The sequence below is a fragment of the Actinomycetota bacterium genome (genome assembly GCA_030650795.1).
Taxonomy (GTDB): domain Bacteria; phylum Actinomycetota; class Actinomycetes; order S36-B12; family S36-B12; genus UBA11398.
In genome coordinates, this window is the sequence record JAUSDJ010000002.1 from 114,679 (window position 1) to 171,050 (window position 56,372).

General features: G+C 58.9%; 58 protein-coding genes (2 of these 58 only partly in view). 32 read left to right on the forward strand and 26 right to left on the reverse strand.

Annotated features, from left to right (window positions below):
• Both Q7L55_00560 and Q7L55_00565 read right to left on the reverse strand, forming a co-directional pair.
• Positions 1–591, reverse strand: the 5' portion of a protein-coding gene (locus Q7L55_00560; GenBank protein ID MDO8731061.1) for an AI-2E family transporter. Its footprint begins 498 nt before the window's first position; 591 of the gene's 1,089 nt are visible here — the first part of the coding sequence; its start codon is at positions 589–591; its stop codon lies beyond the left edge, outside the window.
• Positions 592–659: 68 nt separating this feature from the next.
• Positions 660–1,295 carry a VOC family protein gene (locus Q7L55_00565; protein ID MDO8731062.1) on the reverse strand — a complete coding sequence of 212 codons (636 nt, stop codon included), beginning with the start codon at positions 1,293–1,295 and terminating at the stop codon, positions 660–662.
• A 75-nt stretch (positions 1,296–1,370) separates the two neighbouring features.
• On the opposite strand from Q7L55_00565, the gene Q7L55_00570 reads away from it, so the two are divergent.
• The 4 genes from Q7L55_00570 (at position 1,371) to Q7L55_00585 (ending at position 6,032) form a co-directional block, all read left to right on the forward strand.
• Complete coding sequence (locus Q7L55_00570) at positions 1,371–2,435, forward strand: lysylphosphatidylglycerol synthase transmembrane domain-containing protein (protein ID MDO8731063.1); 1,065 nt, start codon at positions 1,371–1,373, stop codon at positions 2,433–2,435.
• Positions 2,436–2,633: 198 nt separating this feature from the next.
• Positions 2,634–3,656 (forward strand): DUF4192 domain-containing protein, encoded by a 1,023-nt coding sequence (locus Q7L55_00575; protein ID MDO8731064.1) that lies wholly within the window; start codon positions 2,634–2,636, stop codon positions 3,654–3,656.
• 63 nt (positions 3,657–3,719) lie between these two features.
• Entirely contained in the window at positions 3,720–4,514 is a 795-nt protein-coding gene (locus tag Q7L55_00580; protein MDO8731065.1) for a PKD domain-containing protein, read from the forward strand.
• 126 nt (positions 4,515–4,640) lie between these two features.
• Positions 4,641–6,032 carry an RNA polymerase sigma factor gene (locus tag Q7L55_00585; GenBank protein ID MDO8731066.1) on the forward strand — a complete coding sequence of 464 codons (1,392 nt, stop codon included), beginning with the start codon at positions 4,641–4,643 and terminating at the stop codon, positions 6,030–6,032.
• A 56-nt stretch (positions 6,033–6,088) separates the two neighbouring features.
• Here the strand turns inward: Q7L55_00585 and Q7L55_00590 are convergent, their stop codons facing one another.
• Entirely contained in the window at positions 6,089–6,316 is a 228-nt protein-coding gene (locus Q7L55_00590) for a hypothetical protein (protein ID MDO8731067.1), read from the reverse strand.
• A gap of 208 nt (positions 6,317–6,524) precedes the next feature.
• Between Q7L55_00590 and Q7L55_00595 the strand changes: the two genes are divergently transcribed.
• Together Q7L55_00595 and Q7L55_00600 are read left to right on the forward strand one after the other, a co-directional pair.
• Positions 6,525–8,585 (forward strand): DNA topoisomerase IV subunit B, encoded by a 2,061-nt coding sequence (locus tag Q7L55_00595; GenBank protein ID MDO8731068.1) that lies wholly within the window; start codon positions 6,525–6,527, stop codon positions 8,583–8,585.
• Positions 8,586–8,616: 31 nt separating this feature from the next.
• Positions 8,617–9,153, forward strand: coding sequence for a carbonic anhydrase (locus Q7L55_00600; protein MDO8731069.1), 537 nt, complete (start codon positions 8,617–8,619; stop codon positions 9,151–9,153).
• Here Q7L55_00600 and Q7L55_00605 read toward each other — a convergent pair.
• Positions 9,150–9,404, reverse strand: coding sequence for a 2-hydroxymuconate tautomerase family protein (locus tag Q7L55_00605; protein MDO8731070.1), 255 nt, complete (start codon positions 9,402–9,404; stop codon positions 9,150–9,152). The two genes, Q7L55_00600 and Q7L55_00605, sit on opposite strands and share 4 nt — an antisense overlap.
• Here Q7L55_00605 and Q7L55_00610 point away from each other — a divergent pair.
• Complete coding sequence (locus Q7L55_00610; GenBank protein MDO8731071.1) at positions 9,403–10,722, forward strand: FAD-dependent oxidoreductase; 1,320 nt, start codon at positions 9,403–9,405, stop codon at positions 10,720–10,722. The two genes, Q7L55_00605 and Q7L55_00610, sit on opposite strands and share 2 nt — an antisense overlap.
• Before the next feature lie 14 nt (positions 10,723–10,736).
• On the opposite strand, the gene Q7L55_00615 is transcribed toward Q7L55_00610, so the two are convergent.
• Together Q7L55_00615 and Q7L55_00620 are read right to left on the reverse strand one after the other, a co-directional pair.
• Positions 10,737–11,699, reverse strand: a complete 963-nt coding sequence (locus Q7L55_00615; GenBank protein ID MDO8731072.1) for a sucrase ferredoxin — start codon at positions 11,697–11,699, stop codon at positions 10,737–10,739.
• Positions 11,696–14,140 carry a DNA topoisomerase (ATP-hydrolyzing) gene (locus Q7L55_00620; GenBank protein MDO8731073.1) on the reverse strand — a complete coding sequence of 815 codons (2,445 nt, stop codon included), beginning with the start codon at positions 14,138–14,140 and terminating at the stop codon, positions 11,696–11,698. Before Q7L55_00620 ends, Q7L55_00615 begins: the two co-directional genes overlap by 4 nt.
• 142 nt (positions 14,141–14,282) lie before the next feature.
• Here Q7L55_00620 and Q7L55_00625 point away from each other — a divergent pair, with 142 nt between their 5' ends.
• From Q7L55_00625 to Q7L55_00635, 3 genes are read left to right on the forward strand one after another with little or no spacing between them, the layout of a single operon-like run.
• Positions 14,283–16,673: a GNAT family N-acetyltransferase gene (locus Q7L55_00625; protein ID MDO8731074.1), complete on the forward strand. Its 2,391-nt coding sequence runs from the start codon at positions 14,283–14,285 to the stop codon at positions 16,671–16,673.
• 4 nt (positions 16,674–16,677) lie between these two features.
• Positions 16,678–17,256, forward strand: a complete 579-nt coding sequence (locus tag Q7L55_00630) for a DUF5998 family protein (protein ID MDO8731075.1) — start codon at positions 16,678–16,680, stop codon at positions 17,254–17,256.
• Positions 17,253–18,362 (forward strand): alkaline phosphatase family protein, encoded by a 1,110-nt coding sequence (locus Q7L55_00635; protein MDO8731076.1) that lies wholly within the window; start codon positions 17,253–17,255, stop codon positions 18,360–18,362. Before Q7L55_00630 ends, Q7L55_00635 begins: the two co-directional genes overlap by 4 nt.
• Before the next feature lie 25 nt (positions 18,363–18,387).
• Here Q7L55_00635 and sepH read toward each other — a convergent pair whose 3' ends face one another.
• Entirely contained in the window at positions 18,388–19,080 is a 693-nt protein-coding gene (gene sepH, locus Q7L55_00640; GenBank protein ID MDO8731077.1) for a septation protein SepH, read from the reverse strand.
• 43 nt (positions 19,081–19,123) lie between these two features.
• Complete coding sequence (locus Q7L55_00645; protein ID MDO8731078.1) at positions 19,124–20,308, reverse strand: MFS transporter; 1,185 nt, start codon at positions 20,306–20,308, stop codon at positions 19,124–19,126.
• Between the two features lie 38 nt (positions 20,309–20,346).
• On the opposite strand from Q7L55_00645, the gene Q7L55_00650 reads away from it, so the two are divergent.
• Positions 20,347–21,201 (forward strand): inositol monophosphatase family protein, encoded by an 855-nt coding sequence (locus Q7L55_00650; protein MDO8731079.1) that lies wholly within the window; start codon positions 20,347–20,349, stop codon positions 21,199–21,201.
• Positions 21,202–21,211: 10 nt separating this feature from the next.
• On the opposite strand, the gene Q7L55_00655 is transcribed toward Q7L55_00650, so the two are convergent.
• Positions 21,212–21,730, reverse strand: coding sequence for a gamma carbonic anhydrase family protein (locus tag Q7L55_00655; protein MDO8731080.1), 519 nt, complete (start codon positions 21,728–21,730; stop codon positions 21,212–21,214).
• Between the two features lie 136 nt (positions 21,731–21,866).
• Between Q7L55_00655 and Q7L55_00660 the strand changes: the two genes are divergently transcribed.
• On the forward strand, positions 21,867–22,163 hold the full coding sequence (locus Q7L55_00660; GenBank protein MDO8731081.1) for a DUF4193 domain-containing protein: 297 nt from the start codon (positions 21,867–21,869) through the stop codon (positions 22,161–22,163).
• On the opposite strand, the gene Q7L55_00665 is transcribed toward Q7L55_00660, so the two are convergent.
• Complete coding sequence (locus Q7L55_00665) at positions 22,160–22,432, reverse strand: DUF4235 domain-containing protein (protein MDO8731082.1); 273 nt, start codon at positions 22,430–22,432, stop codon at positions 22,160–22,162. The genes Q7L55_00660 and Q7L55_00665 overlap by 4 nt on opposite strands.
• 29 nt (positions 22,433–22,461) lie before the next feature.
• Positions 22,462–22,917: a DUF3093 domain-containing protein gene (locus Q7L55_00670; protein MDO8731083.1), complete on the reverse strand. Its 456-nt coding sequence runs from the start codon at positions 22,915–22,917 to the stop codon at positions 22,462–22,464.
• Positions 22,918–22,956: 39 nt separating this feature from the next.
• On the opposite strand from Q7L55_00670, the gene dut reads away from it, so the two are divergent.
• From dut to Q7L55_00690, 4 genes are read left to right on the forward strand one after another with little or no spacing between them, the layout of a single operon-like run.
• A complete protein-coding gene (gene dut, locus Q7L55_00675) occupies positions 22,957–23,415 on the forward strand; it encodes a dUTP diphosphatase (GenBank protein ID MDO8731084.1) in 459 nt (152 codons plus the stop codon).
• Positions 23,412–24,026, forward strand: coding sequence for a DUF3710 domain-containing protein (locus tag Q7L55_00680; protein ID MDO8731085.1), 615 nt, complete (start codon positions 23,412–23,414; stop codon positions 24,024–24,026). The genes dut and Q7L55_00680 overlap by 4 nt, the downstream gene beginning before the upstream one ends.
• Positions 24,026–24,391, forward strand: a complete 366-nt coding sequence (locus Q7L55_00685) for a DNA-binding protein (protein ID MDO8731086.1) — start codon at positions 24,026–24,028, stop codon at positions 24,389–24,391. The genes Q7L55_00680 and Q7L55_00685 overlap by 1 nt, the downstream gene beginning before the upstream one ends.
• The gene (locus Q7L55_00690) at positions 24,391–25,059 is read left to right on the forward strand and encodes a DUF3159 domain-containing protein (protein MDO8731087.1); all 669 of its coding nucleotides are present in this window, start codon (positions 24,391–24,393) and stop codon (positions 25,057–25,059) included. Before Q7L55_00685 ends, Q7L55_00690 begins: the two co-directional genes overlap by 1 nt.
• On the opposite strand, the gene Q7L55_00695 is transcribed toward Q7L55_00690, so the two are convergent.
• The gene (locus Q7L55_00695) at positions 25,056–25,715 is read right to left on the reverse strand and encodes a TrkA family potassium uptake protein (protein ID MDO8731088.1); all 660 of its coding nucleotides are present in this window, start codon (positions 25,713–25,715) and stop codon (positions 25,056–25,058) included. The genes Q7L55_00690 and Q7L55_00695 overlap by 4 nt on opposite strands.
• Positions 25,716–26,378 (reverse strand): TrkA family potassium uptake protein, encoded by a 663-nt coding sequence (locus Q7L55_00700; GenBank protein MDO8731089.1) that lies wholly within the window; start codon positions 26,376–26,378, stop codon positions 25,716–25,718.
• Positions 26,379–26,391: 13 nt separating this feature from the next.
• Between Q7L55_00700 and Q7L55_00705 the strand changes: the two genes are divergently transcribed.
• From Q7L55_00705 to dxs, 5 genes are read left to right on the forward strand one after another with little or no spacing between them, the layout of a single operon-like run.
• Positions 26,392–28,353, forward strand: a complete 1,962-nt coding sequence (locus Q7L55_00705) for an APC family permease (protein MDO8731090.1) — start codon at positions 26,392–26,394, stop codon at positions 28,351–28,353.
• 1 nt (position 28,354) lies between these two features.
• Positions 28,355–29,596, forward strand: coding sequence for a TRAM domain-containing protein (locus tag Q7L55_00710; GenBank protein MDO8731091.1), 1,242 nt, complete (start codon positions 28,355–28,357; stop codon positions 29,594–29,596).
• A 21-nt stretch (positions 29,597–29,617) separates the two neighbouring features.
• On the forward strand, positions 29,618–32,275 hold the full coding sequence (gene acnA, locus Q7L55_00715) for an aconitate hydratase AcnA (protein MDO8731092.1): 2,658 nt from the start codon (positions 29,618–29,620) through the stop codon (positions 32,273–32,275).
• A gap of 2 nt (positions 32,276–32,277) precedes the next feature.
• Positions 32,278–32,646: a hypothetical protein gene (locus Q7L55_00720; protein ID MDO8731093.1), complete on the forward strand. Its 369-nt coding sequence runs from the start codon at positions 32,278–32,280 to the stop codon at positions 32,644–32,646.
• Positions 32,643–34,556 carry a 1-deoxy-D-xylulose-5-phosphate synthase gene (gene dxs, locus Q7L55_00725; GenBank protein MDO8731094.1) on the forward strand — a complete coding sequence of 638 codons (1,914 nt, stop codon included), beginning with the start codon at positions 32,643–32,645 and terminating at the stop codon, positions 34,554–34,556. Before Q7L55_00720 ends, dxs begins: the two co-directional genes overlap by 4 nt.
• Here the strand turns inward: dxs and Q7L55_00730 are convergent.
• The 3 genes from Q7L55_00730 to msrB are packed head-to-tail and all read right to left on the reverse strand — an operon-like array spanning position 34,546 to position 36,849.
• On the reverse strand, positions 34,546–35,733 hold the full coding sequence (locus tag Q7L55_00730) for a ribonuclease D (GenBank protein MDO8731095.1): 1,188 nt from the start codon (positions 35,731–35,733) through the stop codon (positions 34,546–34,548). The genes dxs and Q7L55_00730 overlap by 11 nt on opposite strands.
• 23 nt (positions 35,734–35,756) lie before the next feature.
• Positions 35,757–36,350 (reverse strand): DUF3000 domain-containing protein, encoded by a 594-nt coding sequence (locus Q7L55_00735; GenBank protein MDO8731096.1) that lies wholly within the window; start codon positions 36,348–36,350, stop codon positions 35,757–35,759.
• A 58-nt stretch (positions 36,351–36,408) separates the two neighbouring features.
• Positions 36,409–36,849 carry a peptide-methionine (R)-S-oxide reductase MsrB gene (msrB, locus tag Q7L55_00740; GenBank protein ID MDO8731097.1) on the reverse strand — a complete coding sequence of 147 codons (441 nt, stop codon included), beginning with the start codon at positions 36,847–36,849 and terminating at the stop codon, positions 36,409–36,411.
• Between the two features lie 80 nt (positions 36,850–36,929).
• On the opposite strand from msrB, the gene Q7L55_00745 reads away from it, so the two are divergent.
• Together Q7L55_00745 and Q7L55_00750 are read left to right on the forward strand one after the other, a co-directional pair.
• Positions 36,930–37,457, forward strand: coding sequence for an NUDIX hydrolase family protein (locus Q7L55_00745; protein ID MDO8731098.1), 528 nt, complete (start codon positions 36,930–36,932; stop codon positions 37,455–37,457).
• A 9-nt stretch (positions 37,458–37,466) separates the two neighbouring features.
• Positions 37,467–37,712: a LapA family protein gene (locus tag Q7L55_00750; protein MDO8731099.1), complete on the forward strand. Its 246-nt coding sequence runs from the start codon at positions 37,467–37,469 to the stop codon at positions 37,710–37,712.
• On the opposite strand, the gene Q7L55_00755 is transcribed toward Q7L55_00750, so the two are convergent.
• The gene (locus Q7L55_00755) at positions 37,709–38,086 is read right to left on the reverse strand and encodes a hypothetical protein (protein ID MDO8731100.1); all 378 of its coding nucleotides are present in this window, start codon (positions 38,084–38,086) and stop codon (positions 37,709–37,711) included. The genes Q7L55_00750 and Q7L55_00755 overlap by 4 nt on opposite strands.
• 94 nt (positions 38,087–38,180) lie before the next feature.
• Between Q7L55_00755 and Q7L55_00760 the strand changes: the two genes are divergently transcribed.
• Positions 38,181–38,591, forward strand: a complete 411-nt coding sequence (locus Q7L55_00760; GenBank protein MDO8731101.1) for a protease inhibitor I42 family protein — start codon at positions 38,181–38,183, stop codon at positions 38,589–38,591.
• On the opposite strand, the gene Q7L55_00765 is transcribed toward Q7L55_00760, so the two are convergent.
• Positions 38,578–39,375 (reverse strand): glutamate--tRNA ligase family protein, encoded by a 798-nt coding sequence (locus Q7L55_00765; protein MDO8731102.1) that lies wholly within the window; start codon positions 39,373–39,375, stop codon positions 38,578–38,580. The genes Q7L55_00760 and Q7L55_00765 overlap by 14 nt on opposite strands.
• A 144-nt stretch (positions 39,376–39,519) precedes the next feature.
• On the opposite strand from Q7L55_00765, the gene Q7L55_00770 reads away from it, so the two are divergent.
• Positions 39,520–42,177: a glucosidase gene (locus Q7L55_00770; GenBank protein MDO8731103.1), complete on the forward strand. Its 2,658-nt coding sequence runs from the start codon at positions 39,520–39,522 to the stop codon at positions 42,175–42,177.
• Positions 42,178–42,255: 78 nt separating this feature from the next.
• On the opposite strand, the gene Q7L55_00775 is transcribed toward Q7L55_00770, so the two are convergent.
• Complete coding sequence (locus Q7L55_00775; GenBank protein ID MDO8731104.1) at positions 42,256–42,459, reverse strand: cold-shock protein; 204 nt, start codon at positions 42,457–42,459, stop codon at positions 42,256–42,258.
• A gap of 375 nt (positions 42,460–42,834) precedes the next feature.
• Here Q7L55_00775 and Q7L55_00780 point away from each other — a divergent pair, with 375 nt between their 5' ends.
• Genes Q7L55_00780 through Q7L55_00795 form a run of 4 tightly spaced genes read left to right on the forward strand, consistent with a single transcriptional unit; the run spans position 42,835 to position 46,118 of the window.
• Complete coding sequence (locus Q7L55_00780) at positions 42,835–43,992, forward strand: CaiB/BaiF CoA-transferase family protein (protein ID MDO8731105.1); 1,158 nt, start codon at positions 42,835–42,837, stop codon at positions 43,990–43,992.
• Positions 43,993–44,005: 13 nt separating this feature from the next.
• Positions 44,006–45,223, forward strand: coding sequence for a CoA transferase (locus tag Q7L55_00785; protein ID MDO8731106.1), 1,218 nt, complete (start codon positions 44,006–44,008; stop codon positions 45,221–45,223).
• A complete protein-coding gene (locus tag Q7L55_00790; protein MDO8731107.1) occupies positions 45,224–45,583 on the forward strand; it encodes a cupin domain-containing protein in 360 nt (119 codons plus the stop codon).
• A 34-nt stretch (positions 45,584–45,617) separates the two neighbouring features.
• The gene (locus Q7L55_00795) at positions 45,618–46,118 is read left to right on the forward strand and encodes a hypothetical protein (GenBank protein ID MDO8731108.1); all 501 of its coding nucleotides are present in this window, start codon (positions 45,618–45,620) and stop codon (positions 46,116–46,118) included.
• 35 nt (positions 46,119–46,153) lie between these two features.
• On the opposite strand, the gene Q7L55_00800 is transcribed toward Q7L55_00795, so the two are convergent.
• Complete coding sequence (locus Q7L55_00800; GenBank protein MDO8731109.1) at positions 46,154–46,843, reverse strand: helix-turn-helix domain-containing protein; 690 nt, start codon at positions 46,841–46,843, stop codon at positions 46,154–46,156.
• 236 nt (positions 46,844–47,079) lie between these two features.
• Here Q7L55_00800 and Q7L55_00805 point away from each other — a divergent pair, with 236 nt between their 5' ends.
• Positions 47,080–47,490: a hypothetical protein gene (locus tag Q7L55_00805; GenBank protein ID MDO8731110.1), complete on the forward strand. Its 411-nt coding sequence runs from the start codon at positions 47,080–47,082 to the stop codon at positions 47,488–47,490.
• Between the two features lie 13 nt (positions 47,491–47,503).
• Here the strand turns inward: Q7L55_00805 and Q7L55_00810 are convergent, their stop codons facing one another.
• Both Q7L55_00810 and dnaE read right to left on the reverse strand, forming a co-directional pair.
• A complete protein-coding gene (locus Q7L55_00810) occupies positions 47,504–47,764 on the reverse strand; it encodes a hypothetical protein (GenBank protein MDO8731111.1) in 261 nt (86 codons plus the stop codon).
• Positions 47,765–47,834: 70 nt separating this feature from the next.
• On the reverse strand, positions 47,835–51,323 hold the full coding sequence (dnaE, locus tag Q7L55_00815) for a DNA polymerase III subunit alpha (protein ID MDO8731112.1): 3,489 nt from the start codon (positions 51,321–51,323) through the stop codon (positions 47,835–47,837).
• A 322-nt stretch (positions 51,324–51,645) separates the two neighbouring features.
• Here dnaE and Q7L55_00820 point away from each other — a divergent pair, with 322 nt between their 5' ends.
• Positions 51,646–52,299 carry a maleylpyruvate isomerase family mycothiol-dependent enzyme gene (locus Q7L55_00820; protein MDO8731113.1) on the forward strand — a complete coding sequence of 218 codons (654 nt, stop codon included), beginning with the start codon at positions 51,646–51,648 and terminating at the stop codon, positions 52,297–52,299.
• Position 52,300: 1 nt separating this feature from the next.
• On the opposite strand, the gene Q7L55_00825 is transcribed toward Q7L55_00820, so the two are convergent.
• The 4 genes from Q7L55_00825 to Q7L55_00840 form a co-directional block, all read right to left on the reverse strand.
• Entirely contained in the window at positions 52,301–53,005 is a 705-nt protein-coding gene (locus Q7L55_00825) for an SOS response-associated peptidase (protein ID MDO8731114.1), read from the reverse strand.
• A 42-nt stretch (positions 53,006–53,047) separates the two neighbouring features.
• Positions 53,048–53,443, reverse strand: a complete 396-nt coding sequence (locus tag Q7L55_00830; GenBank protein ID MDO8731115.1) for a hypothetical protein — start codon at positions 53,441–53,443, stop codon at positions 53,048–53,050.
• Between the two features lie 166 nt (positions 53,444–53,609).
• Complete coding sequence (locus Q7L55_00835) at positions 53,610–54,734, reverse strand: GntG family PLP-dependent aldolase (GenBank protein ID MDO8731116.1); 1,125 nt, start codon at positions 54,732–54,734, stop codon at positions 53,610–53,612.
• Positions 54,731–55,789, reverse strand: coding sequence for a DUF2332 family protein (locus Q7L55_00840; GenBank protein ID MDO8731117.1), 1,059 nt, complete (start codon positions 55,787–55,789; stop codon positions 54,731–54,733). The genes Q7L55_00835 and Q7L55_00840 overlap by 4 nt, the downstream gene beginning before the upstream one ends.
• 257 nt (positions 55,790–56,046) lie before the next feature.
• Here Q7L55_00840 and Q7L55_00845 point away from each other — a divergent pair, with 257 nt between their 5' ends.
• Positions 56,047–56,372, forward strand: the 5' portion of a protein-coding gene (locus Q7L55_00845; protein ID MDO8731118.1) for a DUF2889 domain-containing protein. The gene runs 505 nt beyond the window's last position; only the first 326 of its 831 coding nucleotides appear in the window; it begins with the start codon at positions 56,047–56,049; its stop codon lies beyond the right edge, outside the window.

Here is a 56,372-nt window from a genome sequence, read left to right on the forward strand (position 1 = left end):
GACATGCTCACGCAATTGACCCGGGATCCAACTCATCAGCCAATCCCAGATTTTGACGGGTGACATCAGAAAGAAGATCACGCCGAAAATGAAGACCGAACTGGCGATGATCAAGGTACCGATTGATCCGAGAGCCCCGAATGCGTCACCGGCCAGACTTTTCAGTATTCCTGTGCCCCAACCCTGAAGTTGATCAAGCAATTTGGAGAACTGTGAATCAGAAAGTTGGAGGGGGCCTGTCTTCAGCCAGGTTTCTATGTCGGCAAATCCCGTTGTGATGGAGTCAACCAGCTTGGGACCCTCTTGAATCGTTGCGTTGATTACGGTGGCCAAGATCAAGACGACCAACGCGGTAATGGTGAGCAGTGCCAAGATCATTGAAAGCACCTTGGGCAGCAACTTGTTGTAGAGGTTCATCACAGGTGAAGACCACGCGGTGACGAGAAGGGCAAAGAACAGCGCAAAGACAACCGGGAAGATTCCGTTGAATATGTAGACGATCAGCGCAAAGCCGGCTACAAGAATGAGCAGACGCCAAGTAACGCCCGCCAGAGTGCGCAGGGTCTCTGGAATGTTTTCTTCGCTGCTCAACGTGAACCCCTCACTGTGCTAGGGCACGCAGGCTAGCCCACGTAGCGGGAGTGAATCTTGGTGTTTGTTCAGTCGATTCGAACGGTGCCATTGGGCGTTGTGAATGTGACGGCGATGACTCCAGGATTCTCGGCTTCAACCCATTCGACATACACGCCGTCCATCACGTCCATGAAGTTTTCGTCGATGTAGGCGCTGACGGTATTGGGATCGCCTGCGATTTCAATACGCTCGACGGTGACATTGCTTGCCCCTACCGACGGATGCTTGTCGGCCGAGCTCACCCATTCAACGAAGAAGGGCAGTTGGGGATTCTCCATCACATTGAGCACGCCGAGTTGCTTCCACTCCAGTTTCTGACCATCGGGAAGGATGCGATGACCTGCCACGGCTTCGCGTCCGAGGCGCTGCTCGTAGGGCTTGATGTTGTCAACGGAGATTGCCCAGCTCATCCAGCCGCCGCCATTGGTTGCGCAGTGGTTCACCGCGCGGCCGAAGGCAGCTTTGTCTGAAGCGGGATGGTCGAGGGCAGATACGACTTCGATGTAGCAGCCGTTGGCCATCGGAAGAATGAAGTTGCGGGTGCCGAATTGCGGGTGACGTCCACCATCGCGGAAGGTAGCCGAGAGATCTGAGCCAATACGTTGGACAACGTCTGGGAGTTCGCTGGCCGTGCAGGCATATGAGATGTGATCAAGCCGCATGTCTGCATCCTGCCCAATGGATATTTCGACTCTGACACGGCCCCCCGATATGCCCGATGTGCGAGCCTTAGGCCCATGTCCACGCCGGCCCCGTCTGCTCAGCTCGACAAGAAGAAGTCGTTGATCCTGGGTGCCGTGGGTCTGTTCTTCATTGTGATCATCTTCTGGAAGGTGATCCCAACCATCGGCAACTACAGCGAAGCCTGGGATGCCCTGAAGTCGATGTCGCTGGCCGCGCTCATTGCGATAGGGATCAGCGTGGTCGTCTACCTGACCTGCTACGGCTATCCGTTCATGGCGGCTACTCCAGGCTTGCGTTTTTGGCCGTCCGAGCAGATCAACCAGGCAGCGTTTGCGATCAGCAACGGCGTTCCTGGAGGCGGAGCTGTCGGACTGGCCTTCCAATATGGGATGTTGGCTTCCTACAAGATCCCGCCCGCTGCTGCCACTTCCGCAATTACCGCGGTAAGCATCTGGAGCACTTTCGTCACTCTTGGCTTTCCAATTCTTGGGGTTCTCGCGCTGACTGTTGCCGGCGAGAATGGCGATTCGTACTTTCTTGGCGGAGTGATTGGGTTGGCCCTGCTCATTGGAGCAATCCTGGCCTTCACCCTGATCATGCGTTCCGAACCGGCTGCGATCTGGATCGGCAAGCTTGGCAATCGGCTGATCGGACCTTTGCGCGGCCGCATCAAGGCATTGAAGGAACTCGATCTCGTTGGGCCACTGACCAACTTTCGAAAGAGCATGTATGACGTTCTCAAACGTCGCTGGGCTGCTTTGACTCTCGCCCAGGTCGGGGTCTCCTTCACGCAGTTCCTCATCCTCTACGTGGCCCTGCGTGGCATCGAGGGTTGGGACCAAGCCGGAACGCCGATCCTGCTGGTCTTCGCCGCCTTCGCCATCAGCCAGCTTGGGCTGATGATTCCGATTACTCCTGGAGGTCTTGGCACCGTTGATGCGGCGATGATTGCCCTGCTCGTGAGTTTCGGGGTGTCCGAGGGCACAGCTACAGCGGCCGATCTGGTTTGGCGAGCCTGCTCTTTCGTGCCGCAGATCATTATTGGCATCATCGCTCTGGTCTCCTGGTCCAAGAAGGCCGGACAGACCTTTGCATCAACTCCTGACGCCGCCGCGTAAGCGGCGTGTCGGTGATTGTGCGCTCCGTCCGGGCCCCTAATGTGTGCCTTGCTTGGTTGTCGCGGGAGGGGAAGCCTTCGATGACCAAGCGCTTTTTTTGACCGGAGTCGCCCGTGCACAAGCGGGTGTCGGAGGGCTCTGGTCCACAGGATTCTGACGCCACTGTCACCGGGCCCAGCCAGTTGCGACCTTGGCTGCATGAAGACTCAGATCCCCGCTCCAGTACTGCGCAGTCCACATCACCTTTTGGCGGCTGTTCCTTTCCTCCTTGGCTTTCGACCGCAGGCAAGTGTGGTGGTGGTCTGGATTCGGTCCGGAGTTATCGCGTTGACACAGCGCGTGGACTGGCCAGTGCAGGCAAGCCACGAGGAGCTCGCCACTTGGGCGGAGGCCGTGGTGCGGCCCGCACGTCATGTCTGCGCCCAAGGAGCAGTGATTCTGGGGTATCCACCAAGCCATATCGACGCCGTCGACTCGCAAGGGGCACTGCCGCTCGTCTGGCTCGGGAAGGCGATTAAGGCCAGGGAGACTGAAGTGCTCGATGTGCTGCTCGTTCTCGAAGACGGCTGGAAGCAGGTACATCTGGAATCTGGCTCAGTCGCTGAGGAGATCTCGCTGTTCAACATTCAGGTGCTTGCAGAGGTCAGCGACGATTTCATGTTTTCAGGCTGGTCCTTCGCCGCAAGTCGAGACGATGTCTGTGCGGAATTTGAGCCGCAACCGGGAGCGGCGCTCGCCTTGGTCGAAGACCTGGAGCAACTGGCCGAGGAGATCAGGTCCTTGGAGTCCGCCGAGCTGGAATTGTGGCGAGACGAAGTCATTCGTCTACTGCTGAACTGCTGCGAAAGCGGGGTAGTGGCAAGCGCTGATCGCTTGCGTCTTGCCAATGGCTTGCGAGACATTCGAGTGCGCGATTCGGTGTTGTGGCATCTGGCGCATCAATTGGATCCAAATACCAGCTTCCTTGCCGTGCGGGCGCTCATCCGCTGCCTCCCCGAAGGTCAGCGCGCTCCGGCAGCGACGGTCGGCGCCATCTGTGCCTGGCTGACCGGTGATGGGGTCCGCGCGACTGCGGCCTTGGATATCGCCGCACATGAGGAGCCCGAATACGGTTTGGCGCGTCTGGTGAGCACAGCATTGGCCAATGGGCTGCCGCCGCGGATGTGGCAGGAAACCATGGAGCAGCTCACCTACGACTCTTGCCGCAACGGCTTGAGTTAGCCCTTGTCCACAGGCGAGCAGTTCGGACTTGGCCTAGCGTGGCGACCTGCCTAATTTGTCAGTATGCGTTGGTATTCGCGGATGGCCGCCGTGCTCTTCTTGACGTTGAGTTCCTTGGGCCTGGGCCTGCCCGCGACGAGCGCGCTCGATGTGAGTGGCGATGATGCCAACGATCAGTTTGTCGGGTCCGGTGATACCGGATCACACTCGGACGGTTCGGCAAGCGGTAGCCAGCATTCATGCGCGCATTGCACGTGGATGGCCGCGGATCCCTGCTCCTTGGATTCCAACGCCATCGGCTGCGGCCGGCTCACGGCAGCTTGTCCAGCTGGGCAAGAACAGCGGCGCATGTGGTTTTCGCTGGACTACGGACTGACGTGGTTTGATCGGGGATTGGAGTGCGTGGGTGCAAGCAGTGAAGCATCCATCGATTCCGCCGGGCAGGCCTTGCACGAGACTTTTGCTCGTGCGGTGCCTCAGGCGAGAATCAGCAGCCAACCCAGTCAGGGCCTGCTACCGCAGGTGCCAACTCTGTTCGATTCAGGGCAGCCAGTTGCCTTGGCACCATCACGTCACCGCATCGGATCTCTTGCCATAGTGCTCGCCCCGATTGCCCATTGGCATTGGGATTTTGGCGACGGCGGGCGCCTTGACACCCAAAGCGCTGGCAGCCGGTATCCGGATCGGACGGTTTCGCACGTCTACCGCAAGGCTGGGGTCTTCCAGGTTCGCCTCCGGACAACCTGGACGGCCACCTACACCGTGGACGGACAGGGGCCTTTCGCCGTGGAAGGGCCAGTTATTCAGTTCGCAGCCACCCGAATTGAGGTCGGCCAGGGCCGGGCGGTGTTGACCTAGGACGTGTTGGCGCAATCGTCGGATTTATGTGGCAGAATCAGGGGACCACGGCCCGTACAAGTCTGCAAAGGCTTGACACGGGCTCTTGTCGTGGACATCGGTTGATGAAAGGCATTGAACCTGCACATGGCCACCGCTACCAAGAAGACCACAGCCAAGACCCCGACAGCCCCGGTGAAGAAGGCCGCTGTCACGCCGTCAAAGGTAAGCCCGATCAAGAAGGCCGCTCCTGCTGCTCCGGCAAAGCCGGCTGCTAAGAAGGCCGCTCCTGCTGCCCCCGCCAAGCCCGCAGCCAAGAAGGCTGCCGCTGGCAAGTCCACAGCCAAGAAGGGCGCTGCCCTGGTTGCTGACGATGAGGTGCTCGTCGACGTCATTGAGACCGAAGACGGCCTGGTGGCCATTGACGCCGAGGACGTAGACCCGGCTGCCCTCGTTGTCGTTGCTGAGCTTGAGGTCGAGCTTGAAGCCGAACTCGCCGAGGATCTCGCAGAGGTTGATAGCGACACCGAGACTGAGGCCACCCCGGCAGGCGCCGAGGAGGAAAAAGGCTTCGTCATCTCCGACGTCGACGACACCGACGAGCCTGTTCAGACCGTCACCGTGGCCGGAGCCACAGCTGACCCGGTCAAGGACTACCTCAAACAGATCGGCAAGGTCCCGCTGCTCAATGCCGAGCAAGAGGTTGATCTGGCCAAGCGCATCGAGGCTGGCCTGTTCGCCGAAGAGAAGTTGGCTGACCCCAAGAAGATGGACAAGAAGTTCGAGCGCGATCTGCTCTGGATCGCCGAGGACGGACGCCGCGCCAAGAACCACCTCCTGGAAGCCAACCTGCGCCTGGTTGTCTCGCTGGCCAAGCGTTACACCGGCCGCGGAATGCTGTTCCTGGATCTGATTCAGGAAGGCAATCTCGGACTCATCCGCGCAGTTGAGAAGTTCGACTACACCAAGGGCTACAAGTTCTCGACCTACGCGACTTGGTGGATTCGTCAGGCCATCACGCGAGCTATGGCCGATCAGGCTCGCACCATCCGTATCCCAGTGCACATGGTCGAGGTCATCAACAAGCTCGCTCGTGTCCAGCGTCAGATGCTCCAGGATCTGGGTCGCGAACCAACGCCCGAAGAGCTCGCCAAGGAACTCGACATGACCCCTGAAAAGGTCGTCGAGGTACAGAAGTATGGACGAGAGCCCATCTCCTTGCACACCCCCCTGGGCGAGGAAGGTGACAGCGAGTTCGGCGACCTCATCGAGGATTCTGAGGCCATCGTCCCTTCCGATGCGGTGTCCTTCACATTGCTGCAAGAGCAGTTGGAGTCGGTGCTGGACACCTTGTCTGATCGCGAGGCAGGAGTCGTACGAATGCGTTTTGGATTGACCGATGGTCAGCCCAAGACTCTGGACGAAATCGGCAAGGTCTACGGAGTGACGCGTGAGCGCATTCGACAGATAGAGAGCAAGACGATGTCGAAGTTGCGTCACCCTTCGCGCTCGCAGGTGCTGCGCGACTATCTGGACTAGCAGGAACAGTAAGGGGCCCCGAGAAAAATTCTCGGGGCCCCTTGACTTGTGGTCAGTTAGCGATCGTCACTGCTGCTGACGTGAGCTGCGACTTCAAGCCGATGCGTTTCGTCGAATACCTCGATCGCCTGCGGACGCAATGCATCCTCATGGCGATTCCAGTGGTGTCCGCAAAAGAGCAAGTCAGATCCGCCAGGCAGCACTACACGAACATAGGCTTGGGAATTGCAGCGATCGCAACGGTCGGTAGCGGCCAGCGCGGGTGCTGTCATTGTGGTGGCCATCGGAACCTCCAACTTGTCTCTGGCTTTGGCTTCTAATTACCAATGCCTGTGCAATGTGGATAACAGTCTTACATGCAATTCTTATTCCTGCGATGCCACGCCGTGTCGTTCACCTAAAGCGAAACCGAATTGTTATCTGGCTGACATATGAACATGCGTTCATTCGTGGCATCCGGGTCTGCGCAAGGTCAGCGAGTAGGTTTGCGAGGTGCCTTCGACCTACTCTGCCAAGGATCTCGCAGTTCTTGAAGGCCTTGATGCAGTTCGCAAGCGACCCGGGATGTACATCGGCTCCAACGACGGTCGCGGCCTCATGCACTGCTTGTGGGAGATCGTGGATAACGCAGTTGATGAAGCCCTTGCCGGCCATTGCACTTTGATCGACATCACCTTGCATCCGGACGGATCAGCAGAAGTGCACGACGATGGCCGTGGCATTCCCGTGGACATTGAACGCAAGACCCGACTCAGCGGGGTCGAGGTCGTCCTGACCAAATTGCACGCTGGCGGGAAATTTGGTGGCGGCTCGTATGCAGCTTCTGGCGGTCTGCACGGAGTAGGGGCATCTGTTGTGAACGCGCTATCCAGCCGCCTTGACGTTGAGGTCGACCGGGGCGGAAAGGTGCACTGCGCAAACTTCAAGCGTGGAGTCACAGGAGTATTCGACGGTCCTGGCCCAGATGCCGAGTTCAGCAAGAAGTCAGGGCTGGCTGTCATTGGCAAAGCGCCGCTGAAGAAGACAGGAACGCGTATTCGGTGGTGGGCTGATCGCCAGGTCTTCACCAAGGACGCTGACTATGACCGACTGGCTTTGCGCGACCGCGCGATGCAGAGCACATTTCTCGTTCCAGGACTGACGATTGCCCTGCATGATCTGCGCGATGAATCAGATATCTACGAAGAGCGTTTTCAGCACAAGGGCGGCATTGGTGAATATGTCGAATCCCTGAGTGCAGGCGAAGCCGTCTCGCCAACTATCCGGCTGGTGGGCCAAGGTCACTTTCACGAGACCGTGCCCGTGATCGATAGCAAGGGCCACATGTCTCCGCAAGAACTTGAGCGCGAACTCGTCGTCGACATTGCTCTTCGCTGGGACCTTGGCTACGACTCGCTCCTGCGCTCCTTCGTCAATGTCATCGCCACACCCAAGGGCGGCACTCATGTGGCCGGCTTCGAGCGGGCAATCACGAAAGTCTTCAACGACCAGTTGCGTGCGACCAAGGCGCTGCGCGCCGGTGAAGACAATGTCGCCAAGGACGACGTCTTCGAGGGCCTGACGGCGGTGGTCGCTGTGCGACTCGCCGAGCCGCAGTTCGAAGGGCAGACGAAAGAAATTCTTGGCACGCCAGCGGCAAGTCGCATCGTGAGCAATGTCGTCACCAAAGAATTGACGAAGTGGTTCGCGACTCCTCCTCGCGGTGACAAGGCGGCTACAAAGGCGGTACTCGACAAAGCCGCCAATGCGATGCGGGCGCGCGTCTCGGCGCGCGCGCATCGCGATACCCAACGCCGAAAGACAGCCCTTGAATCCTCGGCTCTGCCAGCAAAGCTCGTTGATTGTCGCTCAGATCAAGTCGAGCACAGTGAGTTGTTCATCGTCGAGGGTGATAGTGCATTGGGCACCGCGAAGTCGGCTCGAAACTCAGACTTCCAGGCGCTGCTGCCCATTCGCGGCAAGATTCTGAATGTTCAGAAATCCTCGCTCTCAGACATGCTCAAGAACTCTGAATGTGCTTCGATCATTCAGGTGATTGGTGCCGGTTCGGGTCGCTCCTTCGACATCGATCAAGCGCGCTACGGAAAAATCATTCTGATGTCCGACGCCGATGTCGATGGCGCGCACATTCGTTGTCTGCTGCTGACTTTGATCCATGCATACTTGAAACCGATGCTGGAGCATGGCCGGGTGTTCGCCGCCGTTCCGCCTCTGCACCGAGTAGAGATCATCAATGCCGGGAGCAAGGCCAATGACATCGTCTACACGTATTCCGATGCCGAGATGCGAACAGTGATTGCCGATGCTGAGAAGCGCGGACGAAAGATCAAGGATCCCATCCAGCGCTACAAGGGACTAGGCGAAATGGACTCGGGTCAATTGCGCGAAACCACGATGGATCCAGCACACCGCACCTTGCGTCGCATCACCATGCATGACGCGAATGCGGCCATCTCAGTCTTTGATCTGCTGATGGGCAACGATGTCGCTCCTCGCAAGGAGTTCATCGTTGATGGGGCTGCTGGACTCGATCGCGATCGCATCGACGCATGAGTAATTGACGTGTAGGCGCTAGATTCCAGATATGCCAATTTACGACGCTGACGATGTTCAGGCTTTCCCCGCTGAAGAGTTTGCGGATGTCATCGCTGGCAATGCTGAATTCGCCTCGCGGTTCACTGGGTCCAATCTCTCTGGGCGTGCGGCCAAGGGTCTGGCAGTGATCACGTGTATGGATTCGCGCGTCAATCCACTCGGACTGATAGGGATGTCCGCTGGCGATGTGAAGATCCTTCGAAATGCAGGCGCGCGCGTTACTGATGACGTCTTGCGCACTCTGATCTTGGCCACCTATCTGCTGGGCGTGAATCGCGTGTTGGTGATGCCACATACCGATTGCCGGATGGCCAGTGCCCCAGAATCAGAGATTCACGAGGCGATTGATCGCGAATTCGGCGTGGACACGCGCAGTGTTGAGTTTCGCACGGTCGACAATCAAGAGTCGGCGCTGATCACCGATCTCGTTCGGATTCGTTCGCACCCTTTGCTGCCTGCGGGACTCGTGGTGGGCGGTGCGATCTACGACGTCCACACGGGTCGCCTGATCCCGAAGGCCGCCTAACTGCCAGCTTGCAGGGAGTTGAAGGATTCCCCACCGATGCCCCAGTCGTCTCCTGTGACTTCTATCAAGGCAATCCGGATGCGATTCGGGTCGCCGCCTAAGACTTCGGCTGCTGCGCTGTTGAGCTTACGCATCAGTTCCTGCTTCTGGTCGATGGTCCGGCCTTCGAGCATCGTCACCTGAATGAAGGGCATGTAGTCTCCCTGATCGATTGAGACTCGCACCGTATCGAACTGACAGGGGACCTTCATGCACCAACCACTGCGCATCGCCGTCGTGGGATCTGGTCCGGCTGGCATGTATGCCGCGGCAGCCCTGGCCGAATCTGGTCGAGCCACTGTGGATGTCATCGATCGCCTGCCGGCTCCGTTTGGGCTGGTCCGTTACGGCGTGGCCCCTGACCACTTCAGCATCCGCTCAGTGCGCGACAACCTGGATCGCATCTTGGATCAGCCTGGCGTGCGTTTCCTGGGCAATGTCACCGTTGGTGTCGATGTCCACGTGCATGAACTTCAAGAGCATTTCGACGCAGTGATCCTTACCTACGGATCCTCGTCGGATCGTCACATGGGCGTACCGGGTGAAGAACTTCGCGGTTGCCTTGGAGCGACTGATTTCGTGGCTTGGTACTGCGGCCACCCTGATGCAGATCGGGCATTCTTCGAATCCTGGCTGCCAACGGTGAAGCACGCAGCGGTAGTGGGTCTTGGCAATGTGGCCGTCGACGTGGCACGAGTGTTGGCGAAGACTCCCGAAGAACTGAGCACAACCGACATGCCCGCACATGTGCGAGCAACTCTGGCCAGCGCGCATATCAGCGACATTCACATCGTCGGTCGTCGCGGTCCGGCGCAGGCAACATTTACGACCAAGGAACTCAAAGAGCTGGGTGAATTGGAAGCCACGGGCGTTCGTGTGGATCGTTCCGGCCTGGACGAGGAGACCGGCTGGAGCACCGGTGACCGCGCGGTTGCACGCAATCTTGAGGTCATTCGCGGCTGGATGGAGCGACCCGAACCCACCGGCAAGACTCTGCACTTCCACTTCATGGCCCGTCCGATCGAGATCAGGGGCAACGGATCAGCTGAATCCATGGTCGTTGAACGCACCCATTTCGATGCCGGTGGTCATGTCAGCGGAACAGGTGAGCTGTTTGAGATTCCAGCCGAGTTCATTGTGCGCAGCATTGGCTATCGCGGGGTTGGCTTGCCCGGAGTTCCCTTTGATGAGTCCACCGGAACTGTGGTGCATGCCGAAGGTCGGGTCACTCACGGGCTCTACACCGCCGGCTGGGTCAAGCGTGGGCCTTCGGGAATCATCGGTACAAACAAGAAGGACGCGGTATCAACGGTCACCCAGCTCTTCGCCGATGCAGATGCTGGCTTTGTTGCGGGCACGAGTACGGACGATTTTGATGACTTCCTGAGTTCGCGTGGGGTCGTTCCCGTGACCACGGCCGGATGGCGTGCAATTGATCTAGCCGAGCGTGAGCTTGGCAAGGAGTTTGGCATTGAGCGGATCACGATTGCTGATCGCGGAACAATGTTGTCGATTGCAGAACAGGCGTAAGTTGTTCTCAGCGGCTAGTGCCGCCAGTCCGCAATCTGCTCAAGTTCGCGGACATTCCACACGAAGATCGACTCAGGCAATTTCGTGCACGACTCGGCGCGCAGACCGGGAAGTTGAGCCCGCTGCACAGCTACCCGCCAAGAGCGGCCATCGGTGTGGCGAACCTCGGTCTCCATCCGGTCGTCAATGAAGACCACGCTTGTTGGTGCTGGAACAGCTTTGCCGTTGACTACGCGCAGAACATCGATTGCATCTTGCCCACGTACATCAAAGGCGTCTCGTACAGCGATACCAGCGACCTGGAGCGGCGCCGGGTAGGCGCTGCGCCCGCGAAATCCGGTCAGGAGGACTCGGCCTTGCGCTGCCTCGGCGCGCATTTCGATTGCAGCTGCGACATCGAGTCGACCATGAACAGAGCCGCTGGGCAAGGTGAGGATGGTTGGCGCGAAGCGATGCCCGCCAATATGACTGATCTCCCATACAGACGAGCGTTCATCTGTTGGAACATCGGCCAGCAGTTCGTCATACACCGATCGTCCAAGAAGAGCGCAGCACGCATCCCGAGCCCCGTGGGTGCACACGAAGGTCACGGGCGAAGTTTGGGATTGTCCGAACGGCGGCAGATTGCCTGCTGATATCGCGGCAAAATCCCAATCGGCAATCGTGTTGAGATCGGTGACAAACCCGTGCCTCATTCCTCGAAGGCCGGGGGAGGTGTGCGCAATCCACACGTGGTGGTCGGTATTGCCATCGCGCGCGAGCCGGTCAGCATGCCGGGCAAGCAGCAATTTCACGTGCGTACCCATGGTCTTGCCGAGCAGCTTCTCGCCCAATTCAAGCGGGAATTGACTCTCCAGGAGCGCTTCTCGTCCCCACGCACCTGGCTGCTCGATCACGATGTAGCAGGAGACCACCGGAGCCGTGCCTGCCAGGGGTTCGTCAACGGCAAGCGATTGTGCTGAGCAGGTAAGGGTCATAGCGGTCCTCCTAGTGCGGCGACCGGCAGGCTACCGGGCGTCCCCGTGGCATCTCGTCGGGCCAGCGCGGTGGGCAGATCAATGGGCACACCAGAGGCGCTCGCCGCCCAAGCAGGGGACGGGCCAGCCCATCCCAATTGCAAGGCATCTTCGCCCGAGCGGAATCGATGACTCCGGACTCCGCCGGTTCCCCGACCCTTGGCCGGGATCTCGCTGAGGTCGCTCACCTTGATCGTTCCTGCATCGGTGCCGGGCAAGGCGGCAGAAGAGCCGGCGATTGTGACCAGCACGGCCGGGCGAGAGCGATCGGTGGCAAAGGCGCCGATCAGCGTGGCTCCAGCCGAGAGTTTGATTCCGGCCATTGCACCGGCTGCTCGACCTGTTGGGCGAACCGAGGTGGCAGGAAAGCGCAAGACTTGGGCATCGTCGGCAATCAGGATGATGTCCTGCTGCTCGGCGGCACTCTCGTCCATGCGCGCTGCGCCCACAACTCGATCACCGTCGTCCAATCGGATAACCTCCCACGACGTTTTGGTCAGTGCCTCGGGAACCACGCGCTTGACCTTGCCATGCGCGGTGGCCAGGAACAGCCCTCCGGTTTCATCCAAAGGAGTGAGCGCAAGCACCTGCTCGCCGCTTGGCAGATCAAGGAATGCGCCCACAGGCGCGCCCGCGCTGAGTGCCGGTGATCCGTTCACTGGCGGCAAGTTCGGCAATTCCAGTACCGAGAGCCGCCAGACCAGACCGCTGCTGGTGACGACGCCTATCTCACCGCGAGAGGTGGTGACGCAGGCGCTGATGATCACATCATGCTGTGCGCGCGCTGCATCAGGATTCTGAGTCAGTTCGATTGGCGCTGTGCGCGCGAGCAGTCCGGCACTTGAAAGCAGCACCACGCAAGGCACATCGTCAATCTCGAGTGGCATTGCACTTGCTGCTGGCACCGAAGCTGATTCCATGAGCAGGGTGCGCCGAGGGCTTGCGTGTTCTTGCACGACCTCTTGCAATTCGGATGAAACGAGGTCGCGCAACTCCGATTCATCCTCAAGAATCCGTGTCAGAGTTGCGATGGCGGTGCGGTGCTCTTCTGCTTCGGTCTCGAGTTCGATGCGCGAGAACTTTGTGAGGCGCCGCAGTGGCATGTCCAGAATGTAATTGGTCTGTTCAAGGCTGAGATCGAAGACTTGCATCATTCGATCGCGTGCTGCCGCCACATCATCAGATTCGCGGATCAATTGAATGACCTCATCGATGTCGATGATGGCGATGAGTAGACCTTCAACAAGATGCAGACGATCCTGTGCCTTGCGACGGCGATAGTTGCTGCGTCTGCGCACCACGTCGATGCGGTGGTCAAGAAAGACTTGCAGCAGTTCAATGAGGCCAAGGGTTCTCGGCTGTCCATCGACGAGCGCTACGGCATTGACGCTGACTTGGTCTTCCATCGGCGTGAGCTTGAAAAGCTGTTCGAGCACAGCGTCAGCGTTGAATCCATTCTTGATCTCAATGACCAAGTTGAGTCCTGATTCGCCATCAGTGAGATCAGCTACATCGGAAATGCCCTGCAATTTCTTGGCCTGAACGAGATCCTTCATGCGCTCGATGACTCGCTCAGGACCTACGTTCATTGGCAATTCAGTGACGACGATGCCTTGACGACGCGGACTCACCTGTTCGATACGGGTGCGCGCACGCACCCGGAAACTGCCGCGACCGGTGGCGTAGGCCTCGCGGACTCCATCCAAGCCGACAATCACTCCGCCGCCGGGCAAGTCTGGCCCAGGGATGAAGCGCATGATCGCTGCCAGCTCGGCATCAGGGTGAGCAAGCAGATGGCGCGCCGCGCCGACCACTTCGGTGAGGTTGTGCGGTACGAGGTTCGTGGCCATGCCTACCGCGATGCCAGATGCGCCATTGACGAGCAGATTCGGAATGGCTGAGGGCAACACCACAGGTTCTGTCTCGCGACCGTCGTAGTTGGCGACGAAGTCGACAGTGTCTTCGTCGATGGTTGCCGTCATCGACAAGGCGGCGGGAGCCAAGCGGGCCTCGGTGTAGCGCATGGCAGCTGGCCCATCGTCAGGTGAACCGAAGTTGCCATGCCCGTCGATCATTGGCAGACGCAGGGAGAAAGGCTGTGCCATGCGCACCAGGGCGTCGTAGATCGCCGAATCGCCGTGTGGATGCAGCCGGCCCATCACCTCGCCCACAACTCGCGCGCTCTTGACGTGGCCGCGGTCGGGACGAAGTCCCATCTGCCCCATCTGGAACAGAATTCGGCGCTGGACCGGCTTGAGCCCATCGCGAGCATCAGGCAGGGCTCGCGAATAGATGACCGAGTAGGCGTATTCGAGGAATGAGGACTGCATTTCGGCAGCCACATCCACATCGATGATGCGCCCTTCCCCCGGTGGGGCCGAGCGGGAGGTGCGGCGTGCCATGTTCGAGCCCTTCTGACGCTGTCGCTTGACGCTACCGGCTCGACCTTGCCTGATTGGGCATCGGGCAGTCCCCGTCGTGTCCGCCATGATTGGGGGACACACCACAGGGAGACGAGAATGGCGTCATGGCGCAGGGGGAGTGATGGCGGATTACCCGATTGAGTGGGAAGCCGATGTCGTCTTGTCCAACGGCCGACCCGTCAATCTGCGGCCCATCACGCCAGATGACACCGACAGGATGCAGGCCTTCCACAAGAGTCTGTCTCCGGAGACCATCTACTTTCGGTATTTCACTTCCAAGCCATTTCTGAGCGAGCGAGAACTCGAGCACCTCACCCATGTGGACTACGTCGATCGGGTGGCCTTCGTTGCCATCGTGAATGACGAGATTGTTGGTGTTGGACGTTATGAGCGACTCAACGAGAGCGACGCGGAGATCGCCTTCACCATTCGCGATGAATACCAAGGACGAGGCCTGGGCTCGGTTTTCCTTGAACATCTGGCCGCGGCTGCGCGCGACCGAGGAGTCTCCCGCTTCGTAGCTGAAGTCCTGCCGGAGAACAGAAGGATGATCAACACCTTCAAGGAGGCTGGCTACACGATCGCGCAGCGCTATGAGGATCACGTCTTGGCCATCAGTTTTGCCGTCGCATCGACAGAGGAAAGTCGCGCCGTCTCCCTTGCGCGCGAGCACCGCGCCGAGGCTCGCAGCGTCAACCTGCTCATGACCCCTACATCGGTGGCGGTCATTGGAGCTTCAGATCGACCGGGCAATGTGGGTCGGGAGCTCGTCGAGAACCTGATGCACGGAGGCTTCAAAGGACGCATCATTCCGATTCATCCGCAGGCTGTTTCAGTGCTCGGAATCCCTTGCCTGTCAAGCCTTCGCGATGCAGGCCACGTGGACATGGCAATCGTCGCCGTGCCGGCCAGGCAGGTCGCCGCGGCAGTGGCCGATGCCGCCCTGGCCGGGATCTCGGGCTTGATCGTCATTGGTCGAGGCTTCGGCGATGCCGGCGCTGAGGGCATGCGATTGCAGGCCGATCTCTTAGCCTTCTGCCGGACGCAGGGGATCCGCTTGGTAGGGCCGAACGCGCTTGGACTCATCAACACTGATCCGGATGCCGAAATGAATGCCTCACTTGCCCCATCGATGCCTCGCCAGGGATCCATCGGCTTCTTCAGCCAGTCAGGCGCCTTGGGCGGCTCGATCCTGAGTCGTCTTGAACAGCGCGGGCTCGGTGTGAGTTCCTTTGTTTCGGCAGGCAATCGAGCAGACGTATCCGGCAACGATCTCTTGCAGTACTGGGAGTCCGACGAGCGAACCCGAACAATTCTGCTGTATCTGGAGAGCTTTGGTAATCCTCGGAAGTTCGCACGATTGGTACGGCGCATCGCAGCGACGAAGCCAGTGCTCATGGTGCAGGTCGGTGGAGCCGGACTGAATTTGCCTTCGGGTCACCGCGCAGAGCGAACCAGACTCAGCGAACATGCGATGGACGACGTCCTGCAAGCGTCAGGTCCCATCGTTCTGGGTTCCATCGACGAGATGCTGAATCTGGCGGGGGTGCTTGATAGCCAACCCCTGCCTGCTGGCACCGGTATTGCAGTTGTCGGCAATAGCGAGGCGCTCATGGTGCTTGCCGGCAACGCCGCATACCGCATTGGCTGCGATCTGGCTGCTGGTCCAATCACCCTGCCAACGGTGCAGGATTCCGAGGGCTACCGGCCGGCCGTGCGTCGGGTGCTTGAAGAGGATCGTGTCGATGCCCTGCTCCTGATCCACACACCCGGTACGAGTGGCAGTCGAGATCGCGAGATTCGAGAAATGATGCTCGAGGAAGGACACGCAGTGGCCAAACCGGTTCTCGCGGTGATGCAGGACTCCAACGTGAGTTTCTGCATTGCTGATGGCGTTCCGACTTTTCTCGATGTTGAGGATGCCGTCAGCGCTCTTGGCTCTTTGCAGAGATTTGAGCATTGGCGCGAAACTTTGTCCGATGATCCTGAGCCACCTGAGGTAGTGGACGTGGAGCGGATCGAGCAGATCATCAGCGACGCCCTTGGTCGCGGTGATCAACATCTGTCTGAACGGGAAGCCCGAGAGCTACTCACGGCAGCAGGCCTGCCTTTGCAGGCAATTCCGACGGCCGGCTTGGTCGGACGTGGTTGCACCCTGACTTTGGTCATGGACCCGCAATTTGGTCCAGTCTGCGGGATTGGCGTCGCGGATCCGATTGCGGCAGTCCTGGACGACATCGTGTATCGGCTGGCGCCGATGCACCCAAATCATGCGGCCGATGCGGTTGCCTCAATGCGGGCATTTCCGCTTGTGGGTGGCGAGCAATTGGCAGCTTCCTATTCCGAATATCTGTACCAACTCAGCTGGTTGCCCGAATGGGCTCCCGAAATCTCACTCGTGAGTTTGGCTGATCTCAGGTTTGTCGGCGATCAACGCTCGGCATCGGTCTCAATTACCCTTGATCCGAATCCGCAGGTCTTCGACCCACGCGTGCGCCGCATGGCAGGATGAACAAGTGTCCAATCTTGATCAACGCCTGCGCACCGATATTCAGCGAAGTGGGTACTACCCAGACTTGGTAGCAGACGCTCTTGATACTGCCCTCGCTGGTGAATCCCTGCAGGCCTATCTGGTCCACCACGAAGCAACGTTTGATCATGATGAGTTACGTCGCCATGTCACTGTTCTTGCGCTCACCCCAACCCGATTGATCGTTGGCCATACGGACGAGCACCCAGCTGATGAGCATCATCCGGTGTCCTTTGCCACGGCATCAACCGAGGCAGTTCGTTTGGAGCGTGTTGATTCTGTCGTTGTGACTCGAGTGGTGAGCGAGCCAGCTACGCACTTGGCGGGTGGCAGCGCTGCAGAAGTAGTCATCACGATCGGCTGGGGTGCGGTGTCACGCATTGAACTCGAACCGGCGAGTTGTGGGGATCCACAGTGCGAAGCCGATCACGGCTACACGGGCACCTCCAGCAATGATGATCTGTCGGTCCGTGTGTCGCAGGTCGCCGATGGCGCCGACGTAGTTGAGCAGGCTCTCGCATTTGCATCAGCGCTGTCTCAGGCAACGGCTGCGCGACTTCGTTGACGTACAGCGCCTTGCCAGACGCGCCAGGCGAGATTTCCCTTTCTCAGATCCTGCCCTCGGCTGCTGCCGCACTTCGCGTGCGTGGCTATACCGATGCAATACAGCTCGGCGAGCCCCAGCACGTCATCTGTTGCCTTATCGATGGGCTGGGCGCCACTCAGATGCGTGAATATGCGTCGACTGCGCCAGTGCTCGCCAGCATGAGTGGGCCAAGAGCAGCAACGACAATCCCCTCGACAACGCCAGTCGCTCTCGGATCATTCGGCACCGGCGAGTTGCCCGGCACACACGGCATTGTGGGGGCCTCGTTCTGGCTTCCTGAATTCGAACACGTGCTCGTTCCCCTGCACTGGGCGTCAGGCATCCCGGCCTTGGCGGTTCAACCTGAACCCACGATGTTCGAACTGATGGCCGATGCAGGCATCCACGTCACCACAGTTGCGCCCGAGGTCTATCGCAACAGCGGGCTCACGCGTGCGGTCTTGCGCGGGGGTGCTTACGAAGCAGCAGAGGATGCCATTCAGCGTGTTCGAGGTGTGCTCGCGGCTACCTCAACAAGTCTGCGTTCATTCACCTATGTGTACTGGCCGCAACTGGATCGCATCGGGCATGAGTTCGGCGTCGGCAGCAAGGACTGGCTCAAGGCTCTGGCACGTGTTGATCAACTGGTCGAAGCGCTACGCAGCGCTCTGCCTAGAAATTCCGCGATGGTCGTCACCTCAGACCACGGGATGGTGAACTGCAACACGCGGGTGGCTGTCGACGTGGGCAGCGAATTCACCGATGGAGTGTGGTTGGTCGCCGGCGAACCGCGAGCGCGACACATCTATTCCGAGCCCGGTCAGGCATCGCAGGTGGCTGCGCGTTGGAAAGAAGCTCTCGGTGATCGTGCTCAAGTGGTGGAAAAGGAAGAGTTGCTCTCCAGTGGCGTAATTGGGCTGGCTGTCGACGAGATCGTTGAACGCATTGGCGATGTGATTGCTTTTGCCCGTTCAGATGTCGCGTTGACCGCCACCGTTGACAAGAAGGTCTCGGCGCTGGCTGGTCAGCATGGCTCAATGAGCAGTGATGAGTGGGAGATCCCATGTCTGGTGACTCTGGTCTGAGGACCTGTGTATCACCGTTGAGTGTCTAGAGGTCGTCGTTGCGGCTGGTGCCGAACAGGATTTCGTCCCAAGTCGGAATGCTGGCGCGCTTGCCCTTGGCCTTGGTGGCCTTCTTTGCGGCAGGGCGAGCCGGAGCTACCGCTGGCTCTTCTTCAGCAATGGGCAGCATCATGGTCTGATGTTCTGGCTCTACAGTTTTGAGCGCGGGTACAGCCACGAGTCGCGGACGTGAATCCTCGACGATTTCCACTTCGGCTTCTTCGACCAGCACCGCGATTGGCGTTTCGGTGATGAAGTCGAGCTCGCCTTCTGGTGCAACACCCATAAGCCGACGCGCGACATCATCGAGTGGATGCAGGTTGTGTCCTTCGTGGTCATAGCTCCAAGAGGCCATGGTTCCGTGCTTCCACTTGGGCAGTGCGGCGATGATGATCCACTTGCCGTCTTCGCGTCGGTAGGAGTCCCAGATGATGTTGGCAGCGGGGTATTTGTCCGGTGCGATAGCTATAGCCACGGTGTCGGCGAGTGAGACGGACTTCCCGGTGCGACGAAGTTCGGTGTTGAGCGCTTGACCGGCAACGTAACTGCGTTCGGCTAACGGTGGGCCGGCGTAGCGCATGACCTTGTCAATGGGCCAACCGGTTTCAGCCGCAATAACCTCTGGATCCGCACCCGCACGCACACGAGCCTGGATCTCTCTGGGGCTCAGCGGTTCCAGGGCCTTCTCCTCACATGCGAATCTAAAGGCACAACATAGCGCCTCAAGGTGCGCTCAGTGCTGCGTGCGTTACAGGTGTCGGTCCCAAGGCCAGCAGGGTTGCAATCCAAGCGCCGAGTACCGGCAGAACAAAACTGATGGAAGTGCCGAGAGAATCAATGAACAAGCCAGACAGGGCAGTGCCTGCCGCGTATCCCAGAATCATTCCGGAGTTGGTCCACGTCAATGCTTCGGTGAGCAATAGGGATGGAACCAGTCGCTCGACAAGTGCGTAGGTTGATATCAGTCCAGGTGAGATCGCCGCCCCTGCAAGGAAGGTGGTGACCGCCAGAATCGGAACAGAACCCACGAAGATTGCCGGGATGAGCGCGACACCAAGAATGAATGTGCAGACCACGAGTTGGCGTTGCAAAGGAGCCCGCCACACCCGCTGGCCAAACCACAATCCGCCCAAGCCAGATCCAAATGCCCATAGGCCCAGCACAAACCCGCTCCAGCCCGCCCGCCCCTGATTGGCGGTGAATGCCACCGTGGTGACTTCGTAGCTGCCAAATACCCAGCCGAAGGCTGCTCCGATGATGGGCATTCGCCACATTGCCTTCTGTCGCAGCACGTTGCCAAGATCGTGATGCTGGGCGTGCACGGGTGGCTGGGTCGCGTATTCATGCGCAAGCAACAGGCAACCGGTCACCGTGAGCGCGCCCGCCAAGACCAGAGGCCAGGCAAACCCGAGTTGAACGGCTATCACGGCTGTGATCAGTGGACCAACAGAGAAGATCAACTCGTCAAGAACGCTTTCCCAGGCAAAGCCTGTGCGCAACTGGTCAGGTGATCCGTTGAGCGCATTGGCCCATCGTGAGCGCACCACGGAACCTATTGGTGGATACGCGGCTCCTGCAATGACGACGCCGATCACCTGCACCAGGAGATTTCCTTGGCTCAAGACGAACAGCGCGAGTCCAGAGACATTCAGCATTGCCAGCGCGGGCAGAGTGGCTCGCTGACCACGCCGATCCATGATGCGACTGGCGACAAGGCCGCCGACGGCTGAGGAAATCTGGAAGGCAGCAGCGAGTGCGCCGGCCTGCGCGTAAGAGCCAGTGCTTGCAGAGACGTATAGGACGATCGCCAACATGACGATCGCTGTCGGCAAGCGGGCAATGAATGCCGCAGTAGAAAATCTCAAGGCTCCAGGCGTCCGCAGCACCTCGCGGTAGGAAGCCAACATCACACTCACGGTAGTGCCGCACCGGCCCGAATGCACCTATGGGCGAAGCGACCATGATTGGGCTCATGGAACAACTCTCCGATTTGCTCACCCGGCATGCATTGCTGCCCTTGGCCTGGGACAGCGCCATTGAGGCAGCGCGGTATTTGCGCGATGAGCGGCCAAGCGATCTGGCGGTGGAGTCCAAGTCCAGCGCGGTGGATGCGGTGACAGAAATGGACCGAGGAGCAGAGCAGATCCTGGTGACTCGTCTTTTGGGGGCTCGACCAAATGATGGCTTTCTTGGCGAAGAGGGAGGCCAAAGGCTCGGAAGCTCAGGGGTTCGCTGGGTCGTGGATCCTCTGGATGGCACCGTCAACTATCTCTATCGAATTCCGATGTGGTCAGTGTCGGTTGCCGCCGAAGTTCAGGAGAAGTCAGTAGTAGGGATTGTGGTGGCGCCGGATTTCGACGAGGCATTCGTCGGCATAGCGGGCGGGGGAGCCTGGCTCGTTCGGCAGGCACTGACTGATCCGACTTCGGTCGACCGCCTGCAGGTGGGGCAATGCGCCGGCTTGGAAATGGCAATGGTGGCCACCGGCTTTGGATATTCGGCGCAACGCCGTCGGGAGCAGGCAGCCGTGGTGCTGGCAATCGCTGGTCAAGTGCGGGATTTTCGAAGGATGGGCGGAGCGGCGATCGACTTCTGCTGGCTGGCACGAGGCCGTTTCGATGGCTACTACGAGCGCGGCTTATCTCGGTGGGATGTTGCGGCTGGTGCGTTGATCGCTCAAGAGGCAGGGGCGCACGTCAGCGGCTTGTGGGGTGACAGCGTGTATGAGGAAACCATGGTTGCCGCGGTTCCATCGATCGCCGAGTCCTTGCGTTCTGCACTCCGCAAGGCTCAAGGCTAGTCGAGTCGGGTTAGCTCAGCTTGCGCAGCTCGGCGAGATACCGCCGGCCATTGGCCACGTAGTTGGCTGCGCCATGCTCATCAGGGAGCCCATCAATGGCGTCCTCCTTGATGACGCATGGAACACCAAGGGCTCGCGCCTGTGGTGGCACGACCTTGCGTATCGGCACCAGAGCTCCGGCTCCCACCAGAGATCGAGGTCCGATCTCGGAGCCATTCAGGACGATCGAGCCAGAGCCAATCAGGCAGTCATCATGAATGCGCGCACCTTCGATGTGCACGTTGTGCCCAACGACGCATCGGTCACCGATCACCGTGGATTCACTGGCCGTGCAGTGAATGACAGAACCATCTTGGATCGAAGTTTGCGCCCCGATCGTGATGGATCCGTAGTCCGCTCGCAGCACGGCTCCAGGCCACACGCTCGATTCTGGTCCGATCGTGACATTTCCAATCACGACAGCATCGGGGTGGACGAATGCGGTTGGATCAATGTTTGGCTCGAGCTTGCCAAGTGCGTATATCGGCATGGCTTGCAGATTAGCGCCAACAGCATGGCATTTCTCTCAAGATCCGTCCTTGCGAGCCCTCTCTGAATTCTCACAAAGTCATGAGGCACAATCCTCGCGCCGCTGCACTTGGGCGGCCAGAGTGAGAGGCACGCGCATGGCTACTGACTACGACGCACCGCGCAAGACCGACGAGGAGTTGGCTGAGGAATCCCTGGAGGATCTGAAGGCTCGCCGCGCCGAGAAGTCTTCAGGCGCCATTGATGTCGATGAGGCCGAAGCCGCCGAGAATCTTGAACTGCCTGGCGCAGACCTTTCCGATGAGAGCCTGACAATTCGGGTACTTCCTCGCCAAGCAGACGAGTTCACCTGCTCAAAGTGCTTCTTGGTGCATCACCGCAGCCAGCTCAATCATGAAGGCAAGAACGGCCCGGTATGCACAGAGTGTTCTTAGTTTGAACTCACTCCTCGGTTCATAAGCCGATAGACCGCCGTCTCAACTGCGGCTGCAGTAGCGGCCGTCACAATCGCCCAACCCAGAGCTCGTACGAACGAGACCGCCGGATCACGAGGGTCGGGTGCTTCGCGGCCAGTGCGGTGCGCATACGCGGAGTTCAAGGCCTTGCGCATGAGGAGCGTTGCTCCAATGGCGGTGATCGGCGCAATCAAGTGCATGACTGGATTGGGTTGGACTTCCAACTCATCATTTTCCGGCTCACTCATGAGCACACTGTGGCAGATATCAACGCGGACTAGCCAGCGGAGGCGGAGTTGGCATTGATGGCCGCCATCAACTCGCGGGGATGTCGACTGCTGACCAACCAGGCTGGGTGCGGATCCGCGGGGTCGGTCAGCGTGACGAAGACCGACTGCGAAGCCGCCCAGCTCTTGACCAACACAAAGTTACGGGCATCAATTCTTCGACTCCGCGCCTCGCGAGTCTGAGTGGAGTCGAGCACGGCAACTTCGCCAATGAAGGCGAGTGGGAGTCGAGCCAGGCCTACTGCGAGCACGTCGCTGACTTCGATCACGGGTGAACTGGTGTACATGGCTAAGCCCGCCGAGGACGCCAGAGCAATAAACATGATCCATCCGACTTGTGCGTTGATCGCGGCCCCGTAGGCGATGCTCAGCATGGCAATGAGCGAAGCGATGAAGACAAGGACCCACCACTTGGGCAGCAGGCGTTCGCGGTAGGCAGAGTTCACGAAGCAGAGCCTATGCGTGGGTCAGTAGAGTCCGGCGTCATGGATGTTTCGGTTCTGATCACTCGATTGGATGCGGGGTTACCCCTGCCCAGTTATGAGCATCCCGGTGATGCGGGTATGGATTTGCGCGCTCGCGTTGACTTCTCATTGCGGCCAGGCGAGCGCATCTTGGTTCCCACCGGCATTGCCATTGCTCTGCCGCCAGGCTTCGCAGCCTTTGTTCATCCGCGCAGCGGCCTGGCCCTGAAACACGGATTAGGCATGGTCAATGCGCCAGGGGTTATCGACGCGGGCTATCGCGGTGAGATCGGCGTCATCTTGATCAATCACGATCCAACAGTGGCCATCTCCATGAAGCGCGGTGATCGCATCGCTCAACTCGTGGTTTCACGGGTCGCTCAGGCAGAACTTGTCGAAGTGTCCGAATTGCCAGGGAGTCATCGCGGGGAGGGTGGCTTCGGTTCCACCGGCGTGCAGGCCACTACGGTGGAGGCGTGACAGAGGATTTGCGCGCGCTCGGACCCTGGGATGAATCAGAGGTGGAGTGGGACGGCACCGAACGACTCGATCTGGGAAGCCTCCTCATAGCGGCAGCTCCTGGTGTTGATGTGCAAGTCCAAGTTGATGATTCCACTGGAGCGGTTGCGCTGGTCACTCTCGCCACATCGGATGCGGGCGTGCAGATTCAGGTCTTCGCCGCACCGAAATCCGGCGGCCTTTGGGATGAAACTCGAAAGCAGATCGCATCATCAATCAATTCCGCCAACGGACTCGTGGAGGAAGCCACTGGACCCTTTGGACGCGAGCTTCGGGCCCAAGTTCCAGGGGATCAGGGCCTGCAGCCGGCCCGTTTTGTCGGCATCGAAGGTCCGCGATGGTTCATCCGCGCGGTCTTCTTGGGTACCGCATCCAGGCCCGGGGCCAGCGCTGATCTGCTCGAATCCGCCGTGCGCGGACTCGTAGTCGTACGCGGAAATGAAGCTATGCCCGTAGGAAACCCCCTTTCTTTGCAGCTTCCACAGGTGGATGATCAGGAGGCGGCTGAAGAGAATCCGCCTTCAGTCCTGCTGCCGCCCCAACGCGGACCAGAGATTACGGAGATTCGCTGATGACCAGCAAGGGTCTATGGGCAAAATTCCTGCGAAGCCAGGCCGAATCCGAAGCCGCGGAGTTGCTTGAAGAGCTCAACCGTGAGCCAGAGGCATGCAGTGCCATCGGCAGTTGCAGCGCTGGCGAACTGGTCAGCCTCGCTGGCACCGTTCGCTACGTCACCATCCTGCCCAAGGACAAAGCACCGTCCTTTGAAGTCGAGCTCTACGACGGATCTGGGGCCACCAAGATCATCTGGATGGGCCGTCGCACCATCCCAGGGATTGTCGCGGGTCGTCGAATGACGATCACCGGACGAATGACCAACATCGATGGCAGCAAGACCATCTACAACCCGCAGTACCAGTTGAAGCCCTCGCGGTAATGAGTCACGAGGAAGCCGCAGATTCTCCTCCACATGAGACTTCAGCCGATCTCCGCGCTGAATCCATCTTGTTGGAACGTGCCGTCGGTGGCTGGCGGGGCATCATCGATTCCGGCTTGCCTACGGTCGTCTTTGTCGTTGCGTATCTCGTCACGAGTCAAAACCTGGGGACCTCACTCGCTGCGGCACTGATTTCGGCAGGCCTGATCGTTGCTTGGCGCCTATTTCGCCACGAACGTCTCCAACAGATAGCCGCGGGCTTCGCGGGAGTATTGGTATCAGCTGGTTTTGCCAAATACACCGGCAAGGCCGAGAACTTCTACGCCCTTGGATTGCTTACGAATCTGGCTTACGGCTTGGCTTTCCTTGTCTCGATTCTTAGCGGTTGGCCCCTGATTGGTGTCTTTCTCGGAATCTTCACGGGCAAGGGCGCTGCTTGGCGCAAGGATCTTGCCCAACGTCGGGTGCTGGCAGCGGCGAGTTGGATCTGGGTTGGCGTGTTCTTCGGGCGACTTGTCGTGCAGGCGCCTTTGTATTGGGCTGGCAGCGTCACCGCACTTGGCATTGTGAAGGTCGTGATGGGCTGGCCGCTCTTCCTCGGGGCAGCGTATTTCACGTATCGATTGCTAGGTCCCACCTATCGAGCGATGCGAGCAACTGCAGACTAAAGATGTCCCAGCATCCGCTGGAGAGCTGGCTCTTGATCAGGCGAGGCAACGAACAGCAACTCGTCGCCGGGATCCAGTGGATCATCCGCTGATGGAGTGATCACTCGCTGACCGCGAACGATGGCAACCAAGGCAGTGTCCGGTGGCCATGGCTGATCGCCCACTCGTTGACCCGCAACAGGGGAGTCGACTGACAAGGTGATCTCGACGAGGTTGGCTTCGCCTTGTCTGAACGAGAACAGGCGCACCAGATCGCCAACACTGACGGCTTCTTCCACCAGAGCCGAGAGCATCCGCGGTGTCGACACTGCAACATCGACACCCCAACTTTGATCAAACATCCATTCGTTCTTGGGGTGATTGACGCGGGCTACCACGCGGGGGACTCCGTACTCAGTCTTGGCGAGCAGGCTCACGACCAGATTGACCTTGTCATCACCTGTGGCAGCAACGACCACCTGACACTGTGAAAGGTGAGCTTCGTCCAGTGCTGAAATCTCGCAAGCATCAGCAAGCAGAGTCTCGGCACCCTCGACAACTCCCGGCCTTGCCAGGTCGGCATCACGATCAATCAGCAGGACGTGATGCCCGCTGCCAATGAGCTCACGTGCGATCGACCGACCGACCTTGCCTGCTCCTGCAATGGCGACGCGCATCTATGCCTCCTGAGGGCCTTCATTGAATACGCGTTCCACGCGTTCCACATCGGCAACACGGTAGGTGGCGTAGACGTGATCGCCTTCTTGGATAACGCTGTCAGCCGAAGGGATGACCGGCTCGCCATAGCGAGCAATGAACGAAATGCGCGCGCCCGATGCTGCTTCCAGTGCACTGGCACGATGGCCAATCCAAGGAGCGCCGAAAGTGATCTCACCCAATGCAACATTGCCACTTGAATCACGGAAGAGTTCGTCGCTTCCAAGTGGCAACAGGCGGCGCATGATCTGACTTGATGTCCAGGCCACTGTGGCCACAGTCGGAATGCCGAGTCGCTCATAGATTTCAGCCCGACGAGGGTCATAGATGCGGGCGACCACGCGACCAACGCCGTAGGTTTCACGGGCGACTCGGGCAGCCAGGATGTTGGTGTTGTCGCCACTGCTCACTGCAGCAAAGGCCTGCGCGCGCTCAATGCCAGCATTCTCAAGGGTTTCGCGGTCAAAACCGACGCCCTTGACGGTCAGTCCACCGAACTCTGGAGTAAGGCGACGAAAGGCACCGGCATCTTGATCAACGATTGATACTGAGTGGCCAGCTTCGTCAAGTCGCTGCGCAAGAAGGGACCCAACTCGTCCGCACCCGAGGATGACGATGTGCACGTGCTGAAGATACATGCACCGCGTAGCATCCGTGGACGTGCCAGCCTCCGACTCCTTCAAGCGACTCGTTCTCGGTCGAGCACTTCGGAGTGATCGGCTGGGCGAAACCTTTCTTTCAAAGAAGATTGCACTTCCGGTCTTCGCCAGCGATGCCCTTTCGTCAAATGCATACGCGACTCAGGAAATCCTCCTCGTTTTGTCGCTCGGCGGTCTCTCACTTTATGAGTGGGGTCCCTTGGTTGCCGCGGGCGTCGTGCTCATCTACTTCACCGTCGTTGCCTCCTACCGCCAAACTGTCCACGCCTATCCCAGCGGCGGTGGCGACTACGAAGTCGTCACGCACAATCTCGGCCCAAACTGGGGCGTACTTGTGGCAAGCGCGTTGCTTATCGACTACGTGATGACGGTGGCCGTGTCGATCGCATCTGCGGTGGCCAACCTCGGCTCAGTCTTTCCGATCATCAATAAACACAACGTCTGGTGGGCTGTCGTCGCGATTGTCGTGATTACGCTGCTCAACCTTCGTGGGATCAAGGAATCCGGGGTGCTCTTCGCCGCCCCCACCTATTTCTTCATGGCCTCGATCTTCATCATGATCGGCACCGCAATGATCCGGATGCTCTTCGGGGCGAATCTGGAGGCTGAAAGCGCTCACTGGCAGATCATTCCGGAAGGCTCATTCACCGCTTTTGGGCTCGTGTTTCTGATCGCTCGCGCCTTCTCGTCAGGTACAACAGCTCTGACTGGCATCGAGGCCGTGGCTAACGGAGTGCCCGCATTCAAGCCGCCCAAGTCCACAAATGCGGCAACAGTGCTCTTCCTCCTGGGTGCCATTTCGATGGCGATGTTCTCCGGCATTACCTGGCTGGCACTGAAGACGAATGTTCACGTCACTGAGAAGGACGCGGATCTCGTGGGTTTGCCGCCAGGTCAATCGCAGAAGACAGTGATTGTCCAAGTTGCCGACGCAGTATTCGGGAATTTCACCATTGCAGTGCTGGTGATCTCCATAGCAACGGCACTCATCTTGGCCCTCGCTGCAAACACTGCATTCAACGGATTCCCAGTGTTGGGCTCAATCCTTGCGCGTGATGGATATCTTCCGCGCCAGTTGCACACGCGAGGCGATCGGCTGGCATTCAGCAACGGCATCCTGAGCCTTGCCGGGCTCGCCGTGATTCTGATCATCATCTATCAGGCAGATGTCACTGCCCTGATTCAGTTGTACATCCTCGGCGTGTTCGTGTCGTTCACGCTCAGTCAGGTCGGCATGGTTCGACACTGGACTCGGCTGCTCAAGGATGAAACCGATCGCAAGAAGCGCTCAAAGATGATTCGATCACGCGCGATCAACGGCTTTGGATGCGTTATGACGGGCCTCGTGCTCGCGATCGTGCTGCTCACCAAGTTCACCCATGGTGCATGGCTCGTGGTTGTTGCGATCCCCATCATCTTCAGCTTGATGAAGGCCATTCGTCGCCACTATGACCGGGTGTCGCGCGAGTTGGCGACAACTGAGAATGAGCGAGTCACGCTTCCATCGCGCGTGCATGCGCTCGTTCTGGTCTCCAAGATCCACAAGCCAACCCTGAGAGCACTTGCCTACGCCCGTGCGAGCAGACCAACAGTGCTCGAGGCGATCACCGTGAATGTCGATGACGATGAGACTGCGCGATTGCAGCAGGAGTGGTCGGATCGCGAGATTCCGGTGACATTGAAGATTCTTGACTCGCCATACCGCGAGATCACTCGACCGATCATCACCTACGTTCGCGAACTGCGAACTGACAATCCAAATGACATCGTCACGGTGTTCATCCCTGAATATGTCGTGGGTCGTTGGTGGGAGCAGCTATTGCACAACCAGTCTGCCCTGCGCCTGAAGAGTCGATTGCTGTTCACGCCAGGAGTGATGGTGACAAGCGTTCCCTGGCAGTTGGCCTCAAGTGAAGACGCCATAGACCAGGACGTCTGACATGGCCAGACCCACCAAGGAAAAGGTCGAGGTCGGCGAGGAATTCACCGTTGAGATCGGCGCAATGGTGCACGGTGGTCACTGCTTGGCTTATGCAAAGGGCAACACGGCCTTTGTTCGTCACGCGTTGACAGGAGAATTGGCGCGGATTCGCATCACCGAAGTCCGGTCCAAGTTCATTCGCGCTGATGCGATCGAGATCATCGAACCATCCGAGCATCGAGTTCAGGCCCCATGCAGTTGGGCTCATCCGGGTGGATGCGGGGGCTGCGATTTCCAGCATGTGGAGCTCGCGCATCAGCGGAAGATGAAAGGGGCTATTGCACGTGAGTCATTGATTCGACATGCAGGCGTTGATCCCGGCGATCGTGAAGCCGTCGCATTGCTCGATGACCATGGTCTGCATTGGCGAACCAGGGTCCGATGGAGTGTTGATCAAAGCGGCAACGTCGGCCTGCTTGCTGCTCGAAGTCACGGGGTACTGGAAGTAGAGGAATGCCTCCTGGCTACATCTGCCGTGGCTGCCGCCCGTGTCACCGATCAGAAGTGGCCTGGGGTCGAGAGTGTCCAGGTGACAGTGGGTTCGTCAGGGCAGCCCAGTGTGTGGGCTGATCGAGAACTGGTGAGCGGACAGAGCAGATTGGTGCAGCAGGTTCGTGATCGGCAGTGGGAGATCGGCGGTTCGGACTTCTGGCAGGTCCATCCTGACTCTGCGTCAGCGATCGTCGACTACGTGCTTGCTGCTGGCGCGCCCCGAGCGGGGGAGCATTGGCTGGACCTTTACGCCGGCGCTGGACTCATCAGCGCATTTCTGGGCCACGAAGTTGGCAAGCAAGGCCGCGTCCAGGCAGTTGAGAGCTATCGAAGTTCCATTCGGGACGGCCGCAGGGCGCTGGCCGATCTGCCCCAGGTGGCGTTTGTCGAGGGCGATGTCAGCACCTGGCCATTGCCGAGTCGCATCGATGGCATTGTGCTTGACCCACCACGACGAGGCGCGGGAATTGAAGTGATGGCTGCCATCGCAGCTGCCCAACCGCGAGTCGTGGTCTACGTGGCCTGCGACCCGGTGGCCTTTGCCAGGGACGCCGCGTTCCTTATCGACGCTGGCTACGCTCTTGATCAGTTTTCAGTCCTCGATGCCTTCCCAATGACGCACCACATGGAGTGCATCGCAAGCTTTGTTCCAGGGCTGCAGAGTGATCTGGGGCCAGTTCAGCCGATCAAGGCCAATCGGCTACGTTGAGAGCAGTTAAGCGAGAGGGAAGTGACTGGCGTGGATAGTTTTGGAGCCCGGGGAAATCTCCAGGTCGGATCGCATGACTACGAGATTTTTCGCATCTCCGCAGTTCCTGGCAGCAGCCGGCTGCCGTTCACGCACAAGGTGCTCTTGGAGAATCTGCTGCGCACTGAGGACGGCGCCAATGTGACACGCGAGACCATCGCCTCCCTTGGCAACTGGGATCCCTCGGCTGAGCCCAGCGAAGAGATTCAGTTCACCCCAGCTCGGGTAGTGATGCAGGACTTCACGGGTGTCCCCGTCGTTGTTGACCTCGCCACTATGCGCGAGGCCGTAGCCGAACTGGGCGGCGATGCCTCCAAGATCGAGCCGCTGGCACCAGCAGAGTTGGTCATCGATCACTCGGTGATCGTTGATTTCTTCGCCAGCCCGAATGCTGAAGCGCTGAACGTGGATCTGGAGTACGACCGAAACCTTGAGCGCTACCAATTTCTGCGCTGGGGTCAAAGCGCATTCGAGGAGTTCAAGGTCGTGCCTCCGGGCACTGGCATCGTGCATCAGGTGAATATTGAAAGTCTGGCTCGCGTCGTCATGGCTCGCAAGGGCCAGGCCTACCCCGACACTGTTGTCGGCACCGACTCACACACCACGATGGTCAACGGCTTGGGCGTACTGGGGTGGGGAGTTGGCGGGATCGAAGCTGAAGCCGCGATGCTTGGACAGTCAGTCAGCATGCTCATTCCGCGGGTGGTCGGGTTCAAGCTCAGTGGTTCTATGCCTGCTGGAACAACGGCAACTGACCTCGTGCTGACCATCACCGAGATGCTCCGCCATCACGGTGTCGTCGGCAAGTTCGTGGAGTTCTACGGGCAGGGCGTCAGCGAAGTTCCATTGGCGAACCGAGCCACGATCGGCAACATGAGCCCCGAGTACGGCAGCACGGCAGCGATCTTCCCGATCGACGAAACGACCATCGCGTACTTGCGATTGACCGGCCGTTCGGAAGAGCAGATCGCCTTGGTCGAGGCCTACTCCAAGGAGCAGGGCTTGTGGCACAAGGCCTCCCACGAGCCGATCTATTCCGAATACATCGAACTGGATCTGGGAACCGTCGTCCCGTCGATCGCCGGACCAAAGCGCCCGCAGGATCGCGTGCTGTTGTCGAATTCAAAGGCAGCCTTCGAAGAAGCCTTGAGCGAGTTCACGAATTCCCCTGCTGCACTTGCCGAAGTGACAATTGAGGGTGCCAACCTGGAGATCGGACATGGAGCCGTCGCTGTCGCAGCGATCACTTCTTGTACGAACACCTCCAATCCCTACGTGATGATCGGTGCTGGCCTGCTCGCAAAGAAGGCTGTAGAACGTGGCCTATCCAGTGCGCCATGGGTCAAGACATCTCTGGCACCCGGCTCTAAGGTCGTTACCGATTACTACGACAAGTCAGGCCTGACTCCCTACCTGAACAAACTCGGATTCGACACGGTCGGATACGGCTGCACCACTTGCATCGGCAACTCAGGCCCGCTCATCCCTGAGGTGAGTGCTGCAGTCAACGAGCATGATCTCGCCGTGGTTGCCGTGCTCAGCGGAAATCGCAACTTTGAAGGACGGATCAATCCTGACATCAAGATGAATTACCTGGCATCGCCGCCTTTGGTCGTGGCCTATGCAATCGCCGGCACGATGGACATCGACCTTGCCACGGAAGCACTGGGGATAGATGCCGATGGGAAGGCCGTGTTCCTTGCTGATATTTGGCCCAGCACGGCCGAGATAGAAGCCGTTGTTGAGGCTTCGATTGATGCCGACATGTTCTCTTCTCGATACAAGGATGTCTTCGCCGGCGATATTCGTTGGCAGAACCTGCACACACCGGTTGGCGATCTGTTCGCGTGGGATCCCGACAGCACCTACGTGCGCAAGCCCCCGTACTTCGAGGGCATGGGTCGAATTCCAGCTCCAGTGCAAGACATCACAAGTGCACGAGTGCTTGCAGTGCTCGGGGATTCGGTCACCACTGACCACATCTCGCCAGCCGGCAATATCCGTGCGGATAGCCCGGCTGGCCTGTACCTTGCAGATCATGGAGTCCAGCGGGCCGACTTCAACTCATATGGTTCCCGCCGTGGCAACCACGAGGTCATGATCCGTGGCACCTTCGCCAATATCCGCCTGAAGAACCTGATGCTCGATGGCATTGAAGGCGGCTTCACTGTTGATCTGACTGATGATGAGCAGTCCACTGTTTCCATCTACGACGCAGCAATGAGCTACGCCAAGAGCCGCATACCACTGGTCATTTTGGCCGGAAAGGAATACGGATCCGGTTCCAGTCGCGACTGGGCAGCCAAGGGCACCGCACTCTTGGGCGTCAAAGCTGTCATTGCGCAGTCCTATGAGCGCATCCACCGCTCAAACCTGATCGGGATGGGCGTCTTGCCACTCCAATTCCAGCCAGACAGTTCAGCGGAAGCGCTTGGATTGAATGGCGAGGAGAGTTTCACGATCAAGGGGATTGCTGCGCTGAACGATGGCGACGCTCCTCGAGATGTGCTCGTCGAAGCGGTCAAGGAAGACGGTTCCGTTCTGGAGTTCACTGCACTCGTGCGCATCGACACTCCAGGCGAAGCCGACTATTACCGTCACGGCGGCATCCTTCAGTACGTTCTGCGCTCGCTCCTCTAGCCATGACAGCTGGGTGGCCTCGTTCGCTGGTGCCGCCGCAGCATGAAGAGTTCGGCGAGCAGGTCGTGATCTGGCTGCTCGACCAAGGTCCGTCGTCCTTGCGTCAATCACCCTTGCGGCATTACCCCATAGCGCTGTGCGCATATGTGCAGGCTTATGCAGCCGGAGCGGTCGACGGAGTGCGGAAGGCCTATGGAAAATCGCGGACGGCCTTCGCAGGTCACCTTCAAGCCGCCGATCTCGAGATCGTGCAGCAAGCCATGGCGACCGAAGGAGCCAGATTGGTGGCGCTTCAGCGAGAGTTGGATCTGGTGGCCGAGGTGTTGCTCACGCAGTCCAACGATCGCACTAGTCATAGAATGACAACGTGAGTCTGCTGGCGCGCATCCGCGATCCGCGCGATGTTCGGGCGCTATCCCCAGAACAATTGCCGGTACTTGCAAGTGAGATTCGAGATTTCCTGGTCACCAAGGTCTCGGCAACTGGTGGTCACTTGGGACCAAACCTCGGCGTGGTCGAACTGACGATCGCCTTGCATCGAGTCTTTCACTCTCCAGTTGACGCAATCATCTGGGACACCGGTCACCAGGCTTATGTTCACAAGATCCTCACTGGTCGTGCTGCTGGTTTTGATCGGCTCAAGCAGTCCGGCGGCTTGTCTGGGTATCCGAGCCGGGCCGAGAGCCCGCACGATGTCGTTGAGAACTCTCATGCGTCTACATCGCTTTCGTATGCCGATGGCCTGGCCAAGGCCTGGGAGTTGCGCGGCTTGCTTGGTCAACAGCATGTGGTCGCAGTCATCGGCGACGGTGGCCTGACCGGCGGTATGGCCTGGGAGGCTTTGAACAACATCGCTGGCTCCAAGCGGCAGGTGGTGATCGTTGTCAATGACAATGGGCGCTCGTACTCGCCGACCATCGGTGGCTTGGCTCACCACCTCTCAACTCTGCGCACCACGCGTGGTTACGAGCGCTTCATGTCGTGGGGCAAGCGCTTGCTGCATCGAACACCCTTGGTTGGCGATCCTTTGTACGGAACCCTGCATGGAATGAAAAAGGGAATCAAGGACATCATGGCCCCGCAGGGCATGTTTGAAGATCTGGGTCTGAAGTACATCGGCCCAGTTGACGGACACGATGAGGCTGAACTTGAGCATGCATTGCGCCGAGCCAAGGAGTTTGCAGGTCCTGTGATCGTTCACATGATCACAGAGAAGGGCCGGGGCTATGCACCTGCGGAAGCCGATGACGCCGACCGTTTCCACGGCGTTGGCATCATCGACCCAGATACGGGCATTCCTATTGCTATGGCAGGCCCAACTTGGACCGGCGTCTTCTCCGATGAACTTGTTCAGGCAGCGCGCGCAAGACCTGACATCGTCGCCATCACCGCGGCGATGTTGGGCCCCACGGGCCTGAATGCCTTCGCTGATGCCTACCCCAACAGAGTGTTCGATGTCGGAATCGCCGAGCAGCACGCGGCCACGAGCGCCGCTGGCCTTGCGTTTGGCGGTTTGCATCCAGTTGTTCCGCTCTATGCAACATTCTTGAACCGAGCCTTTGATCAGGTGCTGATGGACTGTGCATTGCATGGTGCCGGAGTCACTTTTGTGCTTGATCGAGCCGGAGTCACTGGCGACGATGGAGCAAGTCACAACGGCGTCTGGGATATGTCGATCCTTCAGGTCGTACCGGGACTTCGCATCGCTGCTCCGCGTGATGAGTCCACCTTGCGCGCTGAATTGCGTGAGGCACTCGAAGTCAATGACGCGCCAACTGTTGTGCGCTTCCCGAAGGGCGAACTGCCCGCGCCGATGCCCGCACTGCGGTCAGTTGATGGCGTTGATGTCCTTGCTGAGCATGGCGATACGCATGTGCTGATCGTCAGCGTGGGTTGCTTCGCGCTTCTTGCGTGCGAAGTATCTGAGCGACTTCAAGCCCAAGGCATCGGCAGCATTGTCATCGATCCGCGCTGGGTGAAGCCGGTCCCGCAGGCCCTTGTTGATCAAGCCGCGAGTGCGCGGTTGGTGATCGTCATCGAAGATGGCATGCGCACCGGTGGCGTGGGGTCAGCTGTGAGCCAGCGACTTCGCGACTGCGGTCTGGATCTGCCAGTCCGAAACATCGGCGTTCCTGATGCCTTCTTGACTCACGGCAAGCGCAGTGATTTGCTGAAGGAGTTGGGCATCACCGCGCAGGATGTGTCTCGAATGATCGTAGAAACGGTAGCCGTGCGCACTGACGAGCATTTAAGTTCAGATCAGCACAGCGCTACTCAGTAGGAGTCAGACTTTCCAGGAGGATTGGCGTGGTCAGCGCAATCTGCCAGTCGCGCGCGCCCAGTAGTCGCAGTTGCTCTTCGATCGTCTCTGATTCAAGGGGCCTTGGCGGTTCCCAGCAGACTCGACGAGCCAAGTCTGGAGTCAAGAGATTCTCAATAGGGATGTTGACCTGTTCGGAGAGCAATCGCAATCCTTCGCGCGCTCGTTCAAGTCGTTCAGCTGCAGCTGGGTTCTTGCTTGCCCAGGTACGTGGGGGTGGGGGACCTTCTACGGCCCCTGCTGCCACCGGCCAATCGCTGGCATCAAGTGCTAAGGCGCGCTCGATCGCCGACCACCAATCTGCGCGTCGTCGAGTCTGGCCCCGGCCGGCAAATTCCGGCAGTGCTCCAAGAGCATCCGAGGTTGCTGGCATGGCAGTCGCGGCGGCGACGATTGCTGCATCGGGCAGGATTCGTCCCCCAGCAATATCCTCGCGTTGCGCAATCTGATCGCGTGCAAACCACAGTTCGCGCACTACAGCTAGTGACTGCTCTTTACGGATGCGATGAATGCCAGAAGTTCGACGCCAAGGTTCATCGCCGCGTGGTCGTGGCGCGAAGGCCAAGAGCGAGTGGAACTCTTGGTGGGCGTATTCGAGTTTGCCGTCGGCAATCAGTTCAGCTTCGAGGACGTCTCGGAGTTCAACGAGCAGTTCAACATCAAGCGCGGCGTATCGCAGTTGAGCCTTACTCAACGGGCGCACCGACCAGTCGGTAGCGCCATGACCTTTCTCAAGAATCTCGCCCAGTTCGGATTCAACAAGCGCGCCGAGGCTGACTCGTTCTCGTCCAAGGAGTCGTCCGGCAAGTTCAGTGTCAAACAGTTCTGACGGATACAAACCAAGTTCGGCAAGGCAGGCGAGATCCTGGCTGGCGGCGTGAAGAATCCACGGTACGCCACTTATGGCCGCGGCAAGCGTGGAGAGATCAGGCACGGCAATCGGATCAATCAGGGCTGTGCCTGCCCCTTGCCGCCGGACTTGAATCAGATAGGCGCGTTGGCTGTAGCGAAAGCCCGATGCACGTTCGGCATCCAGGGCAAGGGGCCCATGGCCTAGTACGACTGCGGCCGCGTATTGCTCAAGTGCCTGGGTCGTGATGATCGTGTGCGGAACACCATCACGCGGTTCACGTTCCACTCGAGGAGGAGTCTCAATTTCCACTAATGCGTGGCCCGGGCGCGGGTGCTGAGCACATGGGAGATGTTCTCGGGTACAGGTTGCAATCCGGCCGCGTGGTCGAGTAATCGCAACCACGCTTGAGCATGTCGATCCATGTGCTCAGCAGCAGGCTCGGAGCCATCCAGCGGCGTCCAAGAGGCCCGGATCTCCAGGAAACCATCGGCCGGGCGATCGCTCATGGTGCCAAAGGAGCGTCCGGAGTTGCGGGTGATCGTTCCGCCGAGTTGACCGTAGGTACAGGCACTGGTTTCCAGAGATTCGATGAGCCAACTCCAGCCGACGTCGTGCAGCAGGGGGTCGTCAATGAGATCTGCCTCGAGATATGCGCGCACAAACACGACCGCTCGGAACGTGCCCTCCCACTCATCGACGCCATCTGGATCGTGGAGCAGCACGAATCGGCCACTGGCCAGGTCCTGCTCGCCGGTGGATTCAGCCGTAATGGCGAGGGCGAACGGTGCAAGACGGCTGGGGGAGGGTGCTTCATCGAGTTGAAACTCTGGTCGGGCCACGACCGTGCGAATGCGTGCGACAGCCGCCTCGAAAGCCTGATCGTGAGCTGTCACTGTGCGCATACCTTCAGGCTATTCGCGGATGCCACCACGGTCGGCGTTAGACGCGCCGGATGCGTGATTACTCAAGGCGCAAAGCGATGGAGTTGATGCAGTAGCGCAGATCTGTGGGAGTTCCATAGCCCTCACCTTCGAACACATGGCCAAGATGACTGCCACATGAAGCGCATCGCACTTCAGTTCGCTTGCCGCCCATGCTGACGTCTTCGAGGTAGATGACACGGTCTTCGGCCAAGGGGGCGTAGAAGCTGGGCCAGCCGCAGTGGGAGTCGAATTTCGTCGCGCTACGGAAGAGTTCAGCGTTGCACGCCTTGCACGAATACACACCCTCCGTCTTGGTGTCGGTGTATTCGCCCATGAAGGGTGCCTCAGTGCCAGCCTGCCGCAAGACGTAGTACTCGGCGCGTGAGAGTTGCTCTGACCACTCGTCTTCGCTTTTCTCCACGGCAAAGGGCGTGCCGTCGGGACGGGTGGACTCGGCTTGACTTGGCTGAATTCCCATACACGCAACGTAGCGACAATGACGAGATTCGTCATCTGCACCGGCATGATTGGCGTTGGGAGAGGAGCACCGTGAGCGACATGCTCGACACACAGTCTGCTTGGCTAGATGAGGCAGAACTGAAGTCCGTAAGAGATCGAATGCCGATGGTCTACGTCGATGCGGTGCCCGTGCGCGTTGACTCCCTCGGTCAAGTCACCGAAGTGGGCTTGCTGCTTCGAGTCCTACCCGACGGAAGTATCAGCCGAGCGATTGTCTCGGGTCGGGTGCTCTATGGCGAGCGCATCCGAGACGCCCTGATGCGGCACCTGGAGAAGGATCTCGGGTCGATGGCGCTGCCCAGCGTGCCGACATCTCCGCAGCCCTTCACCGTTGTCGAGTATTTCCCTGACCCTTCGGTCACCGGCTTCCATGATCCGCGGCAGCACGCCGTGTCGCTCGCATTCATTGTGCCAATCAACGGCGATCCGACGCCGTCGCTTGATTCGCTTGACTTGATTTGGGTGACACCAACTGAAGCAGTCTCGATGTCCTTTCAGTCACAGATGAGCGGCGGGCAGGATCGGCTTGTTCGCATGGCATTGGCACACTGCGGATTACTTCCATAAGGAGAACTGATGAGTCCCGAGAGCACTGGCAAGAAATTCAATCTGCGCATTGTCATTGGCGTCATTGTCCTTGTGCTGGCGGTGGTCGTTATTGCCCAGAACACAGCATCGGCCACGTTCAACTTGCTGTCATGGAAAATCACAATGCCGCTATGGCTAGTCCTCACCATCATGTTCATTCTGGGCATGTTGCTTGGCGGGGCTGTTCGCGTCGGAATTCGCAAACTGCGCGGGGTTGATTCCAAGCGGGACTAACTTTCGTAGGGGTCGACGCCGAGCAAGGTCTCGTCCTCGGGGGTCAAGTCAATCTTTTCCATTGGAGTACCGATTACGTGCATCGCGGACTCCTCGGCTGATTGCCACCGGGTAGCTTCGCCAGAGTGCCGTGGGTCGTCACTGCCGTCGTCGGCCTCCTCCATGCTGAGCACCTCGTCGGTGTCCTCAAGGGGATAACTGAATCCATCGAGTGAGCCTTCGCCGGATTCACCTTGGAGCGCAGCCTGAATAGCTTCGGCCTCCATGATCATCGCCAGCCGATCAGCTTGATCTGCGGTATCGCCGCCGGCTTCCACCGCGGTTGCCTGCATGACTTCATTGGCTCTTGCAAAGGGTTGCTGATGAATATTCATGCGACGCACCTCCAACTCGTTACTTTCAAGGTAACCCCTGGATTGAGTCTTGCACAGAGTCGTTCATACTTGGAGAAACTCAGTGGAGGTCGTCATGTCGGGAAAGCTTCGGGTACTTGGTGCTGCAATTGCCATCGCGACGATTGGACTCGCTGTGCCAGTTGCAGAAGCGATGCCAGCACCGTTGGTGATCACCTCGTTGAAGACGAATCAGAATTCAACAGTGTTGCTCAAGACCCTGCGTGATGTTCGTTTTGCGATCCCTTCGAATGTGACAACCGGATATCACTATGAAGTGGCCGTTACCAAGAACACGGCGAAGTCAAAGGTTTCCAAACTCGTATACGTCGGACCGACGCAAGCCCTGCCTGGCGCAGGGGGAACAGCAGTGCTCACCGTGAAGCCGACTCAGGCTGGAATAACGGCAGTCAAGTGGACACTCATTGCACCTGGGGGTGCCACCAGTTCAACGAGCACGGTCACTCTTCACTTCAACAAGGCGTAATGCCCAGAGGCTCGGCCACTGTCCGTGCCAGAGCCTTGATTCTGGCGATCTGACGCGCATCTAATTCCGGAGCAGTTGAAGTGCTGAGTTTGCTCTTTGAGAGTTTGCGCCCGTCGGATCCTCTGACCAGCGCGTGATGCAGGTAGACAGCATTGGCGACGTTTTCAGCTCCAATGAGTCTGGCTAGATAGATGTGTGCAGCACTGGCTGCTTGTAGATCGCTTCCTCGAACCACGTGTGTAATTCCTAGATCTCGATCATCGATCACATTTGCCCAATGGAAAGCGGGAATGCCATCGCGGCGCCAAAGCACAAAGTCACCGAGTTGTGACTTGACTGCAATGGGCTGTCCATTGACTTCAACCACACATTCATCAGGCACGTACACGCGCAGGACTGTCTCGCCTTCGACGTGCTCAAGCTGCAATTCCCTGCAAGGGCAGGCGCGCTCAACGAGCAAAGTGCGCGTGCACTCGCAGGCGTAGATCATCTCCGCTGGCAAGAGGGCGAGTTGGTTTCGAAGGTATCGATGGCGAATGCGCAAATCGCACTGCAGGTATTCATCCAGACTCGGCGGGCCGATCTGCCAATCGATTCCCAATGCGTTGAGTGATGCGAATATGTAGTTGGCATATTCAGGTTGATAGCGCTCGCGATCGTCATCGTCTACGCGCAATGCGAGTTGGCCACCGTGTTGCCTTGTCAGCCACGAGGTCACCTGTGCGTTGACGAGATTTCCGGCGTGCAAATAGCCGCTCGGAGTCGGAGCAAATCGGGTGCGCACACCTGAAAGCATCCCGCGATCAGTCGCTTTTCGTGGCCAGTTTCTTAACGAGCGGATCCGGCAAGCTGAATCTGACCCGATATCCGCCTAATGCGGGTAGGCCAAGCCAGCTACGGTGACAAGTATTCGTCCGAGGGGGGTCCGATGTCATCGGCAGAAAGTGATCGTCTGGCTGAGGCGCGCGCCGGTGCTGCGGATTGGCGGCGCTGGGGCACATATCTGAGCGAGCGTGCCTGGGGCACTGTGCGCGAGGACTACAGCGCCGATGGTGATGCTTGGGGATATTTTCCGTTCGAGCAGGCGCGCAGTCGCGCATATCGCTGGAATGAAGACGGCTTGGCTGGCTGGTGTGATCGCGATCAGACCATCTGCTTGGGATTGGCCTTGTGGAATGAGCAGGATCCAATTCTCAAGGAGCGTCCATTCGGTCTTGCCAATGAGCAGGGCAATCACGGTGAAGATGTCAAGGATTACTGGTTCTACACCGACAACCTGCCGACCCATGCCTATGCCTCAATGATTTACAAGTATCCGCAGGTCGCCTTTCCGTACGCCGATCTTGTGCAGTCCAATGCGCAGCGCAGCCAAGCCGAAGGTGAATATGAGCTTTTTGATGCGCTGAAGGACGACTGGCTCGCAAATCGATATTTTGATGTGAAGGTCGAATACGCCAAGGCCACTCCAGAGGATGTCTTCTGCCGGATAACCGTCACGAACAGGGCTGACCAAGCTGCGCCGATTCATGTGATCCCCCAGATCTGGTACCGCAACACCTGGACTTGGGAGCTTGATGCCGTCGCACCGACGATCTCCCTAGAGCGCCCTGGCGTCGCAGCGACAAGTCATGAAGCAATCGGCGATCGATGGATCTTCGTTGAAGCCGACAACGGAACGACTCCCGAATTTTTGTTCTGCAACAACGAAACCAATGCTCACCTGCTTTTCGGTTCGAAGAACGCGTCAGCGCACGTGAAAGACGGCATCAACGATCGGATCGTCGGTGGCCAGCACAACGCCACGAATGAGAAGTCCGGCTCAAAGCTTGGACTGCACATCCAAGGCGAACTCGGGGCGGGAGAGTCGCTCACAGTTACCGTGCGATTCGCTACGGCTGATCTTCAACTCCCCTTCGACGATGCCGAAGAGGTCTTTGCAGCCCGACGAGCCGAGACCGACGAGTTCTATACCGAGATCGCCAATCCCGCACTGAGCGTTGATGAGCGACTTGTGCAGCGGCAATCCTTGTCTGGTTTGCTGTGGTGCAAGCAGTTCTATCACTATGCGGTGCGCAGGTGGCTTGAAGGTGATCCGACTCAGCCAGTTCCGCCAGCTGAACGTTGGAAGGGTCGCAACTCCGATTGGCAGCATCTGATCAACAAGGACGTCATCCTCATGCCCGATGCGTGGGAATATCCCTGGTACGCGGCTTGGGATCTGGCCTTTCATTGTGTGAGCTTGGCGATGATCGACCCCGACCTTGCCAAGGAGCAGGTGCTCTTGCTCTTGAGCTCCTTCTGCCAGCATCCCCATGGGCAGATCCCGGCCTATGAATGGGAGTTCGGCGACACCAATCCACCCGTGCACGCCTGGGCCACCTGGCAGGTCTATCAGTTGGACCGGCAGGCCAAGGGTCACGGTGATGCGGACTTCCTGAAGGCTGCTTACCGTTCGATCACCCTTGACGTGATGTGGTGGCTTAACCAGAAGGATGACAAGAACCGCGGAGTGTTCGGTGGCGGATTTCTCGGGATGGACAACATTGGCGTCTTTGATCGCGATCAACCACTGCCAACTGGCGGCAATCTTGCGCAGATCGATGGCACTTCCTGGATGGCCACCCTTGTGCTGCAGATGCTGGAGATCACCGTCGAGCTGGCACGCATTGACACCGGCTATGACCGGATGTTCGGCAGATGGGTATGGGATGGCTGGCTGATTGCCAGCGCCATTGAGCAGGGCGCCGGAAACATCAGTTTCTGGAATGAGCGAACAAAGTTCTATCACGATGTCATTGAAATGCCAGACGGCTCCGCTCGCTCGCTCGAGGTCTTCTCGATGCAGTCGATGGTTCCACTGTTTGCCTCCTTTGCTATTCCGCTGAGTGCAGAGGGCGAGCTGAAGGACATCAGTGAACGCATGAACGTGCTGCTTACGGCCTATGGCGGTCCACCAGTGAGCTTGCGAGCCAACGGCGGAGATGACACGCACCTGCTCATTGCGCTCGTCAGCGAGGAGCGGCTGACCTCGATCTTGGGAAGGTTGATCGACCCTGATCAGTTCTTCTCGCCATATGGAGTGCGTTCATTGTCCAAGGATCATCGCGAGCACCCGTATACCTACCACGCGGATGGTCAGGCATATGAAGTTGCGTATATGCCCGCGGAATCCTCGAACAGGATGTTCGGCGGCAACTCCAATTGGCGAGGCCCAATCTGGTTTCCGATGAACTTCTTCCTGCTGCAATCGCTCAACGCCTATGCGCGATTCTTTGGCGACACCTTCACGGTGCCAGATCCGGATGGCTCAGGTCGCCAAGTGACATTGGCTGAGCTTGGCGACATTCTGGCCGGCAGGCTCTCGTCGATCTTTGTGCGCGATGCCAGCGGCAGCCGAGCGGTCTTCGGCGACAACGAGTACTTCCAGACCGACCCGTTCTGGCGAGACCTGGTGCCGTTCTATGAATACTTCGATGGTGATGATGGCCACGGTCTGGGTGCCAGCCATCAAACTGGCTGGACGGCGTTGGTGGCCCTGTTGTTGCAGTGCGGGGGAAACCTGAGGTTCGCAGACTTCTCAGTGTGACGGCGGGGTCGAACCGACCTGAGAAATAACGAAGGGCCCGACATTGCTGTCGGGCCCTTCGCGATGAGGAAGTCTGAATTAGACGACGCGGACCTTGTCGGCCTGAGGACCCTTTGGTCCCTGCGTGATCTCGAACTCCACAGCCTGGTTCTCATCCAACGAGCGGTAGCCGTCAGAATCGATTGCTGAGTAGTGAACGAAAACATCGGGGCCACCATCAGCCTGCTCGATGAAGCCGAAGCCCTTTTCAGCGTTGAACCACTTCACGGTTCCTTGAGCCATAATGCACATTCTCCTTAACGAAAAGCGTGGCGGACGGTCGTCCAACACGTGGCCAGCACGTTCACGCCTTCGTCCTTACTTCTGTGCAAATGCCCAGATGTTGCGAAGCCCGCCAATTGAAGCCGGAGCCAAAATCAGGCGGACAACTCAGGACCTTGGTGCTGATATGTCTGTACCTAAGAACATAGTGTCCCCTATAGGTCGGCATGCTCGTGACATCAGGGTGTCTTTTCGCTCAAATTTCGCTGAATTTCTCAAAATCCACTGCTCTCAAGCGCGAGGAGTGGCCGCCAAAGACATCTGGCCAAAGCAACCCGTGAGCCTTTCGATACGGGCATACTCGCGGCACAAACCGCGTCGTGTGAGGGGTCAGTCATGCCTGGAGCGTTGGATGGAATTCGCATCCTTGATTTGAGCTGGGGGGTAGCTGGCCCCTTGGGTGTGATGCTCTTAGCCGATCAAGGTGCCGATGTGATCAAGGTGGAGCCGCCCGGTGGCGATCCCTTTCGCGAGTCGCCAGGCTCACCGGTCTGGCACCGCAGCCGTCGATCAGTCGTGCTGGATCTCAAGCAGGCTGAAGGCAAGGAAGCCTTTCTTAAGCTCTGTGACACAGCCGATGTGCTCGTGGAGGCCTTCTCGCCGGGCACGATGGCAGCATTGGGACTGTCGTATGACGAGCTCTCAGCTCGGTGCCCTCGCCTGATCTACGCGTCGGTTCCGGCTTATCCAGAAGGCCATCGCTATGCCTCGCGGCCCGGCTGGGACGCCTTGGTGCAAGCTCGCTCAGGTGCGCAATACGAGCAGCCGGCCTGGCGTCCGGGGCCTTCGCATTTGCACATGCAGATCCCAAGCATGGGCGCCTTCTTCTTGCTGGCCACCGGCATCCTCGCCGCGCTGACTCTGCGTGAGGACACTGGCAAGGGACAGCATGTGAGTACTTCCCTGTATCAAGGAGTCATGGCCTACACCACGATGCTGTGGCAGGATGTGGAGAAGCTGAAGGCACCCGACTCACTCGTCATGGCGAAGACCTACCCGCCTGGAGTCCATCAAGTGTCGATCTATGAGTGCGCCAACAGCGAATGGATGCACGCCAATGTGACGGTGGGACGCGTGCCCACCAGCACGATGGAGGCGATCCTGGGAGTGCCAGCAGTTGACCAGGCACGCTTCATGACCGACTTGGCCTACCGAGCAGAGCATCAGCAGGTGCTGCGCGATGCATTCATCACTCGCGATCGAGCACAACTCTGCGCTGAATTCTTCGATGCCGGACTTGGTGCGGACCCGATCCTGACGCCAGTTGAGGGCTTCGATTATCCGCAGATGCGGGCCAACAACATGGTCGTCTCGGTCCAGGATCCGGAGTTTGGAGTCATGGAGCAGTACGGGATTCCAGCCGTGCTTTCTGAGACTCCGGGCGCAGTCCAAGGTGGCCGACCTCGGGTTGGCGAACACTCGCGCGCAATTCTTTCTGAAATCGGCTACGACGAATCTGCGCTGGATCGGCTCACTGCCGACGGCGTGATCTGAGCAGGAGGCAGCAATGTCCGGACCACTTGAAGGCGTACTTGTTCTTGACCTCGGTCAGTTCCTGGCGGGGCCCTATGCGCCAATGATCCTGTCGGATCTGGGTGCTGAGGTGATCAAGATTGAGCCCACCCGCGGGGATTCGATGCGATACGGCGCACCGTTTATTGGCTGCCAGCGAGGCAAGCTCGATCTGGCTTTGGACCTCAAGAAGCCCGAGGCCGCAGAGATCGTGTTGAGGCTGGCGGAGAAGGCCGATGTGCTGCACCACAACATGACCAAGGGCACTGCCACGCGCCTTGGTGTCGACTATGACCACGTCACAGCCCGCAACCCAGAGATCGTCTACTGCAATACCTACGCCTACGGATTCGAAGGTCCGATGTCGATCAGTGGTGGCATCGATCCGCTGTATCAGGCGGTCATTGGTCTGGAATATGAAGCTGGCGGTGTTGAGCATGGCAATCCGCCGATGTACCTGCGCTTTGGCATGACTGACACAGCAAACGCATTTGCTTCAGTCGTCGGGGTGCTCAGCGCGCTATATCACCGCAAGGTGACAGGACAGGGCCAAGACGTCTGGACATCGTTGCTCAATGGAGGAGCAATGTTCGCCTCCGAGGTCGCGCTGCTTGCCAACGGTGCTGCTGCTCCTGTTCGTCCAAGCATGGACAAGGAGCTCACAGGCCTGTCGCCCTGCTACCGCCTCTACAGGACTCAAGAGGGCTGGATCCAGATGGCAGCCACCACGGTCGGGGAGTGGGCAACGATGTGTGCGCTGCTCGGCTTCCCGGAGTTCGGCACCGACCCTGCCTATGCGACCTTTGATGGCCGAGTCGCCGCGCGCAGCAAGCTCGAGCCGCAGTTTGAAGACGCATTCGCGACTCGGACGGCACTGGTGTGGGCAGCACTGTTCGACGCTCAGAGTGTGCCTGCGGAGATTGCCGTCGACACGAGAAACGGTGAGACCGTTCTGCATGACGCCGACAACGAGCGGCTGGGATTGGTCGCGTCGTACGACCATCCGATGCTGGGTCACATGACGCAGTTCGGCAGCCTCATCGACTTCTCCGATACGCCCACTGGCGATTTTGGCCCACCACCATTGCTCGGACAGCACAGCCGTTCGATCCTTTCGCGCTTTGGTTGGACTGAAGGCGAGATAGATGACCTGATCGATCGTGGCGTCGTGTATCAAGCAGCCGAGGGTGTTCCGTATCCATGGGGCTTGTAGATGCGCCATATTCCGGCGGCAGAATTAGCGAGCGCTGAAGGTCTGGTCACTTCCGCCGCGCAGGGATTGGAGCTCACCTGGCTGCAGGGTCCAACGACGAGCGATGAACTCGACGTAGGCATCGTGAAGGTTGAAGCTGGCGTCCAGACGCCGGCACATAGCCATCACAAGGGTCAAGTCATCGTCGGTGTCTCAGGCCGAGGCTTTGTCGAACTCGAGGGTGAACGAGTCATCGTCAACCAGGGAGACGTGGTGATCTGTCCGGCCGGGGAGTACCACGTGCACGGTGCCTCTGCGAATCAGAAATGGGAACACCTGACGGTGAGCACTGGTTCGCATGGCGGCCCTAGGTCTGAGTAGTTCAGAGTTGCATCGCTGCTGACACAATGCGCGCGTGAGCGACCAGGCCGTAGAAGAAGCCCAAGCCAATGTTGGGCGGCGCAGTGCATCGGCGCTGTATGGCCTGATCATCGCGTGCGCAGTATTGGCAACCGCGAGCACTGATGATCGATTGGTCTTTGTTGCGTTGACGGTGATTGGAACTCTGGGGGTCTATTGGATCGCCGAAACCTATGTGCACGTGATGGCCTCGCGTCAGGCTCAACATCATGAGTTGAACCGCGCGCAGTTTGCGGCGATCGCCAGGGATGGCTTGCCACTGATCACCGTGACATTTGCTCCCTTGGTTGCACTGCTTATCGCAGCGTTACTTGGGCTGAGTGCGGAACTTGGCGAAGACATCGCGCTCACGATCAACATCCTGCTGCTGCTGACTTTTGGCTACCAGATGAGCAAGGGCGCTGGAATCCGTGGATTCCGCTTGATCGTCTCAACGATGGTCGCCGGACTGCTTGGCTTGGCGATGGTTGGCTTGAAGATCTTCTTGAATCATTAATTGCCGACGCCTATGACCGACATGAGGCGCAGTGCTTAGCGTTCGACTCGCTCGCGCTTGGCGTGTGGCATGCGCTGCATAGCCGCCAAGGTTTCGTCTTGGCCAGGTGATGGCGGCAAGGAGCCCACCTCCTCGCACCCAAAGGCCTGAAGGAAGTAACTGATCACCCGTCGGCGGGCGGCGGGAGCCACCGCACCGGCTGCATTGATGACTCCTGCAGTGGCCATCAGGAGAAAGACGAAGTCCTCGGCCTGGAAATCTGACCGCAATCCGCCGGCGACTTGGGTGCGCTGCATCAATTCCAAGAAGCCATCGTGGCCGCGATCGCGAGCCGCCTCAATTTCGGGGGCCATGGGAAAGCGCATGCTGAGCACATCAGTGAAGCCACGATCTGCGGCCTGCATGTCGCAGATATGTCGAATGTAGGCCGGGAAGGCGATACAAGGGTCAGGCTGACTGAGTGCGTCTTCCACTGCATCGGCCCAGGCTTCCATCTTTTCCTGGAAGGCCGCCACGATCAGGTCATCGCGAGTGGGGAAACGGCGGTAAAGGGTCGCAATGCCTACTTCGGCGTGGCGAGCGACCTCATCAAGGGGTGCTTCGACTCCTCGTTCGGCGAAGACTTCACGCGCAGCGTCCAGGATCTTGCGGCGGTTCAACTCGGCATCACGACGCAAACGAGCATCGGCCCGGGGGGTGTAGAGAGCCTGAGTTTCAACAGCCATGAGGAGAGGCTAACGGCGCACAGGAGTGGGTCAAGGGTCTGTTAGGCTGAATTCTGGAGCAATACTTCCACTTCTGTCGACTGGGGCTCTGCCGTTGAACACTGCTCTTGGGTTGCCGCAAATTGCCTTGACGTCGTTCATGGACTTTGCTGGGCATATGTCGGTACCTAGTGGGACGCGCTAGCGCTTTGAGTTCACATGAGGGCGATTCCGCTGCCTCCCATAAGGCTGAATGGTTGGGCAGCATCACCGGCAACAATGTCGACCTCGCGCGGGTTGAGCTCTTGCTGGGCATCGACCCTTTGTTGTGGTGGGTATTGGCCGTTGATATTGACTTCACGGATTTCGGCAAGCAGGCGGTGACCGCATTGGCGGTGCCAGCTCGCACGACTCGTTCACAGTTGATGGATTTCTACAGCCAGGGCCTTTCAGTGCCGGTCACTGCTTTTGAGGCTGTGATGTACGAGGCTGCGCCTCTTGGCGTCCCTGACGCAACAATGCCCAATCAACTTCCGGTGAGTTCTGCGGCGGAATTTTTGATGTACGGCTTCAAGCATCTGGAAATGCGTCTGCACGTGGGTTGGGCAGATCTGCCCGAAGACCTGCTCCTAGAGACGGCCGACACGATCAGGGTTGAGGCAAGCTAACTCTCGTTAGTCGTCAGGAAGATTCCTGAGCACGAAGCTGCGCCCGTCTGGCGTACATATCTTGATCCGCGTGCCGCATGAGTGCTTCGAATGTCCTGACTGAAGGACCTGTTGTTGCGCGGCCAACTGTCACCGCACCGGGCCACTTCTGAGCATTGATATCGCCTGCGCCTGCGATCCATGGGGTTTCGCGCTTGGCAATCTCCCAACGAAACTGAGCGAGCTCGCGTGGGCTCAGTTCAGTTTCGGGTAGTGGGGCGCGGGGCGAAGGCATGGGTAACTCTCTACGAGGATTGCGAACAGTGAATGTTGGCATAGCTTTTGCTGCTGCGCATGTTCCTTATTCACCGACCGCTACTGCCCTGACTTGAGTGGTACAACTTGCCAGTTGGTCCTGCAGGCTGCACATCGGCGTAGGGCGAGAGCTGGTAGCCGGTGGGGAATACATGGACCCGACCAGTGCGCTGTTCGACGGGGAAAGCTTGCTCGTGCATGAGTCGCTCGCGAATCTGAGCGATTTCGCCGGCCCGCCACTGGCGATCAAGGGCGCCGAGCTCCCAGGCTCCGGTGGCGCGAATGGAGACGCCACGGGCTCCAGTGCGCCGGACATGTCCGCGCACAATGAGCATCCAGGACTGGAAAACCGTGTTGGCATAGGGGGTTTGCGCGTCAGCGAAGAAGGTTGCATCGGACGGACCAGTGCCGTCATCAAGAGTCAAGAAGACCACTCGCTTACCCCCACGAACGGCCGGCGTCTGGGTAGCGACCTTCACGCCAGCAATGAGAATCTCCTGCTCAGAGTGGCAGTTGAGCAGATCTGCTGCGGGCGTGACTCCCAGTTCAGTGAGCAGGGGGCGATAGCAATCCATGACATGTTTGGTGACATCCAGACCAAGCAGTTCCAGTTCAGTGCGGACGGCCCAGTTGGGGGTGATCTCCGGCCAGCCCGAAACGGGGACATCGCTGATATCCCCTGCGGTGTCCAGGCAGAGTTGCCCAGAGCCGACATGCACGGGATTTTTGGCCATCTGTTCGATGTGCACCAGCAGATCGCGTCTGCTCACCTGACTGGAAGCGCGGGTGACGTGATTGATGTTGATGCCGTACAGAGAGTCGAAGGCACCAAGGAGCACGAGGTGTTCGGCGATAGGTCTGCTGATGCCGGCTCGTTGCCACGCATCAACGAGTCCGGTGTAGGGCTGCCCATCGATCAGGCGCGCAACCTCATCCTCGCTGATGCCCTTGACTTCAGTGAAGGGCATGCGCACGCCCTCGCCCTGCACTGTGCTTTCGACTTGGTAGCTGGCCCCAGAACTGTTGATATGCAGTCCGAGAATCTGGATGCCGAAATTGCGAGCATCAGCCAGAAGCAGGCGCTTGGGATACATGCCAGGGTCGTGAGTGAGGATGCCGGCATAGAATGCTGCAGGGTAATGGGCTTTCAACCAGGCCGACTGATAGGTCGGTAGCGCGAACGCAGCTGCGTGTGCCTTGCAGAATCCGAAGGAAGCGAAGGATTTCAACACCTCCCAGATCTCCTCGACCACTGCGAGCGAATAGCCGCGCTGCAGAGCCTTGGGGTAGAACCACACGCGGGTTGCGTCGATGACTTCAGTGGTACTCATCGCCCGTCGGATCTCATCGGCCTCGGCCAATGAACAACCCGTCATCGCTTCAACGATGCGCATCACTTGCTCGTGGAAGATGACCACGCCCTGGGTCTCTTGAAGGATGGGTTGCAGATCAGGATGAATGAAATGCGGCATATCCCACCCGTGTCGAGATTTGAGAAAGGGCGTGATCATGTCGCTCTTGACCGGGCCGGGACGAAACAGCGAGATATCGATGATCAGATCGTTGAAGGTCTCTGGCGAGAACTTGCCGATCAACTCTCGTTGACCAGGGGACTCAATCTGAAAGCAGCCAAGGGTGCGGGTGGATTGGATGAGTGCGAAGGTCGCCGGATCATCGAGTGGCACCTTTGCAAGATCAACAGGGAGCTCTTGAGTGCGAGTGATCTCGTCAAGGGCAAAGGCGATTGCGGATTGCATGCGTACGCCTAGGACATCGAGTTTCAGCAAGCCCATGTGCTCGACATCATCCTTATCGAACTGACTCATGGGGTATCCGGCTGCGCTGGATTGGATTGGCGTGCGTTCGAGCAGGCTGGCATCAGAGAGCAGCACCCCGCAGGGATGCATGGCCATGAGACGAGGCAGACCATCGAGGGCCTCCACGCGATCAAGGAAGCCCTCGAGCCGACCCTCGGCGGCGAGCACTCCGAACTGACTGCTGCGCAACTCAGGAAGATCAGCAAGAGCTGAACGGGCATTGCGCGCACGGATATGCGGAAAGGCTTTGGCGAAGCTGTCGATATCGAGTGCATCCATGCCCAGTGCTGCACCGACGTCGCGCACTGCTTGACGCACCTTGTAGGTCTCCATCATCGAAACGCAGGCCACGCGGGCGGCGCCGAAGCGTTCGTAGATCAGGTCATAGATCTCAAGGCGTCGTGCCGACTCAACATCAATATCGATATCGGGAAGCTCGGTGCGCAGGGTGGAAAGAAAGCGTTCGAAAATCAGACCATGGGCGAGTGGGTCAACGTCATTGATGCCAAGGAGATAGGTGACAAGACTGCCAGCGCCAGAGCCGCGGGCGGCAACGCGCACCCCGCGTTCGCGTACGAGATCGACAACCTCAGCCACAGTAAGGAAATAGCCAGCAAAGCCAAGGGTTGAGATGGCACGTAATTCCTCATCCAGACGGATATGCGCGCGGTCACGATCAGCAGCTGAGGCATAACGCGAGGGGATGCTCTGGCGGCATCGCTGTGTCAGCAGGACTTGTGCCGCAGCAACGTCATCGGTCGCAGTGGTGCCAGTGATGACGGTGAACTCCGGAACAAAGACTGAGCCCAGCCCGATGTCATGCGCTGGGTCTAACGCGCAGGCCTCCATCAGTATCCAGGTATCGCGATGCATCAGGGTCGGAGCAATCCCGACCAGTTGCGCGACCTCCTGCACTCGGATGTCCAGATCAGCGGGGGAGTCCAAGGTGGCCTGCCCGTTGTTGGCGAGTAGCCGAAGGCTCCTGACTTGAGTCATGCGCCGGGTGGCGTCAAGGATGTCTGCAGTGCGGGCATCGGTGGAATCCAGATAGCGCGCATTGGGAGCGAAGATCACCCGAGCCCCGCGTTGGCGTCCCCACTCCCACATGCGAGCCGCATGCAATGCCGACCAGGCCTGCCCGCGTGGACGGCGATGGTTGCCGATAGCGATAGCAAGCCCTGGGCCCGTGATGGAACGCCAGTGGGTCAAGGTCTGTTCGGCAGCCCGCAAGCGACCATGCAGAAGATGTGTGCCGAGTTCGGAGTCAGGTCCGAGCAATGCCACGACTCCAGAGTGATGGGCCAGAACATCGGTGGCTTCCAGCACTGGAGTGCCGTACCTCTCGACATTGGCGTGCGCAGCGGAAATCAACTGGCACAGGCTCGCCCAACCCTGTACAGAGCCCAGTGCCAAAAACACCACACGAGGCAGCTCTTCGATGGCATAAGCCTTCTGTCGGGTACTCGCGCGTGGTACTTGCGCGGCAGGAGCATCGATAACCGTTGGGAGAACAGCGAGATCAACCCCGACGACAGGGGTGATGCCGGCATTCATGCATGCGCGGACCCACTGGACTGCGCCGGAGATGCCATCGCGATCAGTGAGGGCCAGGATCCGATGACCATCGGCTGCGGCGCGTTCAACAATGCGATGCGGGGTAGCGGTGCCGTACCGCATGGAGTAGCTCGAGGCCACCCGAGGATGGGGCCAGTGCAGTGCCATGGATCTCCCGGGTCGCTGGTTGGAATTCGACCCAGAACTTCGACCCAGATTCGACCCACGACCACGACCCATGCGCAAGCCGACAGTTCCAGCTTTCAAGCAGTTGAGTCTCGCCGGGCCCGGGGTCGAATCGAGCCCGGCGAAACCGCAACCTCTATGCCTGATCGCGAAGCCAGGCTCAGAGATCGAACATATGTTCGAACAGGGCGCAAGGTAGTCCCGGGCACCGACAGTCGTCAACCCGTGGGGTCCAAGGCAGGCTCATTGCGCACCCGCGACGGCTAGCCTCGGGCCACGGAACAGGCCTAGACAGGAGGCGCCAATGGCCGCCAGACCAGCAACTGATTTCGCACTCTTCTCCCGCATCGGCGGCCTGACCCTGGGGATCTGCGATGGGCTGAGCACCGAGCAATGGGAGGCGCCCAGCACGTGTGCCGGATGGCAGGTCAAGCACCTCATCGCGCATCAGGCCGCTGGCACCACCTACTCCGGACCGCGCATGCTCGGCTATTTGATCAAGTGCGGGAGCACGACCAAGGCCGGGCACCAGATGGCAATCGACATGGCCCAGGAGTGCACGCGGGAGCAGATCCTGCAGGCCTTCGCCAAGGGTCATGGTTCGAGTCCGGCAAACCTGTATGCGCGGCTGGTGTCCATTGACGTCGGAATCCTCGACGCCGCAATCCACCTGCAGGATCTGCGACGTTCAGTGCACGATGAAGGCGAGATTCCGACAGAGATTGCCGAAGTCCTATTCGACCTGATCCCTGTCACCAAGGGACCGGTGAGCACCAAGGCCAAGATCGCAGGTTTACAGCTGCATGCGACCGACCTTGACCGGAGGCTCGGTGATGGGCCGTTGGTCGAAGGAAAGCTCGAGGCGCTGATGATGGCTGCGGGCGGGCGGCGTGAGGCACTCTCGGAACTGAGCGGGCCAGGGGTGGCACTTCTGGCTGAACGGATCGGTGCGGTCTGAGTTAGTCGAAGTCGAAATCTATGGGCTCGCGCAGTGAAGGCCCTTCAGATTTCGATGAGTTCACTGCAGGGGAGACAGGGTGCGGCTCCACCAAGGCGGGCGGCAGCTCGTTGACGTCTACCTGCTTGCAGTTGTCCAGCCACCAGTCCCAGCGATCAGGGGGCACGATGACTGGCATCCGATCGTGGATCTGCTCAAGGTTTGGTGCTGCAGCGCGAGTCAGCAGGGTGCAGGTCAATTGCCAGGGATCGGTGCGCGTAGGACGCCACCATTCATACAGGCCCGCGATCGCCAGCATGTCTCCGTTGGGATCCTCCATGCAGAAGGGCTGCTTCTTTGGCTTGCCAGCTGCCGTGAGTTGCGTGGAGACGTACCACTCGTAGTAGCCATTGACCGGAACAAGGCAGCGCCGCCGGGCGTAGGCATCGCGAAATGAGGGCTTCTCATGCACCGTCTCAGAGCGCGCATTTGTGAGCTTGTTGCCGATCGACGGATCCTTGGCCCACCACGGAATCAGGCCCCAGCGCGCAATTTCCATTGACCGAACGACTGAGCCGTCTTCGCCGCGCTTGTCCACGACGATGTAGAGATCCTTGGATGGTGTGAGGTTGTAGTCGGGCTCCAGCACACGCTCAGGAAACAGCGTTGCCTTCAGAAAGCTGGAGATCTCCGACTGGCTCTGCGAAAGGATGATGCGCCCGCACATGGCCTAAGCCTTGCAGGCCCAGGACATGTGCGGGAACTGCGCCTACTGGCTGTGGCGAGGGTTGTGCGCGAGGAGCGCCCAGATGATAAAAATATCAAGCGCGATCAGGATCCACGCGCCGACAGCGTTATAGGGAAGCCAAGCGAACAGTGACACTGCGCTGATGGCAGCGATGACTGCGCCGAGCAATCGAGCCCATACGGCACCCATCAGCACGAAGACGCCAGAGGCGACAAGAAGGACACCGAGGATGAGGTGGATCCATCCCCACGTCGCTGTGCTGAAGGCGAAGACATAGTCGTCGATGACTGTGTAGAAGTTGTCATGCACCACAGCCGAGAGGCCTGCGATGAACTGCTGAAGACCTGCGACCAGGAGCAGAATCGCTGCAAAGTAGCGAGCTCCGACGGGAATGCTGTTTGGCTGACCGTAACTCATGCTGACTCCTAAGTGAGATCTGCGAGGTTCGATGCGTCCACCTGCTGAACGCCAACGAACGTATACCCGTTCAAGCGGGAAATGCCGTTGTGTTGCAGGCGTTTCGGCCAGTTACAGCGGCGCAACAAAGTCGATACCAGACATAGCGAACTATTCGGGCGGCTTGTTACGCAGTCGCTGCCAAAGCCTCAGCACTCGCATCAATAACCTCGCGGATCTGCTGATCGTCGATGCCGCGATGCGTCACCGCACGAATCTGTCCATGGTCGTAGGCCATGAGCGCGATGCCTTGAGACCGCAGGTGTTCCAAGTACGCAGCTCGCCGAGCATGTCCGCCGTCAACCTTGAACAGCACGAAGTTGGTCGTCACTCGTGTGGGATCAAGAGCATTGCCTTGGACTTGTGCGCAGCCACCGGGACTCGCAACGCCTGCTTGCAGTGCAAGCCCGTCAGCAAGCTGGCGTGCGCACATGTGGTCATCGGCCAGACGATTGATCGATCCGAATTCATCGTCACCAAGTGCGACGAGCCCTGCTGCAGCGAGCACGCCTGCTTGTCGCATGCCACCGCCCAGCAGCTTTCGCGCACGACGAGCGCGAGCGATGAATGCCGAAGAACCCACCACCATGCTTCCGACAGGCGTCGACAGGCCTTTGCTCAGACAGAACATTGCCGAGTCAGCATCCTGCAGCAGTTCAGCGACAGGGATCCCCAACGCAATCGAGGCATTGAAGATGCGAGCGCCATCAACGTGAACAGGCATGCCATCTGGCAGTGCGAGACGCAGTGCCCGCATGTATTCAGGTGAGATCGGGCGACTCATGCTGTGCGCGTGACAGTTCTCCACGACGACCAAGCTGGTGGGGGCTCCGTGGAGATCCTCTGGGTCGTTGATCGAAGCGACCACAGATTCCAGGGGCATCTCACCGTTGGAGTTCTCAATGATCGGGCGGATGCCAGTGCTGGCGACTACCGCGTAGTTGGCTGCTTCATCACGCAGCACGTGTGATTCAGAAGGCGCGATCATTTCTCCACCGCGTGGCACATGTGCCATGACGCTCACGAGATTGCCCATAGTGCCGGACGCTACGAAGAGGGCGGTCTGTTTGCCAGTGAGGTTGCAAGCGCGGGCTTCTAGTTCATTGACCGTCGGGTCCTCTCCATACACGTCGTCGCCAAGCGGTGCCGTTGCCATCGCGTCGAGCATTGCCTGTGTTGGATGCGTCACCGTGTCAGAGCGCAGGTCGATGCGAGGTGACACGGCTGAAGGGGTCGCAGCTCGGTAACTCACGTTCGTGACGCTACTGGCAACCAGTTGATGTTCGCGCCGTGCGGATTGCACGTAGCCAGTACTTCGTGACGATTCAAAGGCCAGAGATCAAGTTCAAGGCTGACAGTGCCGTAGTTGTCGTCGAACTCCATGCGCAGCCAGGCCAGCGGCGCGTCAGTCGCTGCCTGAGCGCCCAAGTCATCCATAACTGTCACAAACTCCTGCCGTTCAGCACCGGTCAGGTACGGCATCACTATTGAATGCATTACCACCGTCACATGGCCCGTTTGGGGCGTAGCGCATTGCGAACGTACCCAGTCCGTTGCCGATGCGGCGTCGATGCGCACAGGCTCAAATACCGAAAGTGCAGCGTTGAGTCGCGACATTCGTACGCGATCCTCGGGCCAGATGAATGAACGCAATCGCACCTGACCTGCATCTGAGGCCGCATTGATGGGGGACAGGTCACAACCAGCTCGATCGACAATCACGAACGCGGCGCCATCAGGCTGACCTGAGTTGAGCAGATGGTCGAGTACAACTGGTGAGTCTTCGGGTCCCCAGAATTCCTCTCCCATGTGGATTCGGTATTCATCAAGACGAAGATTCAATCCAGCACTCGAGCCCACTTCGAGCAAGCGAACTGGCAGATGGGTCTCTGCGACGATCGTGCGCAGGCCAGCTGACAGGATTCCGGAACGAGCAACTTCGTTTGTCTGCACTGGGTGCTGCATTTCTGCCTGCACACGATTCTCGTGCTCGCCTACGAATGTGAGGAACGCCTTGGCTGCCAGGTGCGGGCTTGTCTGTCCGCCCAGACTCGGTAGATATCGAGAGAGGTCTGAGGAGATTCCCAGCAGCAGCAGCCGGTGAACCGCCCCGAGAATTCGCAGGAACACCGCTGACTCAACTGGATCCCTCGGGTCGTTCAGCAGTAGGCGCGAGGTCGCCGAAGTGGAGTCATCCAGCTGGTCATCTATAGCTGCGATGACAGCTGCCCAAGTGGGGGAGCCGTGTTCGGAACACAGCCTGCCTTGCAGGTCGGCTGCCGAACGCAGGGATGTCTTGGACGTCACAACCCGTCCCTCCATCTGCCGTAACTGTGTCACGAATATGCCGAAACTCATTGCTCTGGAATTGAACCTGCCTATCCTCCTGTATGCCGTATGAATGGCCCTTCGGATCTCGTGTACTCACAGCCGATGTCCTTGGCCCATCGCAGCCCACTCCACCTCGCCGTTTGGGATCAGTGCGACGCACGAGCACGGTCGACATGAACTGGCCTAAGGGCCTAGAACATGACGTGCACTGTGAGGGAACGTGCCGTGATTTGGTGACGACCGCAGTCGGCGATACCTGGATTGTTGATCTTGCGTCGGTGACGGCAAACATCTCACCTGAACGCTTCTACGTCGCGCTTTCCTCAATTCCCGACCGGCCTGCATTGCAGCAACTCGTTGGTGCTCGGGGTGCGGCTGGCTCTCGAACCAGGATGGGGCAACTGATTCCGGAAGAAAAGGAGCAGGGCACGGCCTTGTACTTGCTGATGGATGATGTCCCTGCCGCTGCATTGATCTCGGGTCAGATGCGATACGAATGGATCGCTCCGGAAGACAGGCCGGTATTCAAGGGCAGTTTGAGCATGATGGAAGACATCTG

Excerpts from the sequence above, each read along its gene's own strand:
- Q7L55_00665 (MDO8731082.1), bottom strand. The coding sequence starts at position 22,432 with ATGAGTGAGCCGGAAAATGATGAGTTGGAAGTCCAACCCAATCCAGTC.
- Q7L55_00705 (MDO8731090.1), top strand. The coding sequence starts at position 26,392 with ATGCACCGCGTAGCATCCGTGGACGTGCCAGCCTCCGACTCCTTCAAG.
- Q7L55_00720 (MDO8731093.1), top strand. The coding sequence starts at position 32,278 with ATGACAGCTGGGTGGCCTCGTTCGCTGGTGCCGCCGCAGCATGAAGAG.
- Q7L55_00645 (MDO8731078.1), bottom strand. The coding sequence starts at position 20,308 with ATGTTGGCTTCCTACCGCGAGGTGCTGCGGACGCCTGGAGCCTTGAGA.
- Q7L55_00570 (MDO8731063.1), top strand. The coding sequence starts at position 1,371 with ATGTCCACGCCGGCCCCGTCTGCTCAGCTCGACAAGAAGAAGTCGTTG.
- Q7L55_00585 (MDO8731066.1), top strand. The coding sequence starts at position 4,641 with ATGGCCACCGCTACCAAGAAGACCACAGCCAAGACCCCGACAGCCCCG.
- Q7L55_00760 (MDO8731101.1), top strand. The coding sequence starts at position 38,181 with ATGTCGGGAAAGCTTCGGGTACTTGGTGCTGCAATTGCCATCGCGACG.
- dut (MDO8731084.1), top strand. The coding sequence starts at position 22,957 with ATGGATGTTTCGGTTCTGATCACTCGATTGGATGCGGGGTTACCCCTG.
- Q7L55_00790 (MDO8731107.1), top strand. The coding sequence starts at position 45,224 with ATGCGCCATATTCCGGCGGCAGAATTAGCGAGCGCTGAAGGTCTGGTC.
- Q7L55_00750 (MDO8731099.1), top strand. The coding sequence starts at position 37,467 with ATGAGTCCCGAGAGCACTGGCAAGAAATTCAATCTGCGCATTGTCATT.
- Q7L55_00735 (MDO8731096.1), bottom strand. The coding sequence starts at position 36,350 with ATGCGCACAGTGACAGCTCACGATCAGGCTTTCGAGGCGGCTGTCGCA.
- msrB (MDO8731097.1), bottom strand. The coding sequence starts at position 36,849 with ATGGGAATTCAGCCAAGTCAAGCCGAGTCCACCCGTCCCGACGGCACG.
- Q7L55_00810 (MDO8731111.1), bottom strand. The coding sequence starts at position 47,764 with ATGCCTTCGCCCCGCGCCCCACTACCCGAAACTGAACTGAGCCCACGC.
- Q7L55_00605 (MDO8731070.1), bottom strand. The coding sequence starts at position 9,404 with ATGAAGGTCCCCTGTCAGTTCGATACGGTGCGAGTCTCAATCGATCAG.
- Q7L55_00780 (MDO8731105.1), top strand. The coding sequence starts at position 42,835 with ATGCCTGGAGCGTTGGATGGAATTCGCATCCTTGATTTGAGCTGGGGG.
- Q7L55_00785 (MDO8731106.1), top strand. The coding sequence starts at position 44,006 with ATGTCCGGACCACTTGAAGGCGTACTTGTTCTTGACCTCGGTCAGTTC.
- Q7L55_00600 (MDO8731069.1), top strand. The coding sequence starts at position 8,617 with ATGCCAATTTACGACGCTGACGATGTTCAGGCTTTCCCCGCTGAAGAG.
- Q7L55_00565 (MDO8731062.1), bottom strand. The coding sequence starts at position 1,295 with ATGCGGCTTGATCACATCTCATATGCCTGCACGGCCAGCGAACTCCCA.
- Q7L55_00610 (MDO8731071.1), top strand. The coding sequence starts at position 9,403 with ATGCACCAACCACTGCGCATCGCCGTCGTGGGATCTGGTCCGGCTGGC.
- Q7L55_00685 (MDO8731086.1), top strand. The coding sequence starts at position 24,026 with ATGACCAGCAAGGGTCTATGGGCAAAATTCCTGCGAAGCCAGGCCGAA.
- Q7L55_00830 (MDO8731115.1), bottom strand. The coding sequence starts at position 53,443 with ATGAGTTACGGTCAGCCAAACAGCATTCCCGTCGGAGCTCGCTACTTT.
- Q7L55_00625 (MDO8731074.1), top strand. The coding sequence starts at position 14,283 with ATGGCGGATTACCCGATTGAGTGGGAAGCCGATGTCGTCTTGTCCAAC.
- Q7L55_00690 (MDO8731087.1), top strand. The coding sequence starts at position 24,391 with ATGAGTCACGAGGAAGCCGCAGATTCTCCTCCACATGAGACTTCAGCC.
- Q7L55_00825 (MDO8731114.1), bottom strand. The coding sequence starts at position 53,005 with ATGTGCGGGCGCATCATCCTTTCGCAGAGCCAGTCGGAGATCTCCAGC.
- Q7L55_00655 (MDO8731080.1), bottom strand. The coding sequence starts at position 21,730 with ATGCCGATATACGCACTTGGCAAGCTCGAGCCAAACATTGATCCAACC.
- Q7L55_00575 (MDO8731064.1), top strand. The coding sequence starts at position 2,634 with ATGAAGACTCAGATCCCCGCTCCAGTACTGCGCAGTCCACATCACCTT.
- Q7L55_00615 (MDO8731072.1), bottom strand. The coding sequence starts at position 11,699 with ATGACCCTTACCTGCTCAGCACAATCGCTTGCCGTTGACGAACCCCTG.
- Q7L55_00775 (MDO8731104.1), bottom strand. The coding sequence starts at position 42,459 with ATGGCTCAAGGAACCGTGAAGTGGTTCAACGCTGAAAAGGGCTTCGGC.
- Q7L55_00770 (MDO8731103.1), top strand. The coding sequence starts at position 39,520 with ATGTCATCGGCAGAAAGTGATCGTCTGGCTGAGGCGCGCGCCGGTGCT.
- dnaE (MDO8731112.1), bottom strand. The coding sequence starts at position 51,323 with ATGGCACTGCACTGGCCCCATCCTCGGGTGGCCTCGAGCTACTCCATG.
- Q7L55_00590 (MDO8731067.1), bottom strand. The coding sequence starts at position 6,316 with ATGGCCACCACAATGACAGCACCCGCGCTGGCCGCTACCGACCGTTGC.
- Q7L55_00800 (MDO8731109.1), bottom strand. The coding sequence starts at position 46,843 with ATGGCTGTTGAAACTCAGGCTCTCTACACCCCCCGGGCCGATGCTCGT.
- Q7L55_00580 (MDO8731065.1), top strand. The coding sequence starts at position 3,720 with ATGCGTTGGTATTCGCGGATGGCCGCCGTGCTCTTCTTGACGTTGAGT.
- Q7L55_00650 (MDO8731079.1), top strand. The coding sequence starts at position 20,347 with ATGGGCGAAGCGACCATGATTGGGCTCATGGAACAACTCTCCGATTTG.
- Q7L55_00695 (MDO8731088.1), bottom strand. The coding sequence starts at position 25,715 with ATGCGCGTCGCCATTGCAGGAGCAGGCAAGGTCGGTCGGTCGATCGCA.
- Q7L55_00710 (MDO8731091.1), top strand. The coding sequence starts at position 28,355 with ATGGCCAGACCCACCAAGGAAAAGGTCGAGGTCGGCGAGGAATTCACC.
- Q7L55_00620 (MDO8731073.1), bottom strand. The coding sequence starts at position 14,140 with ATGGCACGCCGCACCTCCCGCTCGGCCCCACCGGGGGAAGGGCGCATC.
- Q7L55_00820 (MDO8731113.1), top strand. The coding sequence starts at position 51,646 with ATGGCCGCCAGACCAGCAACTGATTTCGCACTCTTCTCCCGCATCGGC.
- Q7L55_00745 (MDO8731098.1), top strand. The coding sequence starts at position 36,930 with ATGCTCGACACACAGTCTGCTTGGCTAGATGAGGCAGAACTGAAGTCC.
- Q7L55_00755 (MDO8731100.1), bottom strand. The coding sequence starts at position 38,086 with ATGAATATTCATCAGCAACCCTTTGCAAGAGCCAATGAAGTCATGCAG.
- Q7L55_00660 (MDO8731081.1), top strand. The coding sequence starts at position 21,867 with ATGGCTACTGACTACGACGCACCGCGCAAGACCGACGAGGAGTTGGCT.